Source organism: Vibrio paracholerae, assembly GCF_037672085.1.
Classification (GTDB): domain Bacteria; phylum Pseudomonadota; class Gammaproteobacteria; order Enterobacterales; family Vibrionaceae; genus Vibrio; species Vibrio cholerae.
On sequence record NZ_JBBHLM010000001.1, the window covers coordinates 400,814 to 458,484 of the forward strand.

47 protein-coding genes and 1 tRNA gene (2 of these 48 running past the window's edge) are annotated in these 57,671 nt (G+C 45.1%); 27 read left to right on the top strand and 21 right to left on the bottom strand.

Annotation, left to right across the window (positions count from 1 at the left end):
* From R4537_RS01910 to cqsS, 3 genes are all read left to right on the top strand, one after another.
* Nucleotides 1-1,018: the 3' portion of an exonuclease SbcCD subunit D gene (locus tag R4537_RS01910; RefSeq protein ID WP_071178055.1), read on the top strand. 122 nt of this gene lie to the left of the window's left edge; the window shows 1,018 of its 1,140 coding nt (coding positions 123-1,140); its start codon lies beyond the left edge, outside the window; it ends in the stop codon at nt 1,016-1,018.
* Nucleotide 1,019: 1 nt separating this feature from the next.
* Nucleotides 1,020-4,061 carry an AAA family ATPase gene (locus R4537_RS01915; protein ID WP_071178056.1) on the top strand — a complete coding sequence of 1,014 codons (3,042 nt, stop codon included), beginning with the start codon at nt 1,020-1,022 and terminating at the stop codon, nt 4,059-4,061.
* 96 nt (nt 4,062-4,157) lie between these two features.
* On the top strand, nt 4,158-6,218 hold the full coding sequence (cqsS, locus tag R4537_RS01920; RefSeq protein ID WP_080483252.1) for a quorum-sensing CAI-1 autoinducer sensor kinase/phosphatase CqsS: 2,061 nt from the start codon (nt 4,158-4,160) through the stop codon (nt 6,216-6,218).
* 102 nt (nt 6,219-6,320) lie between these two features.
* Here the strand turns inward: cqsS and cqsA are convergent, their stop codons facing one another.
* The 3 genes from cqsA to clcA form a co-directional block, all read right to left on the bottom strand.
* Nucleotides 6,321-7,490, bottom strand: a complete 1,170-nt coding sequence (gene cqsA / locus R4537_RS01925) for an alpha-hydroxyketone-type quorum-sensing autoinducer synthase (protein ID WP_071178058.1) — start codon at nt 7,488-7,490, stop codon at nt 6,321-6,323.
* Nucleotides 7,491-7,686: 196 nt separating this feature from the next.
* Nucleotides 7,687-8,649 carry a TDT family transporter gene (locus tag R4537_RS01930; protein ID WP_071178059.1) on the bottom strand — a complete coding sequence of 321 codons (963 nt, stop codon included), beginning with the start codon at nt 8,647-8,649 and terminating at the stop codon, nt 7,687-7,689.
* 146 nt (nt 8,650-8,795) lie between these two features.
* Nucleotides 8,796-10,202 carry a H(+)/Cl(-) exchange transporter ClcA gene (gene clcA / locus R4537_RS01935; RefSeq protein WP_071178060.1) on the bottom strand — a complete coding sequence of 469 codons (1,407 nt, stop codon included), beginning with the start codon at nt 10,200-10,202 and terminating at the stop codon, nt 8,796-8,798.
* A 465-nt stretch (nt 10,203-10,667) separates the two neighbouring features.
* On the opposite strand from clcA, the gene R4537_RS01940 reads away from it, so the two are divergent.
* Nucleotides 10,668-11,657: a CobW family GTP-binding protein gene (locus R4537_RS01940; protein ID WP_071178061.1), complete on the top strand. Its 990-nt coding sequence runs from the start codon at nt 10,668-10,670 to the stop codon at nt 11,655-11,657.
* 76 nt (nt 11,658-11,733) lie between these two features.
* Here R4537_RS01940 and ylqF read toward each other — a convergent pair whose 3' ends face one another.
* The 5 genes from ylqF to R4537_RS01965 all read right to left on the bottom strand — a co-directional run bounded on the left by ylqF (nt 11,734) and on the right by R4537_RS01965 (nt 16,099).
* Nucleotides 11,734-12,678: a ribosome biogenesis GTPase YlqF gene (ylqF, locus tag R4537_RS01945; protein WP_000247912.1), complete on the bottom strand. Its 945-nt coding sequence runs from the start codon at nt 12,676-12,678 to the stop codon at nt 11,734-11,736.
* A gap of 246 nt (nt 12,679-12,924) precedes the next feature.
* Complete coding sequence (locus tag R4537_RS01950; RefSeq protein WP_071178062.1) at nt 12,925-13,599, bottom strand: DedA family protein; 675 nt, start codon at nt 13,597-13,599, stop codon at nt 12,925-12,927.
* A 161-nt stretch (nt 13,600-13,760) separates the two neighbouring features.
* Nucleotides 13,761-14,141, bottom strand: a complete 381-nt coding sequence (locus tag R4537_RS01955; RefSeq protein WP_071178063.1) for a hypothetical protein — start codon at nt 14,139-14,141, stop codon at nt 13,761-13,763.
* Nucleotides 14,142-14,271: 130 nt separating this feature from the next.
* Nucleotides 14,272-15,069 carry an EAL domain-containing protein gene (locus tag R4537_RS01960; protein WP_071178064.1) on the bottom strand — a complete coding sequence of 266 codons (798 nt, stop codon included), beginning with the start codon at nt 15,067-15,069 and terminating at the stop codon, nt 14,272-14,274.
* A gap of 394 nt (nt 15,070-15,463) precedes the next feature.
* Complete coding sequence (locus R4537_RS01965) at nt 15,464-16,099, bottom strand: hypothetical protein (RefSeq protein ID WP_071178065.1); 636 nt, start codon at nt 16,097-16,099, stop codon at nt 15,464-15,466.
* Nucleotides 16,100-16,486: 387 nt separating this feature from the next.
* Between R4537_RS01965 and R4537_RS01970 the strand changes: the two genes are divergently transcribed.
* Nucleotides 16,487-17,032, top strand: a complete 546-nt coding sequence (locus R4537_RS01970) for a cytochrome b (RefSeq protein WP_071178066.1) — start codon at nt 16,487-16,489, stop codon at nt 17,030-17,032.
* Nucleotides 17,029-17,598, top strand: coding sequence for a YceI family protein (locus R4537_RS01975; RefSeq protein WP_000753196.1), 570 nt, complete (start codon nt 17,029-17,031; stop codon nt 17,596-17,598). The genes R4537_RS01970 and R4537_RS01975 overlap by 4 nt, the downstream gene beginning before the upstream one ends.
* 107 nt (nt 17,599-17,705) lie before the next feature.
* On the opposite strand, the gene focA is transcribed toward R4537_RS01975, so the two are convergent.
* Complete coding sequence (focA, locus tag R4537_RS01980) at nt 17,706-19,157, bottom strand: formate transporter FocA (RefSeq protein WP_071178067.1); 1,452 nt, start codon at nt 19,155-19,157, stop codon at nt 17,706-17,708.
* 217 nt (nt 19,158-19,374) lie between these two features.
* On the opposite strand from focA, the gene R4537_RS01985 reads away from it, so the two are divergent.
* Together R4537_RS01985 and R4537_RS01990 are read left to right on the top strand one after the other, a co-directional pair.
* Complete coding sequence (locus tag R4537_RS01985; protein WP_071178068.1) at nt 19,375-20,280, top strand: LysR substrate-binding domain-containing protein; 906 nt, start codon at nt 19,375-19,377, stop codon at nt 20,278-20,280.
* Between the two features lie 176 nt (nt 20,281-20,456).
* A complete protein-coding gene (locus R4537_RS01990; RefSeq protein ID WP_000105488.1) occupies nt 20,457-20,954 on the top strand; it encodes a DUF1097 domain-containing protein in 498 nt (165 codons plus the stop codon).
* A 236-nt stretch (nt 20,955-21,190) separates the two neighbouring features.
* Here R4537_RS01990 and R4537_RS01995 read toward each other — a convergent pair whose 3' ends face one another.
* Complete coding sequence (locus tag R4537_RS01995; RefSeq protein WP_000549959.1) at nt 21,191-22,822, bottom strand: ATP-dependent endonuclease; 1,632 nt, start codon at nt 22,820-22,822, stop codon at nt 21,191-21,193.
* A gap of 261 nt (nt 22,823-23,083) precedes the next feature.
* Between R4537_RS01995 and R4537_RS02000 the strand changes: the two genes are divergently transcribed.
* From R4537_RS02000 to R4537_RS02010, 3 genes are all read left to right on the top strand, one after another.
* Nucleotides 23,084-24,826, top strand: a complete 1,743-nt coding sequence (locus R4537_RS02000) for a bifunctional metallophosphatase/5'-nucleotidase (RefSeq protein WP_071178069.1) — start codon at nt 23,084-23,086, stop codon at nt 24,824-24,826.
* 557 nt (nt 24,827-25,383) lie between these two features.
* Nucleotides 25,384-26,340 (top strand): TerC/Alx family metal homeostasis membrane protein, encoded by a 957-nt coding sequence (locus R4537_RS02005; RefSeq protein WP_071178070.1) that lies wholly within the window; start codon nt 25,384-25,386, stop codon nt 26,338-26,340.
* Between the two features lie 303 nt (nt 26,341-26,643).
* Entirely contained in the window at nt 26,644-26,832 is a 189-nt protein-coding gene (locus tag R4537_RS02010) for a hypothetical protein (protein ID WP_000035884.1), read from the top strand.
* A 103-nt stretch (nt 26,833-26,935) separates the two neighbouring features.
* Here the strand turns inward: R4537_RS02010 and R4537_RS02015 are convergent, their stop codons facing one another.
* The gene (locus tag R4537_RS02015; RefSeq protein WP_071178071.1) at nt 26,936-27,502 is read right to left on the bottom strand and encodes a PhnA domain-containing protein; all 567 of its coding nucleotides are present in this window, start codon (nt 27,500-27,502) and stop codon (nt 26,936-26,938) included.
* 192 nt (nt 27,503-27,694) lie between these two features.
* Here R4537_RS02015 and R4537_RS02020 point away from each other — a divergent pair, with 192 nt between their 5' ends.
* Complete coding sequence (locus R4537_RS02020; protein ID WP_001924102.1) at nt 27,695-28,777, top strand: site-2 protease family protein; 1,083 nt, start codon at nt 27,695-27,697, stop codon at nt 28,775-28,777.
* 53 nt (nt 28,778-28,830) lie between these two features.
* Here the strand turns inward: R4537_RS02020 and R4537_RS02025 are convergent, their stop codons facing one another.
* From R4537_RS02025 to R4537_RS02035, 3 genes are all read right to left on the bottom strand, one after another.
* The gene (locus tag R4537_RS02025; protein ID WP_001025949.1) at nt 28,831-29,016 is read right to left on the bottom strand and encodes a hypothetical protein; all 186 of its coding nucleotides are present in this window, start codon (nt 29,014-29,016) and stop codon (nt 28,831-28,833) included.
* 211 nt (nt 29,017-29,227) lie between these two features.
* The gene (locus R4537_RS02030; protein WP_071178072.1) at nt 29,228-31,585 is read right to left on the bottom strand and encodes a fatty acid cis/trans isomerase; all 2,358 of its coding nucleotides are present in this window, start codon (nt 31,583-31,585) and stop codon (nt 29,228-29,230) included.
* 354 nt (nt 31,586-31,939) lie between these two features.
* Nucleotides 31,940-33,172 (bottom strand): L-lactate MFS transporter, encoded by a 1,233-nt coding sequence (locus tag R4537_RS02035; protein WP_000034193.1) that lies wholly within the window; start codon nt 33,170-33,172, stop codon nt 31,940-31,942.
* A 422-nt stretch (nt 33,173-33,594) separates the two neighbouring features.
* On the opposite strand from R4537_RS02035, the gene R4537_RS02040 reads away from it, so the two are divergent.
* From R4537_RS02040 to R4537_RS02055, 4 genes are all read left to right on the top strand, one after another.
* Nucleotides 33,595-34,137 carry a DUF3332 domain-containing protein gene (locus tag R4537_RS02040; RefSeq protein ID WP_071178073.1) on the top strand — a complete coding sequence of 181 codons (543 nt, stop codon included), beginning with the start codon at nt 33,595-33,597 and terminating at the stop codon, nt 34,135-34,137.
* 234 nt (nt 34,138-34,371) lie between these two features.
* Nucleotides 34,372-34,446 (top strand) — tRNA-Gly (locus tag R4537_RS02045).
* Nucleotides 34,447-34,542: 96 nt separating this feature from the next.
* The gene (locus tag R4537_RS02050) at nt 34,543-36,111 is read left to right on the top strand and encodes a gamma-glutamyltransferase family protein (RefSeq protein ID WP_071178074.1); all 1,569 of its coding nucleotides are present in this window, start codon (nt 34,543-34,545) and stop codon (nt 36,109-36,111) included.
* Nucleotides 36,112-36,188: 77 nt separating this feature from the next.
* Nucleotides 36,189-37,169 (top strand): Solitary outer membrane autotransporter beta-barrel domain, encoded by a 981-nt coding sequence (locus R4537_RS02055; protein ID WP_161768768.1) that lies wholly within the window; start codon nt 36,189-36,191, stop codon nt 37,167-37,169.
* Here the strand turns inward: R4537_RS02055 and R4537_RS02060 are convergent.
* Nucleotides 37,166-38,287: a GGDEF domain-containing protein gene (locus tag R4537_RS02060; RefSeq protein WP_316245998.1), complete on the bottom strand. Its 1,122-nt coding sequence runs from the start codon at nt 38,285-38,287 to the stop codon at nt 37,166-37,168. The two genes, R4537_RS02055 and R4537_RS02060, sit on opposite strands and share 4 nt — an antisense overlap.
* A 460-nt stretch (nt 38,288-38,747) precedes the next feature.
* Between R4537_RS02060 and R4537_RS02065 the strand changes: the two genes are divergently transcribed.
* From R4537_RS02065 to R4537_RS02105, 9 genes are all read left to right on the top strand, one after another.
* Complete coding sequence (locus tag R4537_RS02065) at nt 38,748-39,122, top strand: late competence development ComFB family protein (RefSeq protein WP_001177156.1); 375 nt, start codon at nt 38,748-38,750, stop codon at nt 39,120-39,122.
* A 9-nt stretch (nt 39,123-39,131) separates the two neighbouring features.
* Nucleotides 39,132-39,410 (top strand): HlyU family transcriptional regulator, encoded by a 279-nt coding sequence (locus tag R4537_RS02070; protein ID WP_032480202.1) that lies wholly within the window; start codon nt 39,132-39,134, stop codon nt 39,408-39,410.
* A 418-nt stretch (nt 39,411-39,828) separates the two neighbouring features.
* Nucleotides 39,829-41,367 carry a Re/Si-specific NAD(P)(+) transhydrogenase subunit alpha gene (locus R4537_RS02075; RefSeq protein ID WP_071178076.1) on the top strand — a complete coding sequence of 513 codons (1,539 nt, stop codon included), beginning with the start codon at nt 39,829-39,831 and terminating at the stop codon, nt 41,365-41,367.
* An 11-nt stretch (nt 41,368-41,378) separates the two neighbouring features.
* Nucleotides 41,379-42,755, top strand: a complete 1,377-nt coding sequence (pntB, locus tag R4537_RS02080; RefSeq protein ID WP_029627607.1) for a Re/Si-specific NAD(P)(+) transhydrogenase subunit beta — start codon at nt 41,379-41,381, stop codon at nt 42,753-42,755.
* A 118-nt stretch (nt 42,756-42,873) separates the two neighbouring features.
* Complete coding sequence (gene vxrA, locus R4537_RS02085) at nt 42,874-44,355, top strand: sensor histidine kinase VxrA (protein ID WP_000960565.1); 1,482 nt, start codon at nt 42,874-42,876, stop codon at nt 44,353-44,355.
* Nucleotides 44,330-44,986, top strand: coding sequence for a response regulator transcription factor VxrB (gene vxrB / locus R4537_RS02090; protein WP_000815044.1), 657 nt, complete (start codon nt 44,330-44,332; stop codon nt 44,984-44,986). The genes vxrA and vxrB overlap by 26 nt, the downstream gene beginning before the upstream one ends.
* Nucleotides 44,987-44,988: 2 nt before the next feature.
* Complete coding sequence (locus R4537_RS02095) at nt 44,989-45,873, top strand: DUF2861 family protein (protein WP_071178077.1); 885 nt, start codon at nt 44,989-44,991, stop codon at nt 45,871-45,873.
* 60 nt (nt 45,874-45,933) lie between these two features.
* The gene (locus R4537_RS02100) at nt 45,934-47,097 is read left to right on the top strand and encodes a conjugal transfer protein TraF (RefSeq protein WP_071178078.1); all 1,164 of its coding nucleotides are present in this window, start codon (nt 45,934-45,936) and stop codon (nt 47,095-47,097) included.
* Between the two features lie 40 nt (nt 47,098-47,137).
* Nucleotides 47,138-47,299: a YoaH family protein gene (locus tag R4537_RS02105; protein WP_071178079.1), complete on the top strand. Its 162-nt coding sequence runs from the start codon at nt 47,138-47,140 to the stop codon at nt 47,297-47,299.
* Between the two features lie 604 nt (nt 47,300-47,903).
* Here R4537_RS02105 and yciH read toward each other — a convergent pair.
* The 4 genes from yciH to R4537_RS02125 form a co-directional block, all read right to left on the bottom strand.
* Nucleotides 47,904-48,215, bottom strand: a complete 312-nt coding sequence (gene yciH, locus R4537_RS02110; protein WP_071178080.1) for a stress response translation initiation inhibitor YciH — start codon at nt 48,213-48,215, stop codon at nt 47,904-47,906.
* A gap of 7 nt (nt 48,216-48,222) precedes the next feature.
* Nucleotides 48,223-48,606, bottom strand: a complete 384-nt coding sequence (locus tag R4537_RS02115) for a DUF3319 domain-containing protein (protein WP_000257351.1) — start codon at nt 48,604-48,606, stop codon at nt 48,223-48,225.
* Nucleotides 48,607-48,777: 171 nt separating this feature from the next.
* Nucleotides 48,778-49,782, bottom strand: coding sequence for a D-alanine--D-alanine ligase (locus tag R4537_RS02120; RefSeq protein ID WP_071178081.1), 1,005 nt, complete (start codon nt 49,780-49,782; stop codon nt 48,778-48,780).
* Nucleotides 49,783-49,932: 150 nt separating this feature from the next.
* The gene (locus R4537_RS02125) at nt 49,933-50,505 is read right to left on the bottom strand and encodes an SPOR domain-containing protein (RefSeq protein ID WP_071178082.1); all 573 of its coding nucleotides are present in this window, start codon (nt 50,503-50,505) and stop codon (nt 49,933-49,935) included.
* A gap of 218 nt (nt 50,506-50,723) precedes the next feature.
* Here R4537_RS02125 and R4537_RS02130 point away from each other — a divergent pair, with 218 nt between their 5' ends.
* Nucleotides 50,724-53,405 (top strand): bifunctional acetate--CoA ligase family protein/GNAT family N-acetyltransferase, encoded by a 2,682-nt coding sequence (locus R4537_RS02130; protein ID WP_071178083.1) that lies wholly within the window; start codon nt 50,724-50,726, stop codon nt 53,403-53,405.
* 48 nt (nt 53,406-53,453) lie between these two features.
* On the opposite strand, the gene R4537_RS02135 is transcribed toward R4537_RS02130, so the two are convergent.
* Nucleotides 53,454-54,341, bottom strand: a complete 888-nt coding sequence (locus R4537_RS02135) for a LysR substrate-binding domain-containing protein (RefSeq protein ID WP_000950819.1) — start codon at nt 54,339-54,341, stop codon at nt 53,454-53,456.
* 232 nt (nt 54,342-54,573) lie between these two features.
* Between R4537_RS02135 and R4537_RS02140 the strand changes: the two genes are divergently transcribed.
* Entirely contained in the window at nt 54,574-56,706 is a 2,133-nt protein-coding gene (locus tag R4537_RS02140; RefSeq protein ID WP_071178084.1) for a TonB-dependent hemoglobin/transferrin/lactoferrin family receptor, read from the top strand.
* A gap of 287 nt (nt 56,707-56,993) precedes the next feature.
* Here R4537_RS02140 and R4537_RS02145 read toward each other — a convergent pair whose 3' ends face one another.
* Nucleotides 56,994-57,671 carry the 3' portion of an SgrR family transcriptional regulator gene (locus tag R4537_RS02145; protein ID WP_071178085.1) on the bottom strand. It continues 1,020 nt past the right edge of the window, so only the last 678 of its 1,698 coding nucleotides appear in the window; its start codon lies beyond the right edge, outside the window; its stop codon occupies nt 56,994-56,996.

The following is a 57,671-nucleotide window of genomic DNA, read 5'->3' on the forward strand; positions in this document are numbered from 1 at the left end:
TGCCGTGATTGTCGCTGGTGATATTTATGATCGGTCGATTCCACCCACGGCGGCGATTGATTTATTGGATGAAGTGGTCAGCGTGATCTGTGGCGAGTTGAAGACACCTTTATTGATGATCCCGGGCAATCATGATGGTGCGAAGCGTTTAGGCTTTGCCGCGAAGCAGATGAAAAATTCGGGCTTACATATCTTTGCTGATTTTGAACAGATGATGCAGCCAGTTGTGCTGCATTCACCGCAAGCGGGCGAGGTCGCTTTCTGGGGAATGCCGTATCACGACCCAGAGATAGTGCGCCACTACTATCACAACGACATTACCACGCACGACGCTGCACACCAATTTTTGTGCGAGAGTATTCTTGCTCAGCGCAATCCGTCACAACGTCACGTATTAATCAGCCACTGTTTTGTCGATGGCGCGATGGAGTCTGAATCTGAGCGGCCATTATCGATTGGTGGCTCAGATCGTGTTGACCATCGCCATTTTTTGCCTTTTGACTACGTCGCGCTTGGGCATTTACACCAGCCGCAAATGAAAGGCGCGGAACATATTCGTTACTCTGGCTCATTGATGAAATACAGCTTCGGTGAGCAGCACCAAAACAAAGGCGCTACCTTGGTTGAGCTAGGGCAGCAAGGTTTTATCAGCGCAACGCATATTCCTCTCATCGCGCCTCATCAAATGCGCATTATCGAGGGAGAGTTGGAGGCGATTCTTGCAGCGGGAGCCACCGACCCGCAGGCAGACGATTACCTGCTAGTGCGTCTTTTGGATAAGCATGCCATTCTCGACCCGATGGAAAAGCTGCGTCAGGTTTATCCCAATGTGCTGCATCTTGAAAAGCCGGGCATGTTGATTGGTGTGGTTCAAGAGATGGGCAAGGCACGATTGGCGCGAGGGGAATTGGATATGTTTCGTGATTTTTTCCTTGAGGCGAAACGTGAACCTCTGAGTGAGCAGCAAGAGAAAGTGGTGATTGAGGTGATTGCGCGCCTGAAAGCGGAGGGCATGTAATATGCGTCCGTTAAAACTTATCCTCCAAGCTTTCGGCCCTTTTGCCGGACGAGAAGAGATTGACTTTACGAAGTTAGGTGATGCTCCACTGTTTTTGATCAATGGGGCAACCGGTGCAGGTAAAAGCTCGATTCTGGATGCGATTTGCTACGCCTTGTATGGAGAAACCACAGGCAGTGAGCGTACTGGCGACCAAATGCGCTGCGATTACGCGGATCCTGAGTCTCTCACCGAAGTCAGTTTTGAGTTTGAGCTGGCGGGGGCGCGTTACCAAATCACCCGTCAGCCCGATCAAGAGATCCCGAAAAAACGGGGTGACGGGATGACGAAGAAATCCCATTCCGCCACTTTGGTTGCACTGAAAGCCGATGGAAACGAGCTGATTGCCAACAAGCCCAATCCTGTCGCGAAGGCGGTGGTCGAATTGATGGGACTTGATGTTAAGCAATTTCGCCAAGTCATGGTGTTGCCTCAAGGCAAGTTTCGTGAGCTTTTAACCGCCAATTCAAAAGAGCGTGAGCAGATTTTTGGTCAGCTCTTCCAAACCCAGCTCTACAGCCAAATTGAACGGGCGCTGTTTGAGCGCGCCGCGGGCATTCGTAAAGAGAAAGAAGAGTTTGATCAGCAGATCAAAGGTACGTTAAGTGTCGTCGGACTGGAAAGTGAAGAGCAGTTACAAACCGAGTTGACCGAACTGGCCCCAGTATTAACCCATGCGCAATCACAGCTCAAAGCTGAGCAACAGCAGTGGGATGAAACAAAAGCGCACTATCAAGCTGCGCTTGAGTTAGAACAACAATTTATCCGCAAGCAGCAATTGGTGGTAGAAATCGCCACTCACCAAGAGCAGGCTTCGCACATCGAAATGCTGCGCCAGCAACGCCAGCAAGCCCAAAAGGCAGCGCGTTTAACCGCCGTCCATCAACAGTGGCACCAAGCTCAAAAAAACCTACTGCAAGCTAAGCTTAAGGTTGAGCAGCAGCAGACTCTGTTGCAACAGGCGAAAGCTCAGCAGCAACAAGCTCAACAGGTCAGTCAGCAAGCCAGTTTAGCCTGTGAAGAAGTACCCAAATTAAACGAGCAACGCATCACGTGGCAGCGTGCTGAGCAAAAATTGCTGGCACAAGAAAATGTTCAGCAAGCGGTGGCCAAGGCTGAGCGTGAACTGCAACTGGCGACACAAAATGCGCTTAATTTGCAGCAAGCGAGCGAAAAGCTAGAGCAAGAGCTACAAAACCAACGACTCGAATGGGAACAGCAACAGCGCCAATTAACGCGCTTAGAAGTTCAAAAAGCGCGAATGAATCAGTTGATGCAGCAAGTTCAGGCTCGCGAGCGAGAACAATCGTTACTCAATGAATTACAAACTGCTCAACAAGCTTTATTGCGCTTTGAGCAGCAACATCGGCATATCCAAACTCAGGCCGAACAAGCGAAACTGACCGCGGATAAACTGGAGTTCGCATGGCATACCCAGAGGGCTGCGGAGCTCGCTCTCGCACTCACACAAAATGAACCTTGTCAGGTGTGCGGCAGTTTAGATCATCCCAATAAAGCTCAATATTCGGGTGACGTTGTCACCAAGGTTCAGGTTGAACAAGCCAGACAGCAGCAACAAGATTGGGTGCAGCGTCAGCAAGAGGCATTCCATGCTTGGCAGCAACAAGGGTTTAAAACCGAGCAGATAGCGCAAAATTTCATGACTTTATCGAGTGAGCTAACTTTGCAGCAAGTGGCGTTATTGAACGAGCTCATTGAACAGCAACAAATACTGCACAGTGATATTGCTGCGCTACAACAGCTTAACCCTGATTTGCTGAAACGGCAGATTGAAGAGGGGGAGCAGCGGTTAGCGCACACCAAAATGACGCTCGAAAAACAGAATCAAAACCAGCAACAAGCTTGGCAGACTTTGGCTCAGTTACAGGCGGAATTGGCGAGTTTGCGCCAAGAGATCCCGCCGGAGCTGTCCGATCTTGATACTTTACGAAGCGCGATTGGGCGTGTGCAGAACCAAATAGAAATCTTACAAAAAGCGGAGCATACGGCTCGTGAGCAGTGGGTGCAGGCGCAAAAGCAGTTGGCCAGTGTGCAGGCGGCTCATCAGGCGGCGATTGAAGCGCACCGTGAAGCTCAGGGTCAACAGGAGGAAACCACAAGCGCATGGCAGCAAGGGTTACTCCATTCTGGATTTAGCGATGAGTCCGCCTATCTTGCCGCTCGTTTAACCGATGAGGCTATCGGCAATATCGAGCGCCAAATCGCCCAGTATGAAGAGCGCAGTGCGATGCTCAGTGGCGAACAGCAAGCCTTATCACGTAAATTAGCAGAGAAAAATCGCCCAGAGCTGGAACCACTTCTTGTCAAAGTAACTCAAGCTGAAGAAAAAATGGCACTGGCGTTGCAGGCGTTTACGCAACATCAATCGCGGATGGATGGTTTGCAACGTGTCGCCAAGCAACTGGCGGATCTGTACCAGAAAAACCGTGCATTAGAAGCCGAATATCAGGTCGTGGGCACCTTAAGTGATATTGCGAATGGCAAAACGGGCGCTAAAGTCAGCTTACATCGCTTTGTGCTTGGTGTTTTGCTGGATGATGTCTTGTTACAAGCTTCGCAACGACTGATGAAAATGAGCCGAGGCCGCTATTTACTCAAACGTAAAGAGGAACGCGCTAAAGGTAATGTGGGTTCAGGATTGGATTTGATGGTCGAAGATAGTTACAGCGGTAAATGGCGTGATGTGGCAACCTTGTCCGGTGGTGAATCGTTCATGGCCGCCTTATCGCTTGCGCTTGGTTTGTCCGATGTGGTGCAGTCTTACAGTGGTGGTATCCGTCTTGATACTCTGTTTATTGATGAAGGCTTTGGTAGTTTGGATCCGGAATCTTTAGATTTAGCGATTCAGACCCTGATCGATCTTCAACAAGGCGGCCGAACGATAGGAATCATCTCTCATGTTACCGAGCTGAAAGAGCAGATCGGTCTAAGATTGGATGTGTTGGCTACAAGAATGGGTAGCACGCTGCGTTTAATCACATAAGATAAAAGATAGGGGTTTGATGGTTATCACTGACCTCTAGCCAGTGAAACGGTAAAGTATGTGCGTGTTGATGATTAGCAAGAGAATGCAACGGTAGTGATAGTGAGCATGGATGTAATAAAGAGAGTGTATCAATACGCAGAACCTAATCTGTCCTTAGTCGGATGGATGGGCATGCTTGGCTTTCCTGCCTACTACTTCATCTGGGAATATTGGTTTCCGCAATCTTACGAAAATTTAGGGCTGCGTTGCGCGGCAGCGGTGTTGTTCGGTGGGCTGGTGTTTCGCGATTCTCTACCTAAGAAATGGCAGCGGTATATGCCGGGTTATTTTTTATTCACCATAGGTTTCTGCTTACCCTTTTTCTTCGCTTTTATGATGTTAATGAATGACTGGTCAACGATTTGGGCGATGTCGTTTATGGCGTCCATTTTCCTGCATATTCTCCTAGTGCACGATACGAGAGTGATGGCGTTACAAGCTCTTTTCTCAGTGTTGATGGCTTATCTCGCCGTATATGGGTTGACGGATTTTCATCCTACCACTTTGATCGAATGGCAATATATACCGATTTTTTTGTTCACTTATGTGTTTGGAAATTTGTGTTTTTTCCGTAACCAAGTCTCTCATGAAACCAAAGTGTCGATTGCTAAAACATTCGGAGCAGGGATTGCCCACGAAATGCGTAATCCGCTCAGTGCCTTGAAAACGTCGATTGATGTTGTGCGGACTATGATCCCTAAACCGCAAGCTGCGGCACATGCGGATTATTCCTTGGATGCACAAGAGCTGGATCTGCTGCATCAAATTTTGAATGAAGCGGATGATGTTATTTACTCTGGCAATAATGCAATTGATTTGCTGCTTACCTCGATAGATGAAAACCGTATATCTCCGGCGAGCTTTAAAAAACACTCAGTAGTGGATGTGATTGAAAAAGCCGTGAAAACTTTTCCGTATAAAAACGCGGCAGATCAGCAGTCAGTACAACTTGAAGTACATCAGCCATTTGAGTTTTTTGGCAGTGATACTCTATTGACCTATGCGCTATTTAACCTTTTGAAAAATGCCTTCTATTACCAGAAAGAGCATTTCTCGGTTCGCATTACCATCGCTCAAACTGGCGAGGATAATATTATCCGAGTTCGTGATAATGGAGTAGGCATTGCTCCAGAGATGTTGGAAGACATTTTTCGTGATTTCTATACCTTCGGTAAAAACGGTAGCTATGGGCTAGGATTACCGTTCTGTCGTAAAGTGATGACGGCATTTGGGGGAACGATTCGCTGCACGTCTCAACAAGGTCAATGGACCGAATTTGTATTAACCTTCCCCCGTTACGATTCCGATACGGTCAATGAGATAAAAGCAGAACTGCTGAAAACCAAATCGATCATTTACATCGGATCAAATCAAGCCATCGTTCGAGAGTTAACTCAGCTAGCGGTGGAAGATGAGTTTGGCTTTACCGCTATTTCTGCACAGCAAGCAGTAAGACGCCAAGATTATGAGTTTGAATTCGAACTTATTTTGCTTGATCTCGATGACGCTACAGCGCAGGGAGAGTTGCTGCCCAAACTCGAAGGTACATTGAGTTTTGCAGGAGGTTGTATCGGCTATGTGTATGACCCAGGTAAAACGTATGCGGTAAACATCAATCGTTATCTGCGCATCCAACCGATCAGTATTCACTCTATTCTCAGAAAGACGAAGACAATCATCGAGCGCTTATTGTTTGAACAAGAGTCTTTATCGATGAATCGTAACGTGATCCCTTTGCAAAAGAGTCGGCATGAACGGCGCATTTTGGTGGTTGACGATAATCAATCGATCCGAACTTTTACGGCTATTTTGCTCGAACAACAAGGTTATGAAGTGGTGCAAGCCAATGATGGGAGTGAAGTGCTCAAGCATATGGAGAGCCAAAACATCGATTTAGTGTTGATGGACATTGAAATGCCCAATGTTGGTGGATTGGAAGCGACGCGTTTAATTCGTGGCTCTGAACATGCTTACAAAAATATTCCGATCATCGGTTACACCGGTGATAACAGCCCCAAAACCTTGGCTCTGGTACAAACCTCTGGCATGAATGATTTTATTGTCAAGCCAGCGGACCGTGATGTATTGCTAAATAAAGTGGCAGCTTGGGTGTAACTATTTTTGAGAAAAGTGGGAGAATGAGTTCTCCCACGGCTTATGCAAGGAAACGTTAAATTCTTTAGGAATAACGCTTATCCATTTTTGTTATTTATGCATTTAACGGAAATAAAAATCACCACAGTTGACCGCATCAGAGCAAACCTCAATTATTTTGGTGATTTGTTCATCGTTCACATCACTATTGAGTGATAAGCGAATAATGTTTTTATTCTTTGAAGTTGCCGGGCGGCAGAATACTGAGCCAAACACTCCATTACTTTCTAAATAATCCCGAACTTTTTCGGTATTTCGTTCATCTCCTGTTTCTAGACCAATAATTTGGCTTTCACTTCGAATGGTTAATCCCAACTGGGTTAATCCTATGCGTAATTTTCTCGCCATACGATCTAAATGCTGGCGACGATTATCCGCAGATTCAATAATCTCTAAAGTCGTTTCTAATCCTGCCGCTTCATAAGGCAGCAAAGTAGAACTAAAAATAGCTGGATAACTAATAAAAGGAACGCAGCGATTCACTTCATTGTTACACCAAATGGCTCCTGCGCGATAAGCAAAGGTTTTGGCCAAACTTGCGGTCATAAAATGCACTTCACGAGTAAGGCCTAATTCTGCCAGTAAGCCCGCACCATTAGGACCATGTGTACCCAAAGAGTGGGATTCATCGACTAATAAGGCGCAGCCAAACTCTTTGCTGATATTGACCAGTTCCGCCAGCGGTGCAATCGTACCTAAAGTGCTGTAAATCGAGTCTACGACAATGATCCCAGGACCATGACGTTGAATCAGCATACGTAAATGGTCACAGTTATTATGCATAAAAGGATGCGCCTGAGCATTGGCGTAGCGTGCCCCTTCCCATAACGACATGTGCGCGAAAAAATCAATGTAAACATTCGTATTGGGCTGGCAGATGGTTTGTAATAAACCGACGTTTGCGTTCCAACCAGATTGAGATAATAGGCATTCATCAAAGCCTGTGAGCTTAGCTAAACGTTTCTCAATCATGGGTTTGTCATAGTCATTTTGTAGAAATGAGGCTGACATAAATAAGCTTTGTTGTTCTTCCAGTAATGACTTCGCCAAACGAGCTTTGATCAACGGATGATTGGCCAATGCGAGATAATCATTACTTTGCAAAATAATGTCATCAGGGCTGGCTTGTTTACCCAATACAAGGTGTTTACCGTTTTTGTTTATATCAAAATAATTTTCAATATAGTGATCTATCTTGTTCTGAATAAAATCAGGAAGTTGAGGCTTGTTCATCGCAATATATCCTAGTTATAAAAAATTTAACGCCAGCTGACGAGTGATATATTGCGTGATTAAAAACGTCTGTCATCTGGGAAAAATTATTTTTATTAGCAACTTAGAATAATTAATAATTCTCGATGGTGAGGGGAGGAAAAATCATTAGGGGTAGGGATTCTACCCCGAAGAATATTCTGATATTAAAAATAATTTAGGAGTTTACTGAGCGATTTTTAAATAATTCAGGCCAATACATTTTGATATATCCCCAAGAGACCCAAGCAACTAACAAAGTGGCAATCGTGACCTCTAAAAACCCGAAATAGTGTAGCCAATACCAGTGTGGATGATCGGTAGCGAAAAACTCGGTCAATCGTTGCATGGCAACCGCACTGATGACCGATGGGAAAGTGACTGCCGCGATGGAGGGCTGAAATTGTAGTCGCAGTAAACGCAGGTAACAGAGGTAGATGAGTAAAGTCATGGTTATGGCAATGCCCGCTAAAGCGCCTGTCAGAATCGGGTCGGGCTGCGCAAAATTGACCAGATAAGTGGCTAAGGTCAGGTTAATGGGCGCGGCCATAATCGCCAGTGTGGGGCGCGCTCTTTTCGGTAATGTACCTGCAAACACCAACCGATAAAGTACGAGCGGCAACATGACGAAATAGATAGCGATACAGACGTTAACCATGGTTTCCGAAAACAGGGTGTGTCCAAATTGGGTGCCTGCAAGTGAACTACTGATGACGCCGACGGGATACAAAAACCAACTAGGCACAATGTTTGCGAGCTTGAATTGACGCAACTGAAAATAGAAGAACAGCGTCATCATGGTTAAATGCAGTAATAAGGCTGCCGCCCAGATGGGATAAGCAATGAAAGGAGATAGAATCGCGAGATAGTCGCATAGGATGAGTAAAGCCATACTCATCGGAGCCATTAAACTCCCTGATACGGGGTGCCTAAGATCATTAATGAAAGTACGCCAATCAAGATATTTGAGCAGCACAGGGAGTAGTAACAAGGCTCCGCTGAATGCTAAGTAGGGGCGAATCACCATGCCAACGGTGGGATAATAGAGCACCCAAGCATGGCCGAGCCCAATCATGCCTAACGCTAATGCGGCTTGTGAAGGGGGCACGTTCTGTACTTGGGTAAATCTATGCCAATTCAATTGCTACTCCTTAGTATCCCCTTGCTACTTGATGCCGCAACGCCAAGTCATTTAGGTATAAAAATCCTGATTTTAAAATGATAAAAAGCCGCTTTTTTTGCGAGCGGCTATTATCTGGGTTCCCTTTACTTTAGGCAAATTGACTTTTATGAGTTGGGGCTCTGCGGTGGTAAATCTTGTTGCTGTAATTTTTTGTTTTTCAGAGTGCGATGTAATAGCTGGCTATAGATGGGTTGGCCACCCAGTAACTGGGCAAAAATTACCGCGCCTAAGCTGGTAATAATCAGTGGCAGGATCAGGTGATAGTTATTGGTCATTTCGATCACCAATAAAATACCCGTGATAGGTGCTCGCACGGTTGCGGCGAATAACGCACCCATACCAGCAATCGCAAACATCCCAGGTTCAATATTCAGTTCTGGGAACCACACTTTAGCGATCAAGCCGAAGGCATAACCAAAGAGTGTACCTAGTGCGAGCATAGGAGCAAAAATCCCCCCGGGCGCACCTGAGCCAAAGCAAAGTAAAGTGGTAAAAATTCGGCCAACAAACAGCAGCAATAAAATACCCGCTCCGTAGCCGCCATTCGTGATAGTGGGAATTAAGCTGATACCGCCACCCGTTAACTCAGGCACATAGAGAAGCAATAACCCGAAACAGCCACCGATCATTGAACCGGTTAATAGATAGCGTTTGCGGTCATTGCGATGAAATTTAACGAACAGATCTTGGGCAAGGGTAATTAAATAGTTAAACAGCACGCCAAATACGCCAAATAGGGCACCAAGAAGTAAGAATAACCCTAGCGTCGACAATTCCGGCGCATCGTATTGTGGCATCGTGATCACCGCATCTTGTCCGTTGATCACGCGAAACACAATGTTGGCCGCTACTGCAGAGATGATCACCGCACGTACCGAGATCAGGGTATAGCGAAATTGCGGTCGCATCTCTTCGATCACAAACATAATGCCAGCAAGAGGCGCGTTAAATGCGGCAGCAAGACCTCCTGCCGCACCCGCAGCCAGCAATGAATGGCGCGTATCTTCATTTTTGACACGGAAAATATCGGAGATCATCCGCCCAACGGCGCCGCCCATTTGTACTGTAGGACCTTCGCGGCCGAGCACCATACCTGAGCCCAACGCGCCCATGCCACCAAAAAATTTCACGGGCAATACTCGCCACCAACGCACGGGGCGCATGCCATCCATCGCCCCTTCAATTTCTGGAATACCAGATCCCGCAGCTTCAGGGGCAAAGCGGTGGACAAGAAAATAGCCGATGAAAGCGAGAAATGCGCTGATCAGAAACGCAGCCAACCAGAGTGGTAAAAAGCTACCAATTTCACTTTTTAGCCAATCGGTACGAGTTTCTGAGACTAGATGTACCGCCTGTTCAAAATAGGTGCCGACCAAGCCAGCCAAAATACCAACCAGCAATGATAAAAATAAAACTGAGAAAGGCGTCTTATCTTTTGAGAGAAATTGGTTAATCACATCTTTAGGCATTTTGGCCAGCAAACTGATCTTAAACGACTCTCTTGTTGACATACGAATAACACCTATTGATGAATTAGGGGAAAAGATGTGCCGGAATTATACGCTGCATAAGGTTCAACTATAGCGACAAAGTTGAAATATTGATTTCCATATATGATTGATTTGATGGATCATTCTGAAAAAATTGAGATCTACACCAAAAAATGAGTAACTTTTCTGGAAAATCCAGCGTTATGTACCATAGTTAAAGCGTAAGGTTAGTGAGAACATTTCTGATGGAGGATATGGAACCTTACAGACAATTTGGATGGAATCAAAACGTTCATATCAGTACCTCGGCTAAGAGACGCTTGCATATATAGCCAAGCGAATTCGCAAAACTCACGATTGAGTCTACGAGGAAAAAGGCGCGCTTTACAGTGCGCCTTTTGCATTTAAGCTTTTATGCTGTCCACGAAATTTGAAACTGCTTCTTTAAAAGCTTTTGGATATACTTCGGCCAAAAGGAGAATCAGCATGATCAATCGAGTTCCAACCAATATTATTACGGGTTTTCTGGGCGTTGGAAAAACCACCGCGATTTTGCACCTGCTAGCCACGAAACCGGCGCATGAAAAATGGGCTGTGCTCGTTAATGAGTTTGGTGAAATTGGCATTGATGGTGCCATCATGAGCGAGCAGGGCGCGATGATCAAAGAAGTACCGGGAGGATGTCTGTGCTGCACGGCTGGGGTTCCAATGTCCGTTGGCATTAACGCCTTGTTGCGTCAAAAGCCCGATCGTTTAATCATCGAACCCACAGGATTAGGGCATCCTAAGCAAGTGGCCGCCACGTTAATTTCTGAGCAGTATCAGCCTTATGTGGACTTAAAAGCTACGATTGCGTTGATGGATCCTCGCCACTTGACCATGGATAAATACCGCAATAACCAAAATTTCAACGACCAACTGGCGAGCGCGGATATTGTTTTTGGGAACAAAGTCGACCAGTGCAGCAGTAGTGACATTGATGCCTTTAATGATTGGGTTACGGATCAAACGCCGGCCAAAACCTTTAGTCAGCTCATCAAACAAGGGCAATTCCCTATAGAGTTACTGGATATGCCGCGTTTGGTCGGTCATGCATCCACTCATATTGACTCCCATCATCACCACCATGCTGCCGATGAGCCGCAATTTAAGCTTGCACCACAACAGCCATTTTTGCGCAAAGAAAATCGCGGACAAGGCTATTTTAGTTGTGGTTGGTTGTTTGGTGCCGAGTACCAGTTTAACTTCGATCTGTTGTTTCAACTGCTGAATGATTTAACCGCCGAGCGAGTGAAAGGGGTGCTGAATACCGATCGTGGTTGTTACGCTTTCAATGTGGCGAATGGCGTGGTTTCTGTGACTGAAATGAGCTTAGACGGTTTTGAATCACGCTTAGAAGTGATTGATTCACAACTGATGCCTTGGAGCGAGTTAGAAAGCATACTGCTCAAGATTGCAGGCATTCCACAGGCGTAAATCACAGGCCTTTCTTTGCGAAAAAGATTTGTGAAAAAGGCGAGTAATACTCGCCTTTCTGTTATGCGCGGAATGATTAACGCTTGTTGCGCAGATAACGCTTACGGCGCTCTTCTTTACGTTTGGCTTTCTCTTCTGCTTTCAGCGCTTCATCAATTTCAACTTGTTGTAGCTCTTCGGTGATCATTTCTGGCCGCTCCAAGGTGATTTGTCCAAGCACACCTTGACGCAGCTCATGCAGTAGGATTTCAGAGGCTTTATGCAGATCCACTCGCGCGCCCGCACGGAGTGCGCCACGCTTACGACCGATCTCTTCCATCAATTCAACATCGGTTTCTGGAAGTTCATCGATTTGGTAACGCTCTTTCAATCTTTCTGGGTAGTGCTTAGCCAGATACTCGACGGTGTAAAACGCCACTTCATCGTATTCCATTGCGGTGTCTTTGACCGCGCCAGTGGCCGCCAAACGAAAACCGCTATGAGGGTTTTCCACTTTTGGCCACAAAATTCCCGGAGTATCAGAGAGCACGATTCCGTTTTGCAGATTGATCCGCTGTTGACGACGAGTCACTGCGGGTTGGTTTCCGGTTTGAGCAATTGCACGTCCCGCTAACGTATTGATAATGGTCGATTTCCCTACATTCGGAATGCCCATGATCATGGTGCGAATGTTTTTGCCGATCTCTTCACGCTGTGGAGCGAGCTTGCGGCACAGTTCGAGGATCTTGTGCACTTCCTGCGGATTAGATGTGGTGATCGCCATCGCTTTCACCCCTTTTTCTTGCTCAAGATGGGCAATCCACAGCTCGGTTAACTCAGGATCCGCAAGATCGCGCTTATTCAGTACCTTCACACAAGGCTTTTCCCCACGGATATGCGAAATCAGCGGGTTTTCGCTACTGTAGGGAATGCGCGCATCAAGCACTTCGATAATCACATCGACTTGCGGAATCGCTTCTTCGATTTCCTTGCGTGCTTTGTGCATGTGTCCCGGAAACCATTGGATTGAGTTGTTAACCATTTGAAAAATTAGCCTTTTAATACAGTCTTAAATGAGTTGAGAGAGAAGAATGATGCTTAACATGGAGTCAGCAGGAGCCACCTCGCTCTCAACTCCGTGACGCTATGGTCATTGGAATGCGCCAATGCTAACACTTTACGCCGGATGCGGGAATCGTCATAAGCCCCAATCACGGATTGCACGATTGACATATTATGGTTCCAATCATCAATGCCATTGCATCGACGATCTCCTTATGAGCCTTTTTCAACCTTCTCTCATGACCTTCACCTTACGCTCGCGCTTTCTGAGTATGGCGCTGGCCACAAACGAGAGTAAAGCCAGTACCAGTGTGAAAATTGGTGCGATCATAAGTAATTTAGTGGCAAGTTGTTCGAGCTTGGTGGGTAACAGTGAAATACCAAAGCCTGCGCCAACCAAGAATAAAACCCAGCATAGAGCACTAATGGCTGACGCTGAGAGAAAGCGTAGCGGCTGAACGCTATTACGTAATCCCATCACCATAGGGAGCAAAGAGCGTACTACAGGGAAGAAGCGACCAAAAAATAAAGCAATTAATCCATAGCGACGCATCAGTTTATCGGTCGTCATTAATTGTTTATCTGGAACTTTCGCTAACCACTTGTTAATCATTCGCCAGTGTTTGAGCTGAGAGCCTTGGTAGAAAGCCACCAGACTACCAAACCAGCCCGCGAGGAATAGGGTAATAAGCACCCAGTGCAGTTGCAGTACACCAGTTGCAGCGAGCGAGCCACTCAGTACGATGACACTATCACAAGGCAGTGGCGCAGCAGGCAAAAAACCACTTTCCAAAAAAATCAGTAGCGCTAGGCAGAAATACAGCAAGAGTAAATTAACGTTTTGTAGGGCGAAGGCATCGTGATGCCAAAGCGCACTAAAAATAGAGAGTATAGAATCCAAACGGTGATCCTCTTTTATTATGAAGGTAAGAATGCTCTGCATGAGTCGTTGCACAAAGAGGGAGTTGTGATAGCAGAACCTATCTCTGGATAGACATTTCACGCCAACTCCCGTAGACCTCAGTGGCAACAACTTATTGGAATACAAGGAAAGAGTTGAGGCTAAGCGTGCGCGTAACGGGAATAGAGATTGACAAATAACCATGCTTTACGAGCATGATTGAGTGTCGTCAACTGGAAGAAACGCTGACTGGGATAAAGAAAATAGTGGCGTAAAGCGAAAGAGAGCGTCTCGTTGGCTGCACTGAAATGCGGCGTGAACGTCGAATCTTCTCTTTCTTCAGGTTCTGCTCTTAATAATGTGCGGTAATCTTGCTGGCGATTAGGAAGCAGCGCAAATTTGGCTAACCATGTGTGAGCGGTGTGATGCTGTAGTTGCTTTTCTAAGGTTGGGTCAATCATTCGATGCGCATCACCTGCATGCAGCAAAGGTGCTGCACAGAGCAAAATAAAACTCAACAGTGATGTCACTATATGCAACATGTAAGGTTAACCTCTCGCAAAAACAGAGCGAGTATGTGGTGTATTGCCTGAGGTGTAAAGGTTGGAGATAAAATTGACCGCTGAATTCGCAGAAGTTTACCTAGGGTTGACGTTCCCATACCGACGAGTTTTAGTTGGCATTCGCCACTTTAGCGGTTTGGGCAATCCCTTCGGGTAAAGCGAGGTAGTAACCTTGATACATATTAATATCCAGTTTTTGCATCGCAGCGAGTTGCTCTGCTGTTTCGATACCTTCTACAACCGTATGTGCGCCCGTTTTTTGCGCTAGCTGAACACCAGCCAGCAATCCACAGCAATCACCGGCCATAAAATCGAGCAGTAGTTGTCTATCCAATTTTATGATGTTAGGACGCAGCATGGCGACCCGCTCTGGGGTTGATGCTTTACAGCCGAAGTCATCAATCGCAATTTGAAACCCATTGGCGACGAGTTTTTCGGTGGCCATTTGCAGCATGTATTCATCACCCGATTCAATCTCAACCAGTTCCATCACTACGCGATGATGTGGGATGTTAAGCTCTGCCAACCGAGTGGCAAGCAAGGTTGAACTTATATCACAGTAAGCAAATTGCTCACCGGCAACAGGTAATACATTCAGAAATAAGCGGGTATCACGATAGGGTGAAAGGCTGAAATTGCGAATATGAATGGCTCGGCTTAAGCGTTCCACATTAAGTTTGTCATCATCCGCGAAGGTTTCAGAATGGAAAAAAAGATCGGGCCGGATTTGTGTATGATGCTGGGTAAAAATCCTCACCAGTGCTTCAGCACCAACAACCTGATGTTGTTTATCAAAAATGGGTTGAAAAACACTGCGCAAGGTTAATCCGTTATATCTTGCGAAATACTCGCCATCTTCATCGTAGTGGATGCAGTCGAGAAATTGTTGTTTATCAGTCAGAACCATACAAATTGAGCATCCTTGGGCAAAAACAGTGTGACGTTTCCCTGAGGTAAAATTTTTGACGCACGCCATGTTATTGGCGAGATGTTCATCCTGTCAATCTTACCTTCACACGTTAGTATGAGTCATGAAAATGGATTTTTGAGCTAAATTAAGTTTCCTGCAATCTCATTCAAAAGTAGGCATCGCTTAAGTAACACCTTAAATTACATTGTGTTAGATATGGATGACGAGGCTCACATAAATATTCATAAAAAATACATCAAGCTGTCATATTGCGGCGGTCAATAAATATGGTTGTAGATTGCGCGCAAAAAGGTTTTACAAATATCGACGTGGTTCACTTTTTGTGGCGGTAAAAATAGGGATAAATCTAAATAATCAGTCGAGAAAACAACTAGCTCCACTGTAAAACAGCGTAAAGTTGTACATATTTACGAACCAGTTGCTGATTTTTAGAACGCTTCAATGGGTGCCCGAATTTTATAAAACAGGGACTTATTTGATAGTAATGTTCCAACGTTTGGGTTAATTGCGAATCACTCTCCTGTAACCCGATCCCTTGAGCATGGTATTCCTCCATTTCATCTGGCATTTGTCCGGTCCACCAATGGAGCAGCTCACGACTTTTTCGGCTGCGTCCCATCCAGTGATCGCTCAGTAGCAGCAGTAAATCATTGGGCTGAATCACATAAGCGTATTCTTGTTTCCACTGGCTAATGTCACGCATCAACTTGACTCGACAAGTTTTACCTGCACTTATGAGATGATGAGTTAAAATCCATACCGTACCCGCGTCACTGGATACTCGAAAGTGATGTGGTAAATCGCGCTGGTATGTTGATTCGATGGGGGCGTATTCGCAAGGATGACCAAATTCACTCAACGTTCTGGCAAGCCGTCTTGCAAAAGCTAACCCTAAATGGTGTTCACTCATTCCTTGATTATGAATGGTTGGATAATGCTTCTCACATAATCTGAGGCAGTCCACCTGAAACTCATTGACACTTTGCGTGACGATATCCAGTAGCAAGATGTTGTTCTCCCTTACAAAAGCTAAACAAGATTATCACAGTTACACTTTGTCACTAGCAGCAAACGGTGACTTCTTGATCTCTAGCGCTTTTCTGGTGGGTAAATGTTAGTCAGCTTTGTACTGTTCGATGAATTACCAAATTCACGTTTTGTTACAACTCAGTCATGAACCTTCTTGACTGATATGACTCTTTCAAGGTGCGTGAAAAGCCATAAATGGCGAGTGTTGTCTATACTCTGTCAAAGTTCGTTCTAATTTTTTGATGTACTTCTTCAGATGGATTGACTAGGCGCAACGTAAAAATTGGTAAATACTCTTTCGAGAATAATTGTTAACTAATAAGCTACAACCCTGTAACTGAAACACGATAAGAGCAATGACGTAATGAAAAATTCAGACAGCCAGCACTATAACTTGGTCACTCGCAGTATCCATTGGATTTCTGCTTTGGTCGTTATCGCGATGTTTGCCGTTGGCACTTGGATGATGGCTCTCTCTTACTACAGTGAATGGTACCGCACAGCCCCACACTGGCATAAGTCGGTAGGTTTGTTACTGGCAGGTTTGACGTTATTTCGTCTGATTTGGAAAGCGCTTTCTTCATCTCCGAAAATTGAAGGCGAACGCTGGGAAATCGTAGCGGCTAAAAGTGCTCATCACTTGATGTACGTTGGATTGTTTGTTCTTTTTGTCTCTGGGTATCTCATCTCAACGGAAGATGGTCGAGGTATTGAGGTGTTCAACTGGTTTACGGTACCTGGGGCGGGGGCTCTATTTGAAAACCAAGCGGATATCGCAGGCAACATCCATTTTTATACTGCTTGGGGCTTAATCATACTGGCGGGGCTGCATGCCGTCGCCGCACTTAAACACCACTTTATTAACCGTGATAACACGTTACGTAAAATGCTGACAGGAGCATCAAAATGAAAAAAACACTAATGGCAGTTGGTCTTGCTGCAATCATGTCCATCCCGTTTGCAGCTAATGCCGCTGACTATGTGATTGATACAAAAGGCGCGCATGCTTCAATCAACTTCAAAGTGAATCATTTGGGTTATAGCTACATTAAGGGACGTTTCAATAAATTTGATGGTGAGTTTTCTTACGACCCTGCCAACATTGCCGCTTCGAGTGTTGTGGTGAATGTGGATACACGCAGCCTAGATTCAAACCATGCGGAGCGTGACAAGCACATTCGCAGCGCAGATTTTATCGATGCTTCAAAATATTCGACCGCGACCTTCAAGAGTACCGAAGTGGTTGACAAAGGTAATGGTCAGCTCGAAGTGAAAGGTGACTTGACTTTGCATGGTCAAACTAAACCTATCGTAATCAATGCTGAGTTTATCGGCGCTGGACAAGATCCATGGGGTGGTCAGCGTGCTGGTTTTGCGGGTACTACCCGTCTTGAACTAAAAGATTTCGGCATTCAAGTGATGGGTGCTTCTAGTTATGTCGATATGGAACTGCATGTGGAAGGCGTTCAAAAATAATCGATGTGAATTCCTTACTCATTCATGGCTCAGATGAGTAGAAAAAGCCCCCAGAAATTGGGGGCTTGCTTTTGGTTAAGCGACTTATTTCCTAACCAAAATGAGAGTTAAGCGCGAGCCAACGCTTTATCTTTGACAATTCTTACCCGTTCACCATAAATCGGGCGCAGTGCTTCAAGTACATCATTACGCTCCAGTACTCCCACTAACTGACCATTGTGTAGGACAGGCAGCACATGTGGTTTGTTTACCTTCATACTTTTCGCGCGTTCTTCTAATGACAGAGCGTTGAAGCGAGTGGCAATGCCCATGCTTGTGGTTGGGAATAGCTGTTCTTTATCGATACAGAAGAACTCCGCAACATCCACCAGCTTGTCGTTGACATCAATCGCAATCACATCACGAGTCATCAGATCTACCACTTTTTGGTCTTGGCTTGGCAAGTAGTCTTGGCACCAAAGGTCAACCATCACATCATGGCTAGAGAGCACGCCAACCAAGCGACCTTGCATATCGACAACTGGAGCGGCGGACAAATGGTGGTCGAGCAGGGTGTCGATCGCGGCTGGAGTAGTCATATCAACGCTGAGAGTAACAGGTTGAGTGTTCATCATATCTTTTACTGTAATTGTGCTTTTCATAAGAGTTTCCTTGACTGACGTAAGTGCTTGAGTTTCCGTAATCGTGACAACATTGGCGGCTTTTAACTGAGGGCGGCGGTAAATGCTCCAGTTGGCGAGGCCAACCAGCACGGCACCACCCACAATGTTGCCGAGCGTGACCGGTATTAAGTTCGCCGTAATAAATTGAGTGACATTTAAATCGCTGTATTGGCTGGCTGTCACACCAACCTGTTGCCAGAAACTATCTGGTGCAAAGTTTTGAATAACAATACCCAGTGGAACCATGAACATATTGGCTACACAGTGCTCAAAACCGCTAGAAACAAACATCGCGACAGGCATGATGGTCATGGCCGCTTTAGTCATAGCATTCGCTGAACTGAAGGTCAGCCAAATAGCCAAACAAACCAGTAGGTTACATAGAATGCCTAAAGCAAAAGCTTGTACTGTGGTGTGATGAAGTTTGTGCTGCGCGATATTGAGGGCATTTAAACCCCATTGGCCTTCATCAAGCTGGTAAAGGCCAGCCGCCGTCACCAAAAGCAGTAGAAAAATGGCACCGATAAAGTTACCGACGTACACCTTGCCCCAGATAGAGAGCATTTTTCCAAAACTGATTTCTCGATTTGCCCATGAAATGCTAGATAGCACAGAGCTTGTGAACAACTCGCCACCGCAGATGACGATCAAAATCAACCCCATACTGAACGCTACACCACCCGCCAGTCGGCTCAATCCCCACCCGGCAGAAGCGCTGCCCGTGGTGACGGTAATGTAGAACAGAAAAGCCAAACCGATAAAAGCGCCCGCCATGACCGAAAGACCTAAAATCATACCGCTGGTTTTTTTCGCTTTACTCAGTGCGAACTTTTCTGCTTCCGCCATCATTTCAGTGGGTGAAAAGCAGTTTTGATTTTTAGAGTAGGCTGCAGACATATTCGCTCCCCAAACTCAATTTCATGTTTACCTCCGTTTAGTACACAACACCTTATGCGTTGCTACGCCATCAGATTAGGGGGGCAAAGGAGTAAAGGTAAAATTGATAATTTTTAAAAACCATATCAATTCTATTGATATGGTAGGGATGAAGCGTAAAATGAAACCGTTTGCTCATCTGGAGCAAAACAGTGAATGAAAAGAAATAGGATAGGCAGTGCGGTATTCATTAAAGCAATTAGCAGTATTTGATGCAGTTGCCGATTGTGGCAGTGTCAGTCAGGCTGCGGATAAACTGGCGCTCACTCAATCAGCAACGAGCATGTCTTTAGCTCAGTTGGAAAAAATGCTCGGACGTCCTCTGTTTGAAAGACAAGGTAAACAGATGGCATTAACCCATTGGGGCATGTGGCTACGCCCTAAAGCAAAGCGTTTACTGCAAGATGCCCAGCAGATTGAAATGGGCTTTTATGATCAACACCTCTTAAGTGGTGAGATCCGCTTAGGCGCGAGTCAAACCCCAGCGGAACACCTGGTGCCTGATCTCATCAGTATTATTGATAGTGACTTTCCTGAGATTCGCATCTCATTGGGTGTGAAAAGTACCAAGGGAGTGATCGAAGGCGTTCTCGACTATAAATACGATCTTGGGATTATTGAAGGACGCTGCGATGACAACCGCATCTATCAAGAGATATGGTGTCGCGATCACTTAACGATTGTCGCTTCGGCACATCATCCATTTGCGAAACGTGAATCGGTCAGTCTTGCTCAGCTTGAACAGGCGAAATGGGTTCTGCGCGAGCAAGGCGCAGGCACTCGCAATATTTTTGATAGTGTGATCCATCCGTTAATCCCAGACTTAGATGTTTGGCGCGAATATGAACATGTTCCTGTGTTACGCACGTTGGTGGCCAATGGCCCTTATTTGACTTGCCTACCGTATTTGGATGTCGAACGCTTTATCGAAAGTGGATTACTGGTTGCACTGAACGTGCCGGAGCTCAATATGGAGCGCACACTCTCTTTTATTTGGCGTGCAGATATGGAAGAAAACCCACTGGCTGAGTGCATTAAACGTGAAGGATTACGCATGATGAAAGGAAAACCGAGCATCTTATAAGGGGTATTATATTTCCTGAATCTGTTGATTTATCGGTTGCGTCACCAAATGAATGTAATGAAGATTTCTATTGTCATTTTATTGTGATTTTAGTCACTAATATTCCAGTTTTCTTCGGTTAGCATGTCGCCTTAATTCACCAAGGCTGAAAACTTTTCAGCATGTATGAGGCGGATATGAGCACTCTGTTTGCTATTGCGTTAACCACAGGAATTCTCTCTGGTGTTTGGGGATGGATTGCGGTTTCACTCGGCTTGCTCTCATGGGCTGGTTTTCTTGGCTGTACGAGCTACTTTGCGTCCCCTAAAGATGGCTTGAAAGGACTAGGTCAGAGCTTATTAACCAACCTAACGGGTGTTTTCTGGGCAATGGTGATCATTCATGCCAGCCAATGGGTTGGCATTGAGATTATCGGTTACGTTGTGACGGCTTTAGTAGCTTTTATCATGTGTATCCAAGCGCAAAAATCCTGGTTGGCTTATATCCCAGGTACCTTTATCGGTTGCTGCGCAACCTTTGCTGCTGCAGGAAACTGGCAATTGGTGATCCCGTCTTTAATGCTCGGTGGTGTGTTTGGTTATCTGATGAAAGCCAGTGGTCTTTGGTTACATCACAAGCTCAAGCAACCTCGCGCTGAACAAACGACCATCGTGAGCGAAATGACTTCTCGCTAAGCGTGAAGGTCCGTGTGAAACTTTTCTCAGAAACGATTGGCAGAAAAGCGATAGGTGAAAGAATCTACTGGTTAAAAAGCCTATTGGTAAAAAACGATTGGTAAAGAGTACCCCTGATAATTCGTATCGAAAGAATTTAGATACCGCCACACAATTTTGTGTGGCTTTTTTGTAAGGGCCCCCAGCTAGGTGGGGGAGATTTAATCCCTGTGTTGAGATGAAAACCTCTGCCAATCCTAAGTATTGCCGTTTGCCATTGTGATGACCCGTTTTAACGTCCAGCGCAGGAGTACAGGAATACACTCTGTCCCATTGCTTTCACAATGTGAAACGATCGCCAAAGCCAAATCCGGTTTCGCGAGTTTTTTCAGAACCTTAGAGACTACTTTTTTGGCGGGGATTGGGTGTTCATGAGGAATTTTAACCAGCTCTTTGAAGAAGTATTCAAAGCCGTGTGAGTAAAGGAAGTGCTCAATGTCTCGATCGGGCAATTCGGTTAAGCGATGTCGCTCTTGATCATGTCCCAGCAATCCTCGTACGGTCGCCGAGTATTTTTTCCCCGCAGGATCGCCATCGGTCACCACATGCCAGTCAATACCAAACGCACGTGCAACCTTGATTAAGGATTTTAGCCCTGATTGAGCAAATTCGATGATATGCACACCTTCTGCGGCTAAGTTGTATCCGCATTGATGGGCGAGCTCGTTAAATAGCCACACTTCCGTTTCACCTTCAACCAGCAGCCAGCAGCGAGCAAAGAGCGCTCCCGAGCGGTGAAAGCGGATATGGAAACCAATGCGGCGCAACTCATCTCGACTTAAACTGCGTTGCGAAACGGAGGTCGCAATGGTGCGATCGGATTTTCTCACCAAACGACGAATCGAATGCAAAGGCACTGCCCCCAGTAAATCACTGCTGTTGGTGGTGAGAATTTTCTGCATGGGGAGCAAATCTAAGAAGCTCCAAGCTCGGGCAAGGTGCGTAGGGTGCAAACGACCTTCCGGATCTTCAATGATCAAAATCGGCCGAGCGCAGCGGCGCAGCTCTTTGGGTCCTTTGCCTTGTAAATACGCGTTGAGTAAACCAAGAAGTAGCAGCTTAGTCTGCTTATTTTTGGTTTCATGAATGATTTGGCTGAGGCTTTTTTCACTCGGAGAGGCCGCATACAGCAAGCTGTCGCGTTCGCGGCGCGGATTTTTCCGGCTTTGACTTTTGAACGAAAAGTAGTGCTCAACCAGAGAGTTCATCGCACTCAAACTGCTGCGGATCTCGCCTTTGTTAACGTGTCCGGGCGTCGCCATTAAACGTCGCCACGTATTGCTGATCCGTTTCTCGACACGAGCATTCTTGCCGTTGCCATTGGCGAGCGATTTTTCAAAACGTCGAGAATCTTTTAAGCGAATCACTGGATGTAAACTCATCAACTCTTGCGCCAATTTTTCTGAGTGATGCAGAGTGAGTGAGTTGCCCTCTAAATCTAGAAAAGCGTATTGAGTGCTGATGTCATATTTGACCCTTGAGGCGCTGATCCGATAAATGATTTTTTGTGCCCCTTGTTCATCGGTTTGCCAGAGCGGTTTGAGTTTGCGATAGCGCCCAGCCTTGGGCTCATGGAGGTCGCTGGCGGCGAAAACAAGGATGATCTGCAAATTTTGCGTCTGCACATCGGCAATGGAGTAATCAACGTGGAAATCTTGCAGGGTGAATGGGTACAGAGTGCCATCCGCTGGCAATACCACCGATAAGGCATCCAGCAACGATGATTTACCCCAAGTGTTTTCCCCAATCAGTGTGGTTATTTCATCAAAGGTTAGTGATAGTCGGCGGATGCCACGGAAACCAGCGATTTCAATTCGCTCTAAATGCATAGGCTGCTCCTTAGATTCCTCACCAGTGCCTATATGCAGGCTATCTTATGAGGTTTTCTTAAAGAATAAAGGAAAAAACCAATATAAGCAGGGTGTTAAGCTTGGTTTTTCAGACCAGAGCTCACATTTTTGTAATGAATAAGGCCAAGAAAATGTGACATAAGTTATTTAGCGTCACTAAAATTTCAGAGAGGTTTCATAAAAGTCACGATTCTGTCATGATCGGCGGGCTAGGATAGGAGTGGAAAAGAGAGAAGACGTATGCCTATGAGAAGAAAAAATCAGCCAGCGTCGATCACGCTGGCACACATTAATGACACCCATTCCTACTTTGAACCTACCTCGTTACAACTGACGCTGGAACATGATGCGGACATTTTAAAACCCTTTGTCAGCGCTGGGGGCTTTGCTCGAATTGCAACCCGTATTGCTCAATTACGCGATGATGCGCAGCGCATGCAGCGCGAATTTCTGTTTTTACATGCGGGAGACTGTTTCCAAGGAACACTCTACTTTTCGCTGTTCAAAGGTAAAGCGAATGCCGACATGCTCAATGCACTCAAGTTAGACGCGATGGCCATCGGTAATCATGAATTGGATATGGGAAATTATCCCGTTGCTCAATTCGCGCAGCGCATTCAATTTCCTTTGTTGGCGGGCAACTGGGATTTATCACAAGAACGAGACAGCAAATCGCTGCGTTTGGGGAGCAACCCTAAAGTCTACAGTTATGATGCGCTTCAGGGCCATGCACGCTGGATTGAGAAAAAGGCGCAGGGTGAAAGAATTGCTATCTTTGGCCTGTCGATTGATAAGATGGCCGATATTGCCAACCCAGACAGTGATACTCCGTTTGTGAACGCCATCGAGACGGCACGAAAGACGATTGCGGCAATCCACCAACACGGCATCAATAAGATCATTTTGCTGAGTCACTTAGGCTATGACGGTGACATTGCATTAGCGGAACAAGTGTCTGGGATCAGTGTGATTGTGGGAGGGCATAGCCATGTACTACAAGGTGATTTCTCAGCCCTTGGCCTCGGCAGTCAAGATGAATATGGCTTAAAAATCAATCACACCTATATCGTTCAAGCTGGATTTTACGCGCTTACTCTTGGTCATTGTCAGATTGATTTTGCCGCCAATGGTGAGGTGACCCGATTTGAAGGGCGGAATGAGCTACTGCTCGGGCGTCGGATGTTCGTTGATGCCAGCATGAGCCAAGAGCAGATCAATGAACGTTACAGCCAAGCGCGTGATGAAGTGGATAACCATCCGAATGTGGTGGTGTGTAAAAAAGATCCTGTGGTGCAAAGTCTACTGCAGGAGAAATACATCCCCCAAGTGCGTCAACTGCAACAACAAATTATCGCTCACGCGGATCGCACTTTACGCCACGTACGCATACCGGATGCTGAAGGCGGCAGTGAGATTGCTCCTCTGGTCGCGAAAGCATTTGTGTATGCATTGAATAAGCGTGGTTTAGACGTTCAGTTTGCCATCCATAATGCGGGTGGTGTCCGTACGTCAATTTTGCCGGGTAGCATCTCGGTTGCCGATGTGGCAGGAAAGCTTTTGCCATTTGCCGTGCCGATCGGTGTTTACCAAGTGAAAGGCGAAGTGATCGCACGCGCTCTGGAAGGTGCGATCAATAACGCGCTCAGTAATGGCGTGCAAGGAACAGGCTCAGGCAGCTATCCATATTGCCATCACCTGCGTTATCAATACTTAGCGGATAAGCCCATAGGTCAACGCATTACACAACTGCAGATCCAATTAGATGGTGAGTGGCAAGCGGTGGATTCTGAAGCCTTGTACTGGGGAACGTCTTCCGCTTATACCATGAAAGGCAAAGAAGGGTATGATGCGCTGCTTGATATGGAAGGTGAGGGTATGGTGACACAGATTTCTATGGCTGATGCCTTTATTGAGCTGCTGTCGGATTGCCCGTCCTTGCTCTCTTTTGATGCGCATGATGCTTGTGAATGCCACCATCATTAAAACAGATATCTCTTTGCCTTGCTGCCTATTTGTGACTGCAAGTGGTTTGGATGTCACGTCAACACCAAGTTGATCAAGTAGGTTGGCATACAGCTTGCTTTGTTCTGCCTGGTTTTTGCTCAATATTGCTGAGCAAGGGGAGGGAGAATATGTTAAGCCGAGATTGGTTCGATACATTAGTGGTAGTGGCTTGGGTGGGGATATGGTCCGCCCTTATCTATCTATTGCCGTTTGCGGGAGTGTAATTATCACGCAATGGTGTATAGAAAAATGGTAAGCCGAACGTGAAGGAGTCATTGAATATGGCTCCTTTTTTGCACTAGACACGGTCAAACCACAGGCATAGAATGGCGACGTTTTGGGGAGTAGTCGCCTTAGGTTTATTTGTCGTCATCACGTTGAGTTTGGCTCAACCGGCAAATATAAGCTCTGAATCCAAGTTCAACGCTTCGACGAGACCAACGCATTCAATACTGCATTTGTTGCAGGAATCATTGGTATGCGGAAGGTCTTGAGGTCTGGCGACGAAGCAAGATCTTCCGTTTTCGGAGGAAAATATGTCCCCAATCACTTATCTTGGCTTTGGCCTACTTACCTTAACTCTTGTAGCCGTTGATCTCTGGCAAACCCGTGGTGGGAATGTCACGATCAAAAAAGCGGCCATCTGGAGCATCGTCTGGTTTCTTCTCGCGTTTGTCTTTGCGATTAGCCTTTATTACGGCTGGCAATGGTACGCCCCTCACAGCAGCTACAGTGCCGAGAAAGCCACTCTTTCTTTTATTACCGGCTATTTGCTCGAAAAGTCGTTAAGTGTCGATAACTTGTTCGTGTTTGCGATTATTTTTCATCAATATTCAGTGCCAGAGCACTTACGCCCACGAGCTTTACTTTGGGGGGTGACCGGCGCGCTGGTTTTACGTGCGATCATGATTGCCGTGGGGGCGCAACTGCTCAGTCAATATCACTGGATCTTATACGTGTTTGCTCTGTTTCTGATTTGGACAGGGATCCAATTGGCGCGCGATAAAGGTGAAGAGTCGATTAACCCACTGCCTGAACGTTTGATTCGTCGTTGCTTCAACGTGACGAAAGAGTATCAAGGCAATGCATTGATCACTAAGCAGCGAGGGCAGTGGTGGGTAACTCCGATGTTTATTGTGATTGGCGTTATTGCGTTCATGGATGTGATGTTTGCTTTAGATTCGATTCCTGCGATTTTTGCCGTGACCCAAGAGCCATTTTTAGTGCTGGCAGCGAACGTGTTTGCTTTATTGGGGCTGCGCTCTCTGTATTTTGTACTTCAAGGCATGATGGATAAATTTTTCTATCTTAAACCAGCTTTGGCTTTCATTATGATGTTTATCGGGGTGAAGATGATGTTAGTTGATTCAGCTTGGGCAATTCCAACGCCGATCTCACTCTGCGTGCTACTGGTGACCATGAGCACGGCGGTGATCGCGTCTGTACTCCGTGAGCGTTCTCAATCCAAACCCATCACAGAGAAAGTCTCTTAAATTTCAAATGTTATCTCCCTGTGCCTCGTTGTTGAGTAGAGTCATGGGGAGATAAAAATATTTTTAGTAAATAAGTTGTTAAAGTTTTTTGTGTTGTAAAAAATGGCGTCATAGTTATGCGTGAAAGGCGCTTAAAGTTTGAACTTTTTCGTGACTTGTTGAATATCTAAATGGCAGCATGTTAATGCATTGTTTCATTAGTTTTAATAATCCAAATCGTCAAAATTAGTCATTTTCTAACCAGATGTGCATTGACTAATATTCACCTCAACAAAGTAAGTTACCGATTCAAGAGAGGCAATCATGGCTCAGGCAATGCAAATGGGAACAATGACAGTCCCAACCTCTAAGGATAAAAAAACCTACGCGGTTAACTTCAAAGGATTGATTGCTCATCTGTTTGACATTCTGTTTGTAGATAATGCACCACGTCATTACTACGCGACTGAAATGTCAGCACACATCCAAAAAGATGTGGGTTTATACCGTTAAGCGTAAATAGAGTTTAAAAAGTCGGCATTTGCCGACTTTTTTGTTTCTTGAAGAGCGTATTTGCTACGAATATGCTTCAAGCTTTCACTCGCTCAATCGTCGATTACTTTTTACGGCAATACTCAGCAATGATGTACATGGTTTGGCCGTTTACCTTACCTTGAATGTGCTTTGGATCTTCGGTTAACGCGATACCGCGTACTGCAGTACCTTGTTTGATGACCATGCTTGAGCCTTTGACTGGTAGATCTTTGATGACGGTGACATCGTCACCTTTTTTCAGCTCGACACCATTTACATCGCGTGGTTTTTCCGCATCATCGTCCATGCCAATTTCTGCCCACTTAGCGGACTCTTCATCGAGATACATCATATCCAGCAGATCACGAGCCCAGCCTTCCGTTTCAGAAATACGTTTCAGTTGGCGCCATGCGAGAACCTGAACAGGTTGAACTTGGCTCCACATACTGTCATTCAGACAACGCCAATGGTTCATATCCACCGTTTCTGGGTTTTCGATTTGTCCTTTACAGGTGTCACACAGCATCACTGCGTGATCGACAGTGACGAGGGCATGCGGAGCAACCACAAAAGGAGAAAGAGGAGCAGAGGCCGCGCATAGCTCGCATTGTGATTGACAGCGTTCAAGTAAAGTTGCTTCAGTAGACATAGTACCCACCTTGTAAATAAATGTAAGCGCGTATTATCCATTTTAAACTCAGAATTTAAAGGGATATTCGGCAATTTACGGCAAAACACCACTTTTCTGCGCCAATCACTTGGATCAAAAAGAGTAAATTTCTGCTTCTTCTCAAGGCATTCGGTATAATGCGGCATCATTTTTTGACGACTGGATTGAGCTTTGGAACTGCTTTGTATTGATTATTTAGGTAAGCCACTAAGACTTGAAGGGACGATGGCGGGTTGGCAGCAACTGTTTTGGGACAACATTTTGGTTGCTCAGCGCCCAGCACAAGAACAGTATGAAGGGGATATTCAACACCATTTCCAACTGACTCAAGGGGAGCATGTGTTGGAGTGTTGTCTCGAGATCGCACTGACTTGGCAACCGTTTCAGTTAAAGTACCAAACCAAACTCAACGGTGAGCTTGTGGCGCAAGGCATGCGCAGTGAAAAGGATGTTGAACGCCAAACACCGTATGAGGCCCCTAAGGTAGAACGTCGATTCAGTGTTATCGGCCTTGTCTCTTTAGCGATGAAAGCACTCAAAAGTGCCAAAATGATCAAAGTGGTCATGGCATCGGCCAGTTTGGCCGCCTACTCTTGGCTTTTTTCGTTTCAATTTGCGCTCGCCCTGATCGGCTGTTTGGTTTTCCATGAGTATGGCCATGTAAGAGCCATGAAATATTTTGGCATGAAAACCAAAGGCATCTATCTAGTGCCATTCCTTGGTGGACTCGCCCTCAGCGATGAAAAGATCAATACCCGTTGGCAAGACGTGGTGATTTCGATCATGGGACCGTGTTTTGGCTTCCTATTGTCCTTGTTGCTAGTTGGTGTTTACTGGGTGACGGATTCGCCTTTCTGGGCAGCGCTGGCAGTATTTAATGCGTTTCTTAATTTGTTTAATTTATTGCCTGTTTTACCACTGGATGGTGGACACATTCTCAAAAGCGTGAGCTTTTCGATGAACAGTAAAATGGGGGTAATCCTCTGTGTGCTCGCGATTCTTGGTGGGATTGCGTTAAGTTACAGCTTGGGCTTAACCCTGTTTGGTTTCTTACTTTTGATGGGCGCACTGGATATTGTTTTTGAGTGGCGTCAGCGCCATCACAGTCATTTGTTACCCCTCAACCGTTATGCACAAATGGTGTCAACCGTCTGGTACTTTGCTTTAGTCAGTGGATTGATTGCCATCATCATCGGTTTTGCTTCGACAGGAGATACGTTGCTAAGCCTGCCGTTGTTGATTCTGGGCACATAATTAAAAGGAAGCCGAATGATTCACGTTCGGCCTCCTTAACTCTCTATTAGGCATCAACGCCAGTCACTATCCCAGTAATCTCGTCCTTCAGGAGCGTAAGGCTCATCAGACCAAGGCTGCGCTTTACCGCGTAGCTGCTCCAATTGCTGTTCGAGTAAGTTAACCGTTGCCAAATCTCCTTCTGAGCAAGCCACATAAATTTCTTGCTCAATGGCTTCGATGCGATCACGAATGTTCATCCAATACCTCCTGTGATGGCTCTCTGCATAGTGCATGTCAAACATTAGGACAACACAATAATGGATTCTATCCCATCTAGGACAAGTTTAGCCTATCCCCTTTATTTCATAGCACGCGGCCAGAGTAAAAATGAATAGCACTGCTTGATACGTATGGATGTGTACAAAGGATTCCCCTTAAGAGAATTTTTCTTAAGGGGAAGAACTTGGTTCAACGGTTTTCGAAACGGTTGTAATCGAGCAAACCAAACTCAATGGGTTGATCTTGGCGATACCATTGATGCACAAGATCGCTAAATGCCCAAAATTCGGGTGAGCTGCGGCGTACTGCAAAACGATCCAATAGGGCGACATAATCTTGCTCTGACTTCATCGCCGCAAGGCGTTGATACAGCTCCGGGATCTGGTTTTCTTTCAGTGTTAAGTACGCCGATGGATAACTGCCGACCACTCCGCGCACTAAAGTCAAATTATCATTTTTGGGGTCGCGGTTGTTCTGTTCATCAAACAAGCTCGAGATATTGGTGTGGGCATTGTTGTGAATGAGTGTAAACAGTTGCGGTCTACCTTGTTCACTTTCAATCATCAACATCATCAATTGCGGAATGGGCAGCAAACCTTCACCATGCAGATGATCAATCTGGCGCAAAGCAAACTCATGTTCGGCTTTGAATCCCGTTTGAGTTATCACGTATCGATCACTCAATACTGGTTGTACTTGCTTGCGGAGTTTAGCAAACAGCTCCTGTTTCGGGTTATCAGTTACATAGTGAACGCTGGTTGGCTGATTAAAGGGTTTTACGTTACGTTGCAAGAAATCGGAAAACTGTACACTTTGATTTTGGTACCAGCTAGAGAACTCCTGATGGCGCATATCGCGTGGGAGTAGGGCAACAAAATTACTCTCACCTTCCATGCGCAGAAAATCCATGAACATACGAGTAATCAACTGATGTCCGAAATTACCATACACATCAAAACCAGCAACCAGCAGATAATGAATGCGCTCAAGTAGCGCATAATCCATTATCCAAGCGGTTTTTGGAGGTTCACCCACCAATCCTTGCACGACAGATGCGCTATCGAAATGGCGGAAAATCGTTAACGCGGCATTGGGGTTTGTGCCCGCTCCATCCCAAATGATGTCCGTGGTAAGGTGCGTACCATTTTTAAACCATTGATTAATAAATTCAGATTTTGCTTCGAGATAACGACTTTGTTGTAGCGAATAACGTACCCAGTTACTTAGCGGCAGTGCCGTATTCTCTTGTTCAGCCGGTAGCCTTAAATTATCGACTTGTGAGCGATAAAATTCGTTTACTTCTGGAAGATCGGCTTTCTCAGGATCGAGGAAGAAGACCCAGAATCTATCGTTAATCACATTCAGCGCCAACTGGCCTCGACACACTGGACCTTTGATAAAGGCCATCACCGTATTTTGCGCATTATCGAGCAAGAACTTAAAGCGCGCTTTAACGGGAAGGTCGATGAACGCGGACATCGGGTTTGCGGCAATATCCGGACGATAACTTGGAAGCTCGGCAACCTCATAATCCGCATCAATAAACCAGAGTTTCCAGTTCGCAATCCGTTGCTTGTGGAGTGCGAAAGGCATGTGAGTTTTATCGACAATCGTCTCTTGTTCTGGCACAAGGCGATAATAGACTCGCTCAACGCCCGGATCATCGTACGGACGACGCGTCACGATTCGTTTTACAGGCTCACCCGGTGGAGTATTGGATCGGATGAGTTTAAAGAAACGAGGCCGCTCCTGCGCTATCTCTGAAAAGTACAGATGTGAGAGGAATAGATGCTCGTAGATATAGCGTGCTGCGAGCTGATTTTTACGCGAGCTATGATTTAACAAGGCTTCGTATTCCGTAACCAAAGCTTGTTCTTGCGCACTCAGCGGGAGCGCTTGATTCATCACGGCTCCCTCTTGTAGCCAAGAGAGCAGGGTAGCGTACTCCTTGGGTGATAAATTCGGCATACCAAAGGGCATTCCCCAATTAGGATTCACTTGTTCGAAGTGATCCATTTCGTTGATCGTTGGGCAGGTTTGCTCACGATCAATAGAAAAATCAAATCCTTGTAACTGATCTTGCTGTGGCAGTGGATGACGCTCTTTCTGCATCAGTAAACGTGCCATCACCCCAGCATCAAGATTGGCTTGCGCGGTTTGATCTCGCTCATTCAGCACGGGATGAAAACCAGCAGCTCGCCACTCTTGGGTTAACTGAGCATCTTCGTAGAGACGAGTTGGAGTGGCTGCCGTCAGCCGCGTTCCCTGATAAACCAACGCTTTGCTCGCCCCGCGATCAATGCCTTCAGCCGAGGTCATTTTGAGCTGACAGGGGGCATCGTAACAGGCGTGACAGACGACACAGCGGTTATCTAAGATGGGTTTTACTTCGTTTAAAAAATGCTGAGCTTGGCTAGAGTGCAAAGGCAATTGTCGCTCACGTACCTGCTCTGTTCCAAAGAGCTGATCATAGTTGATGCCTGCGTACATGGCGCAACCAGAGAAAATCGTGGCCAGCAGCAACAGAATCGAAGATTTGAAATTCATAATGACAAAATTCAAGAAGAGAATAGGTGAATTAAAGCAAAGGAAGAGGGGAGATGTCCAACTCACGGTGTACTTTCATTCCGCTTGCTTTAAAGAAACAAGTGTATACCCAAACCACTTTGAGTTGCAGGTAGCGGCAAGTGAGTGACAAATTTGTCTGGAACAAATTTGCACAGCCATCGGCTGGCCTTTGGTGAGAGCCAAGGATGGCTCTCATAATCCCCATGAGCATAGATAGACTATGTGATTGGGGAGAATGAACGTAGCCAACACCGCTGCAGCTTCAAGTCTGACGGGGATAGAAATGCAAATAGCCTGACTGGGTCAGGCTATTTATACAAAAGCTTACGCTGCTTAGGCGGTTTGCAACTGGGCCACTTTCTCCGCTGAAATAGGCTTGGTGATCAGAGCAAGAAGGATACACACGGCCATCATTGCTGCAGAAATGGTGTATGCCAAGTTGTAGCCGCCACCATGAGTCATTGAGTAACCCACGACTGCCGCACCAATCGCGCCACCAATGCCCCATGAAGTGTAGAGTACGCCATAGTTGGTGCCGTAATTTTTCAAGCCATAGAATTCTGCCGTGATCGATGGGAACACCGCCAGTAGCGTACCGTAACCAACCGCGGCAATCGCCGTGCCGATGATTAAGGTGAATTCTGAGTCAAACGTGGCGAACAGCACCATGTTTCCACCTTGCAGCAAAAATGCCAGCAGCAAAGTACGCACGCCACCAATTTTATCTGACAAGATACCCGCAGCAACGCGGCCGCCTGAGTTGAAAATCGCCAAGATTGAGGCAAGGTATACCGCGTTCGGTAGGTTTGCTTGCACGCTAGCGATGTTCGTGATGTTACCGATGATCATCAAACCAACAGAAGCTGCAAGAGCATACATCAGCCACAATGCATAGAACTGAGGTGTTTTCAGCATGGCTTTCCAGCTTAAGTTGGCGACTTTGGCAACTACTTTTGCTTCTTGACCGGCTTTCAGTTTCGGCTCTGCAGGCACATAACCCGCTGGCGGATTGTTAATCGTACAGGCGAGCGGTACCGCAATCACCAGTACACCCGCGCCCAGAATCATAAAGCTGGTTTGAATGCCTAAGTGAGTAATCAAGGCTGACGTCAGTGGCGCAAGATAAATCGCTGCCAGACCAAAACCCGCTGCAATCAGGCCATTTACCATGCCTTTTTTACTTGGGTGGAACCACTTCATAGCGGATGGAGAGAGGCAAGCATAGCCAAAACCGATACCTGCACCCGTCATCACGCCGAAGGTGAGATTGAGCATCAAAACAGAAGAAGCAAAACCTGAGGCAATCATGCCTAAACCCGTTAAGGTGGTACCTAAAATCAAGATATTACGTGGACCCATGCGGTCTTGCAGAATGCCAGCAACTAAAAGACAGACAGAAAAAGCGATGGTTGCAATAGCATAAGGGGAAGAGGCATCCGCTGCACTCCAGCCAAAGTCGGTGACTAGGGCTTTATTAAAAACGCTCCAGGCATAAAGAATGCCAAGACAAAGGTTGATACAGAAACCCGCCAGCAGAATGCGCATAGCTTTATCAATCTTGCTCATTATTTGTGATACTCAGTAAAAATTAGGATAGACAACCCCGTTATCTGGGGTATTTGTTCAAAATAACTTTGCAAAATTCAACAATTCTGGCAAAGCGCGCGGATTATAACCAATAGCCTTGTGATTGGAATCACTTTTTAAAGGCGAATAAAAAATAAATTTCGCTTGTTTCGTCACTGTTGTATTTGTGAAGAAATGTAATGGTTTTCAGTGGGTCAACCCAATCATTCAGCGTGATGAATTACCAGTAAACATTAAGTGGGCTAATGTTAGCTTCTTGTATGTAACTATATGTTTATTAAATGATTTAACCAATAAGCAAAGCACTTGGTCAAAATAGGGTTAATTCATTTTCTTCCCCCTTCAAAAATTGAAAAAAGCCTCTACTATCGCCCACCTTTTTCAAATAAGTGGAGATTAATATGAGACAGAAAGCATTTAAAATGGCGCTGATTGCAGGATTGGGTGTCACTTCCTTAACTGGATGTATGGGACAAATGGCAGCGACCGGACTGGTCAATAAATTCAATTTAGAAGTGGTGGATAATCGCTACGCGCGAGAAGGCCTGTTTTTACTACTTTCACCCGTCTATGGTTTAACCAGCACAGCCGATCTGTTTATTTTTAACTCGATTGAGTTCTGGACAGGTAAAAACCCCATTTCAGGAAAATCGCCAGCGGTTGTTGATATTCCTGCTAAAGCGATTATCAAAGTCAATGATCAATTAGATCGCTCTTTGACAGAAGCGCCGCTGCAAACACAAGTACGCCCGATCGAAAAAGCAACGCTAGAGCAACTTGATTCGCATACGCTTCAGATGGAAGTCACCTATGTCGATGGCAGTCATAAAGTATTGCGTGGCGAAAAAGGTCAAGATGAGGTCACTTTTTATCTAGATGGTGAACTCTTTACCGTTGTTAGCCAGCAAGAGCTCAATGCTTATATCGAGGCAAGTCAAATTTAATCGTTTGCTCGGCAAATGGTTTGGTTCCGACTACGGATTCAGCCCGCGAGCGGTATCTCAGCCGAAAAAGGTTATCATGAAGAGCCAAGGAGGGTTCACACCCAAGTGAGATTGCACTCTTTTTAGTCGAAAATTGGATGGTTTGCTCAACTCATAATCAAACAGCATGCAAATGATTAAAAAGGGGTTTTCTTTTCGTAAGAGTGTGGCATAGTAGCGGCGTCTCTTCGATGCGCGGGCATCGTATAATGGCTATTACCTCAGCCTTCCAAGCTGATGATGCGGGTTCGATTCCCGCTGCCCGCTCCAATATCCTGCACGTTACCTCATATCTACCAACGTACTATAGCCTGAATAAATCAAAAAGCTTAAGTTAACTTCGTGCATTTTGTTACGAGGTCAATTATGGCGCGAATTGCGTTTACGGCTCCCCATCACAAAGCCAGTGAAACAGGTTTAGATATCCTTCGCCAAGGAGGAACGGCTTGTGAGGCTATGGTCGCAGCAGCGGCGATGATCGCAGTACAATATCCCCACATGAATAGTATTGGTGGGGATGGTTTTTGGCTTATTGCCGCTAAAGACAAACCGCCTATTGCTATTGATGCGTGCGGATCTTCGGCGCAGAGTATTGCTCTGACGGATTATGACCCTGCCCAAGGATTACCACAGCAAGGTGGTGCTGCAGCACTGACGATGGCGGGAACCATTTCGGGTTGGCAAACGGCGTTGCAGCTCTTTTCATCAGGGATTTCTCTCTCAACCCTGCTTAATCCTGCAATTCAAGCGGCAGAGCAGGGAATTCTTACCACTCCGAGTCTGGCCGCGGCAAGTCAGAAAACGTGGAACCGATTAGCCAAGTTAGAGCCTTTTGCACAGGTCTATTTGGGTCCTTTCCGAGAAACGCTCAAGGTCGGTGACATTGTCACGCAAAAGGCGCTGGCGAAAACATTGACCCATTTATCCCAGTTCGGGCTTGATGCTTTTTACCAAGGCGAGTTAGCTCAACAAATGGCTAAAGAGTTGGAAGAGGCAGGAAGTCCCCTACGTTTAGCAGACTTTATCCAGCATAAAGCCAGTATCGTTACTCCGCTCACTCATAATATGTCCCAAGGCCAGTTCTATAATCTGGGGGCTCCGACTCAAGGATTAGCCTCGTTATTGATTCTGGGAATTTATGATCGACTGGCACATCAGGCGAAATCGCAAGCCGATCATGTTCATCTGCTCATTGAAGCAACCAAAATTGCGTTTGATATTCGTAATCGAGCGATTACTGATGAAAAATACATTCCGACCGCGCTTCAAGATTACCTCATTGCCGAACGAGTCGATAAACTTGCAGAGAAGGTAAATCTCTCTCAAGCTACAGCTTGGCCGCAAAAAACGCAACTTGGTGATACTGTCTGGATGGGCGCTGTAGACCGATATGGCACTATGGTAAGTTTTATTCAAAGTATTTATTGGGAGTTTGGTAGCGGTGTCCTTCTACCCTCTAGTGGAGTGCTTTGGAACATCCGTAGTCAAAGTTTTTCTTTGGATCCCGAACACATCAATTGCCTTGCCTCTCGTAAAAAGCCATTTCATACCTTGAATCCTGCCTATGCCGAGCTTAAAGATGGCCGAAGAGTGGTTTACGGAACCATGGGAGGAGATGGCCAACCACAAACTCAAGCCTGTTTGATCAGTCGTTACCTATATCAAGGCGATTCACTAGAGCAATCGATCGCAAAACCCCGTTGGTTATTGGGGAGAACGTGGGGAGATAGCACGACCAAATTGCAGATGGAGTCGTCTTTGATGGGGCAACTCGGTACTGAGTTGTCTGCACGCGGTCACCAAATCAATTCGGTTCCCGATGGTGTTGAGTTGATGGGCCATGCTGGTGCGATTGTTGTTGGTACGGATGCCAGCCTTGAAGTTGCAAGCGATCCTCGCAGTGATGGCGCAGCATTACAACTGTGGCTGGAATAATTCCTTTAAACAGTACCTTATGTTGGTTAAGTCGATTATTATTTAGCGCCCGCGATTAAACTGAGAATCAAGATTTGATGAAGTTACCCTTACGCCTAAGCTTTGGATGTTTACTTGTGATGTCGTTTTCTGCAACGGCAAAAAGCTATGATTTTATTCAAGAACATCTTGAGCAAGCTTTCTCATCAAGTGTGGTTTTGTCGGATAGTGATGTTTTTACTGCAGGGTTCAACAATTTTGATCCTAACGATTGGTTTAAAATAGACAATGATAACTTGGGGACTCCTGAGTCTATTGAAAACCGCAAGAAGTATAAATCGAGTACGCTCCCCATTACACTTTCTTTAAGTGAGGAAGATGCGTACCACCAGCATCAGCTTTTCTTTCGTCTTTCCGCTTCAGTGATTGATGATGAATTGAGCATTGCTAATATACCGGGTGAAACTGAACGCTATCGTCAGTCGGTGTTGGGCGGGGCGATGTTTTATCGTTATCAATATCGACTAACCGATCACTGGACTTTGACGCCGGCCATCGGAACGCATTTACTCTATTACCGCAACACGGTGACCTATAACAATCCCCAATTTAAAATGCTCTTCTCGCCGTTAGATGGGCTATTGGTTAACACTTATGCTTGGGCAAATTTGGTCGAGACGAATCTTAAGATTCAGTACGAAGAAGAAAAAAGCTGGGGTCGCTGGAAGGCCTCATCAGCATGGCACTATTTTGGTGGGTACGGTTGGGGCAAAGCCAATAATGGTGAAATTGGCAATCCCGAAGGATGGTATGTCGCCAACACGTTAACGGGTGTTTATGACTTCACTCAGCTTGGCCGTTCCGTTCAATCAATTTATGGCAGTATTAAGCGAGTTGATGTGGGTAGTACACCGCAAGAGCCGTTAGGGACATCCAACTATTATGAGGCGAGTTTTGGTTGGCTAATGACACCGCCCTTTGAGATGGAGCTCATTGATAATATTGGTTTAGGGCTCACCTTTAACTACGGTAGTGCGTTCAAGGGCGGGAGCATTGTGCTGTTTTTCAACCAAGATTAACTAGCGACTTTGACACAATTGCGCCCAGCTTGCTTCGCTTTATAAAGTGCTCCATCCGCGGCTTTGAGTGCCTCAATAGGATGACGGTACAGCTCAGAATCACACACGCCAATGCTGATGGTAATAGTGACAATGTCACTGTTACTTTTTCGGCTGCGTTTTTTTGCACCTTCGGCATGACTTTTCGGGCGCTGGTTGGTGTCACGAATCACCAACTCGTAGGACTCAATATCCTGCCGTAAGGCCTCGATGAAAGGCAAAACCTCCTTTGCCAATTTTCCTTTGTAAATAATCGAGAACTCCTCACCACCATAGCGGTAAACTCGTGCTTTACCGTTGATTTCACGTAATCGAGAGGCAACCAGTTTTAATACATCGTCCCCCGTATCATGCCCGTAAGTATCGTTAAATTTCTTGAAATGGTCGACATCAAGCATGGCAAGGGTAAATTTTCGGCCAATATGTTTTAAATCCTGATCAAGCGCTTGCCGACCAGGAATTTGGGTGAGTGGGTCGTTAAATGCCATTTCATAACCGGCGGAAATGAGGTAAACCAGAATAAGCAGCCCAGATAAGGTAAACATGATGGTGGAAATATAGGGCACATGAAACAGCACAAGTGCATTCATTCCCAATACAATCGAACTATAAACTACAACGTCAAGGATTTGATTGCGCGTTAATACCGAGATAGCAGCAATACCTGCGAGTGCGACAAGGTAGGCAACAACCACCAAGGGTAAGCGAGAAATTTGCGGCACAACGAAAAATATTCCTTCGGTCATACTGGAATGGTCTGTTTCACCTATGTGTAGCTGAGTCAGCCATGCCCAAAAGATGAACAGTAATAAAATAGCCAAGTAACTGAGGAAGGATTTGCTGAATAATCCAGCATTCTTGTAGGCGTATGGTAAAAAGCAGGCCACAGGTAAAAGTAGGCTCAGCATAATGAGTTCAAGCATGGTGGAATTGACGGTTAAAGGCGTTTGAAGTCGAATTTGGATCAACCAGTAAGCCAGTAACATCGTCATCGCTACCATGGCGATTCTGCTTTGTTTAAAAATGTGAGCGACGGTCAGCGCAATCACAAATAGAATGTAGGGGAGGTTGACAGCCATGCCTAAGTTAGACTTTATCACCAGTACCACATTGCTCAAGCCTAGCCAAATGGCTATCAGCAGCAATAGAGGAAAACCGAAACGGAACCAAGGTGAAGTAACAAAGCTAGAAGACATGAATTCCTGAGGTTCTACATTGAATTAATGAAAATTCTACAATTAAAAATTGTAACCAAGGATACTTTGATTTCATGAATTTCCAAGCTTTTTACTTGAGTTAAGTGATGAAAACTCTGCTTATTGCGTAAGTATATTGTGACAAGTATAGGCTTGATTAAAGATAAAGTTCGGTAGATTCGGCTAAAGTGATCTCATGGCGTCGTGCAGAATCTACAATATATACACAAACTACTTTGGCGTCGCTGCTCGCAGGCACTGGCGCAGTTTCAGTAGCAAGGTAACTATTGGTGAAAAGTGCAGTGAAATATGGTGTTTTTGACGGTTTAGCAGGAGAAACAAGATGCAATTGAGCGAAGATGTTCATAATTATATGGAAACTCTGGTTGGCCAAGTGCTTGGGCAACCAGAATACTCAGAGACCTACGACCAAGATCAGCTCGCTGATTTGGCCTGCTTGGCTTTGTGCCAATTAAGACCTATCTATATTCGACATGACATCGATTTTCTTTCTGCATTGCCAGAGGCCAAACTGGTTATTCTAAAAGATCATGCACTGATCGCTGTTCAAGCTGCTGAATCCATGATAGTTAATGATCGGCGTCGTAATCGAGACAGTGACGTGCCCGTGATTTTCACTCATGCGCGTTTTGATGATGATGCCGAATTGGAGTGGTTTGAAACTCCGATCGTCAATCAAGTTCAGCACCATAAGTAAGGAATCAAAGTGGGATTATTTTCGCGCCTTTTTGGTAAGCCAAAGCAGCAAGAGCCGGTTCAGGTAGAACCCATCGAATATAAAGGTTTTATGATCTATCAAGAGCCCATTTCTGAAAACGGACAGTTTCGGGTTGCAGGTCGAATCACACAAGAAATCAATGGTGAGTTGAAAACCCATCGTTTTATTCGCTCTGATTTGGTTTCCAGTAAAGCAGATGCGGAAGAGTTGATGCTCAAGAAAGCTCAGCTATTTATCGACCAAATGTCAGGCCAAATCTTTTCCTAACACACCCTGATATTGATAAATATCATGAATATCGCTTATGCCAAAGGCTATGCTTAGGCTCTTTTCAATACTGGCATAATTTAACTCTCTGTTTTTATAAAAGATATACCCTTCCTACTTGAAGCTGCAGTGGTGTTGGCTACGTTCATTCACCCCAATCACATAGTTTATCTATGCTCATGGGGATGAACTCTCTTGCCGCCTACCTGCAACTCCAAGTAGTTGGGGTATAACTGCAACTGGTTCGACCTCTGCTTCGTATGAAATCCGTTGTAATTATCTAACAGACTTCACACAATCAGTCTCAACTTGGCATTAAAAGTAACCAAGCTTCGTAATTGAATTACAAACAGCTTGCAGTTCATGTCATCGTCCGATAAAAACAGATAATCATTGTGCCAATAGTCAAGGAACCGCTATGCAAATTGGTGTACCAAGAGAACAACTCGCTGGTGAAACACGAGTCGCTGCTTCTCCCTCATCGGTAGAGCAGCTTATTAAATTAGGATTTGAGGTTTGTATCGAATCAAAAGCCGGAGCGCTTGCCAGTTTCGATGATGCCGCTTATACCGCAGCCGGCGCTACGATCGGCTCACGTGAAGAGATTTGGGCTTGCCCACTTATCCTCAAAGTCAATGCCCCTTCAGATGACGAAATTGCTCTTCTTAAGGAAGGCGCGACACTCGTAAGTTTAATTTGGCCAGCCCAAAATCCTGCTTTGATGGAAAAACTCTCAAGTAAAAACATCAACGTGCTGGCGATGGATGCGGTGCCTCGTATCTCACGTGCGCAAGCATTGGATGCACTCTCGTCGATGGCGAACATTGCGGGTTACCGTGCAGTGGTAGAAGCCGCTCATGAGTTTGGTCGTTTCTTTACTGGTCAAATTACTGCAGCAGGTAAAGTACCGCCCGCGAAAGTCTTTGTTGCTGGTGCCGGCGTTGCTGGCTTAGCGGCAATCGGTGCTGCGGGTAGTTTAGGCGCTATCGTCCGCGCGTTTGACGTTCGTCCCGAAGTAAAAGAGCAAGTGCAGTCTATGGGGGCTGAGTTTTTGGAAGTTAACTTCCAAGAGACTGCTGGCTCTGGCGATGGTTATGCTAAAGAGATGTCGGATGAATTCAACCGCAAAGCGGCTGAACTTTACGCCGCTCAAGCGAAAGATGTAGATATCATTATTACTACCGCGCTGATTCCAGGAAAACCTGCACCAAAGCTTATCACCAAAGAGATGGTAGATAGCATGAAAGCGGGCAGTGTGATTGTCGATCTGGCGGCAGCGAATGGCGGCAACTGTGAATACACAGTCAAAGATCAGGTTATTACCACAGACAACGGCGTTAAAGTGATCGGTTATACCGATATGGTAGGGCGTCTACCGACCCAATCATCGCAACTGTATGCAACAAACCTAGTTAACTTGCTAAAACTACTCTGCAAAGAAAAAGACGGCAATATCGACATCAACTTCGAAGATGTTGTGCTGCGTGGCGTCACCGTAGTTAAAGCCGGCGAGATTACTTGGCCAGCGCCGCCTATTCAGGTATCCGCACAGCCTCAGCAAAAAGCCAAAGTACAACCGACTAAAGCGCAGAAGAAAGAGCCAGAGCCGACTTCTCCTGTTAAAAAACTGGTTGGTTTAGCCGTGGGTGTTGGTCTCTTTGCGTGGGTAGCTTCTGTTGCACCTGCTGCATTCTTAGGGCACTTTACTGTGTTTGTACTGGCCTGCGTTGTGGGTTACTACGTGGTATGGAATGTAACTCATGCTCTTCACACACCTTTAATGTCAGTGACTAACGCGATTTCTGGCATCATTGTAGTAGGAGCATTATTACAAATTGGTCAAGGCAGCGGTATTGTGACTTTCTTGGCTTTCATCGCCGTCTTAATTGCAAGCATCAACATCTTTGGTGGCTTTACCGTTACCAAACGTATGCTTGAAATGTTCCGTAGAAACTAAAGGAGTACGCAATGTCTGCAGGATTGGTACAAGCAGCGTACATTGTTGCTGCCGTGTTTTTCATCATGAGTTTGGCTGGTTTATCAAAACAAGAGTCAGCTCGGATGGGTAATTACTATGGTATTGCTGGTATGGCAATGGCCTTACTGGCGACCATTTTTAGCCCTAACGCTGAAGGTCTCGCATGGGTTTTATTGGCTATGGTGATCGGTGGCGGTATTGGTATCCACTACGCAAAGAAAGTGGAAATGACGGAAATGCCAGAGTTGGTTGCAATATTGCACAGCTTTGTGGGTATGGCCGCGGTACTGGTAGGTTTTAACAGCTACATTGATGCCCCTGAGGCAGCCACCCACGCGGAACATGTGATCCACTTGGTTGAAGTATTTCTCGGTATCTTTATCGGTGCAGTGACCTTCACTGGCTCTATTGTTGCGTTTGGTAAACTGCGTGGCATCATCAAGTCCACACCACTTAATCTTCCGCACAAACATAAACTCAATCTGGCGGCATTAGTCGTTTCTGGCTTATTGCTGATCCACTTTGTGAATGTCGATGGTAGTTTGTTTGCGCTGATTGTGATGACGTTAATCGCTTTTGCTTTTGGTTATCACTTGGTAGCGTCGATCGGTGGCGCAGATATGCCAGTGGTCGTGTCTATGCTTAACTCCTATTCTGGTTGGGCAGCGGCAGCTGCGGGTTTCATGTTAGCCAATGATCTATTGATTGTGACCGGTGCGTTGGTTGGTTCATCGGGTGCAATTCTGTCTTACATCATGTGTAAGGCGATGAACCGCTCATTCATTAGTGTGATTGCTGGCGGATTTGGTCAAGAAGTCGTGATCAGTAGCGATGAAGAGCAGGGTGAGCATCGTGAAACCAGCGCTGAAGAAGTGGCTGAAATGCTGAAAAACTCGAAGTCAGTCATCATCACACCTGGATATGGCATGGCGGTCGCGCAAGCGCAATATCCCGTCTATGAAATTACTGAAAAACTTCGGGCTCAAGGTGTTACGGTACGATTTGGTATTCACCCGGTTGCTGGGCGTTTGCCGGGGCATATGAACGTACTACTCGCTGAAGCGAAAGTGCCTTATGACATCGTATTGGAGATGGATGAAATCAACGATGATTTCTCTGATACCGATACCGTACTGGTTATTGGCGCTAACGATACCGTAAACCCTGCGGCACTTGAGGATCCCAATAGTCCAATTGCGGGGATGCCAGTACTGGAGGTATGGAATGCAAAAAACGTTATTGTCTTTAAACGTTCAATGAATACAGGCTACGCAGGCGTGCAGAACCCCTTATTCTTTAAAGAAAACACCATGATGTTGTTTGGTGATGCAAAAGAGAGTGTCGACTCGATAGCCAAAGCTCTATAAAATCGACACCGTTAAGAAGCCAGCATAATGCTGGCTTCTTTGTTTTGTAGACTGTCATTATTGACATCAATATAACACTCGAATATCTCTTTACCGGATAATGCGTTATAGTTTTTACATGTTAGTAAAATCCAATATTCCCTTGATAAGAGCGCTTAATCTCACCTTGGTAAGCTTATGTTTTGCCATCTTACCGAATCCAGTTCACGCCGATTCGCTTCCTGAGCGCATCGACTTGTTTGTTTCGCTCTTTGATTATAATTCTGCAACGACTTCTTACGATATTCGATCGATTCAAACCGATTTTCCCACACGCTTACTCACTCCAGACAGTATGCTGCCGCAAACATCTGAATATCCGCTTAAAGATATTCAACTGCTTTATAAATTGGCACAAAGTTGTACTGGGAAGTTGCCATTAAGTCCATTGATCACTGAACCTTTGGTGTTTACTCGTTCACTCTGTAAAGGATCCAGCTTGTCACCACGCTGGTTTGCCCGTAGTGGTTTGATTCATCCAGGTGGTGGGACCTATGCGTTTCGTTATGTGAAAAAATACCCTGCCCAGTTTGCGAATTTGCTTCCTTATATGCATATTCAAGAGCGTCCCAATGCCGCAGAAGGAACCTTGCTGTACCACTTACAAAATATGAGTGAAGATGCGATCAATGCTTTGGTATCTGGTGCATCCATGTTTGGCTCGGGTAGTGATTTATGGTTAAGAAAAGGGGATATCTACTACCTTTTTAATGAAGAAACGTGGTTAACCAATGCCAATAAAGCTGGATTAAGCTATAGCTTATTATCAGCAGACAACACCTGCTTTATTCAGCGTGGCAATATCTGTTGGGATGTGGAAGATCATTCGGGTCTTTTACGAACCAGCATGATCATTCTTGTTATTGCCAATATCTTCCTTGTGCTTGGTTGGTCTGGGTATCGCTGGAATTCAAAACGACAAGAAATGCGCAGTCGGATGCTCATTTTGCAAATTCTAACCCATGAGCTGAGAACACCGATTGCGAGCTTGTCACTCACCGTTGAAGGTTTTCGACGTGAGTTTGAGCATTTGCCAGAATCTCTGTACGATGAATTTCGTCGATTGTGTGAAGATTCCCGACGATTGCGCCAACTCGCTGAAGCGAGTAAAGACTATTTACAGTCTGACAGTAAACCACTAGCGTCAGATTGGGTCTCCTCGGTGGAGGAGTGGCTACAATATAAAGTAGAAGAAGAATTTAGTGGTAATGTGACTCTGAAACTTAATCAGGATATCGCTGCCAAACTAAATGTTTATTGGCTTGGAACCTGTGTGGATAATTTATTGCGTAACGCTGTCAAATACGGCGTTGCACCTGTCACTCTCGAAGTGATAACTCAAACTAACTTAGTTACTTTTAAAGTGACAGACCAAGGCTCGTTGACTCACCGTGATTGGCGCCATTTGCGCAAACCATTTGTGAGTAAAAGCGGCTTAGGCCTTGGATTGACCATAGTCGAATCAATGGTGGGGCGAATGGGCGGTAAAATGTCACTCGAAGGCCCACCGACAACTTTTATTTTGGAGATACCTTGTGAAACAGACACTGCTTCTCGTTGAAGATGATAAAAACCTCGCTGACGGCCTATTAGTCAGTTTAGAGCAAGCCGGTTATGACTGTTTACATGCAGAAACGATCGCAGATGTTAAGCAGCATTGGGACAAGGCGGATCTCGTTATCCTTGATCGTCAACTGCCTGATGGAGATTCCGTACAACATCTTATGGAGTGGAAAAAACTTAAGGATATTCCAGTGATCCTTTTGACAGCATTGGTCACAGTAAAAGATAAAGTGACCGGACTTGATGCGGGTGCAAACGATTATCTCACTAAGCCTTTTGCAGAAGCTGAACTGTTTGCACGCATTCGTGCACAACTACGCTCCCCAGATAGTGGACAGGATGACAGTAAAGTTGTTACCTCCAACTTAACGATTGATAAAGCCACTCGTGAAGTTTTCTTCAATGGTGAGTCGATAACTCTTACCCGAACCGAGTTTGATTTATTACTCTTTTTAGCTAGTAACTTAGGTCGAGTTTTTACGCGTGATGAATTACTTGATCATGTTTGGGGATATAACCATTTCCCAACTACACGAACTGTAGATACTCACGTTTTGCAGCTGCGCCAAAAGTTGCCAGGGCTTGAAATTGAAACTCTACGTGGTGTTGGTTACAAAATGAAAGCGTGATCATGGTTAAGCCAAATTCTCCTTTATGGTTAACAGGCATGCTTATCAGCATGCCTGTTTTTGCGGATCCAACGGGATGGTTTGAAAAAAACACTCCGTTAACCCAGGCTCATCAACATCTCTTAAATAATGATTTGCAGAGTATGTTCAGCTCATTGGTGGAAGTGTGGCAGCTTGAAAAAAATAACAATCTGAAAACGCATTTGAATAATTTACTTATTCAGTCCTTAAATGTGGATTGTGGCCGGGGACTAGACAACAAACCATTTCCAGACTGGATTCAAGGATTGACTATTCGACGAGTGGATGTTCAAAGCCCTGGCCGAGATGCTTATCAAGTTGCGATTGATACCAAGACCAAAGTCCCCATTACCGATATTCGTTTGACCAAATGGGTTGATAAAATCGTCTCAACTGATAGCTCATTTACCAATCGCAGTGACAGTGTCACCACAAATGTATACACATACGCTCAACGTTACAACTTGACCAATCCATTGAGTTCAGGATTGTATCGTATTGATATTACAGCCACTGATCAGGAGTCATGGAGTGCATGGGTCATTTTAGGTGACACAATAGCCAAACAAGTGGTGCGTTGGGCATCAAAAGATGAGTGGCAGATTCAAAAGACGGAATTGCTCAATCCACATTGCCCATTGCCGAAACTATCCATTTCAGTATTTGATCACATCGATGGTAACTATAAACAGATTTGGAGTGAGAGCTATGAATCGGATTATCCAACCACACTAGGTAATATATCACTACCTTCCGATCGTTACATTGTCACCGTTTCTATGATTCACCAACGTTGGCAAGGACCGCTAGCTATTGAACAATCTCAGGTTATTAGTAAAACTTATGATGTTAATATAGATGAATAGCTGAAGATATTGGACAATATGCCGCTATATAATAAAAAGGACGAATAGGCTGATATCACTATGAAAAAAAAATTTCTTTCTGTTGGTTTTGCATTAATTTTCACTTCTCCACCCACATTCAGTGCAAACTATGCGATTGAAGCACGCGGAGATGCGATGGGTGGTGTCGGGGTTGTCTCTGGTAACTTTCTCACCGGCCCCTTTTACAACCCAGCTCTGGTCGCCATTTATCGTCGTAATGACGACGTAGGGATGATTTTACCGAGTATTGGTTTGTCTTATAATGATCCCAATGACCTCGTTACTGATTTGGATAAAGTGTCTGAGATTATTAAACGAGGCTCTGAAAGCAATCTTGGTGAATTGAATAAAAGCTTAACCGCAATGCAAGGAGATGTACTAAATGCCGAACTCGGCGGTGTAGTAGCCTTTGCCATACCTAACCAATTTATTTCTGCCAACGTTTTTGGTAAAGCCTACACTGAATCTTTTGTTTCACCGCTTATCGATAATACAGCATGTACAGAATCAGAGTTTTCATGTCAGCTAGATAGAGCAAAGAAAAGCTCTGTAAATGCCGTTTCAGTGGGAATTACTGAGCTCGGTATTACTTTAGCCAAATATCAAACTTTCCTTGGGCAGCATATCGCTTTTGGTATCACGCCGAAGTTGCAACGTGTGTATACCTATGTCTACGAAGCCCGTCTAGATAGTTATGACATAAAGGATCTTCGTGACAATGGAAACGGAGAAACCATTTTCAACATGGATGCCGGTGCATTGTGGTTTTATGGTCCAATTCGCATTGGTTTTGCTGCAAACAACCTAATTTCTCGCGAAATCAAAACTAAAACGATCACTTCTGCCGTCTCAGGCAATCCTATCTCATACTCATACGATATGAAACCGCAGTACACGGTGGGGGCTGGGATTGTTGCTGATTACTTCACACTAAGCGTGGACTATGACCTTAATGAAGAAGAGCGCTACAAAGACTTCAAAGACAACACACAAATGATCCGCGTCGGTGGCGAGATCGATATCATGCGTCAGTTAAAATTGAGGGCAGGGTACAACAAAAATCTTGCGTACGATAATACTAAAGGAACGGTTACGGCTGGTATCGGCTTGTCGCCATTGAATCTCTTCCAATTGGATCTTGGTGCAAGTTATACCAATGAAAATGCCATGGGGGCCTACATCAACTTCCTTGCGAGTTATTAAGCATCTCTTTATAGTGTGGCTCCTTTAAGGAGCCTTATTTATGTTTGATGATATACCCACATTAACTCACGCTGAACAACAAGCCGCCGTAGAGAGAATACAAAAACTGATGGCAGAAGGCATCAGTACCGCAGAGGCAATCAAGATCGTTGCCCAGCAAATCCGAGAGGACAAGAAAACACAAAGCCAAGGCACTCATTGAGTGCCTTTTTTATTATCCGCTTTAGCGGTGGCGATAATCGTAGCCAATTTTTCATACACAAATCATCTAAAAACACGCAACCACTCGTTCATTTATGGCTTTTAATCATTAAAACAATAAGTTATGAAAGAATATTACGCTACCTGATTTCGGTTTTCTTATGGGAAAATGATTCAAGTGTAATTTAATTACACCAAATAAATACCATATTGAAACTCCAGCATAATCAACTGGTAAGGTTGCAACGTCACTATTTGATGATTAGAGCGCCATCGCAAATTAGTGCGCATTATCATTGTTATGTTAAATTAAAGCGTGAAAGCAGGTCGCAAACCCTAATCTGCTCCCTATTCTTAATCCAGCATTAAACATAACTGCATTTACCATAAAATACCTAATAATCATATTTATCATTTTCAATGTTAAGTATGATTATTAGTGACATCGTCACTCGGATTATACTTGCGTCAACTGTGTACCTGAGCATTTGAAATCTCTTGATTTGCAGCTGTTCAGGTTTGTTCAGCTAAAAATGAACCCCACACTAAGGTGGGGTTCTTGGCTGTTTGGGCAGTTTGGGGTTAGACGAGGAGTAAAATACGACTCAACCACCTGCTAATTTGACTTTGTGTCCTTTCGATTCAAGCAAGGTTTTGAGTTGCTCTCTAACATCCCCTTGAATTTCAATATCGCCATCTTTTACAGCTCCACCACATCCACATTTTTTCTTGAGTTCAGCGGCAAGCAGCTTTAGAGCAGTATCGTCAAGGTCTAAACCTTTTACAATGGTGACCCCTTTTCCTTTACGACCTTTAGTTTCGCGGAAAATACGGACAACACCATCACCTTTTGGACGCTCTATTTTTTCATGCTCAGGCTTAATGCGCCCAACTTCGGTTGAATACACCAATGTCATACTTTTACTATCTTTTTTGTTGCGCTTGTTGTTGCATCGCTCGTTGTCTTGCAACGAGGTAAGCTTCGATATGTTTTTGAATGGCGATTTTGGAACCTTTAATCAAACGGCCATTAAAAAAGCAATACCACTCATTAGCTTCACCGGTATCGTTTTTGATAGTGAAGCCATTGAATTGCTCTTGAGCTCCAGCGGAAACTTCACGTTTCTGGCCGATCGACTCAAATTCTTTTGGATCAATAATCGATGCAGTATCGCAAAACCAGTCAATGCTCTTCTTTACCGCAGCCAAATTACCCGTCAATACGTGGTTTTTTATCCTGACTTGCCATATTTCCGTTGAATTGGCAGCCGATTGAAGATTGAAACCTCGATAGATTGCAACAGCCATAGATACTCTGCTTTTTTATCCCTAGGTACCTAAATAATAATTCTATATCTCAGGTTATCAAGTATATTGTCGCTAATTCTTTAGCTTACATAGAGTTATCTCATGTCTGTTACGACCTTTTTAAACTAAATCGGCGGATTTAAGTGACAATGTCACCTAAATCCTAATGCCCTACTTCGCATTTACTAATGTGTTGGTAACACATTGTGCGAGGAATTCACTAAATTTATGTCCGTTGTGCTCTAACATTTTCGGGAACATGGAAATAGGTGTCATTCCTGGAAATGTATTGACTTCATTGAGGTAAATATGACCTTCATGAGTGAGGAAAAAGTCGATCCGAGATAGGTGACGAAGCTTCATATGGATGAATACTCGTTCAGCATATGTTTGAATTAATTCTTTGTGCTTTTCAGTTAGGTTTTCAGCTTCTAATAAGGTTCTGGCGTGACTATTTGCACTGTACTTTTCTTCATATGAATAGAATGTACCTTCTGGTGCAATCACTTCTCCCGGTTTTGAAATATACAGCTTACCGTCCATCTCATAAGCAGAAACCTCTAACTCTCTAGGTTTAACGGCTTGCTCAACAAGAACTTGCTCGGAGAAACCAAAAGCAGCCTCGATGGCAGGGGCAATCTGATCTTCTGTGGTTACTTTGTAGCATCCGACAGAAGAGCCCTGACGAGCGGCTTTGACAAAGATACTTCCCCAATTACCGAAAGCTTGCTTGGCTTTTTCAATCGAGCTTGGTGTATTTTGGGTTAAAAATAAATATGGAGTGTTAGGAATACCTAATGCGTCATACCACAGTTTGGACGTGATTTTGTTAAAGCTGTTTGCACTGGCTTCTGGCCCACAGCCTAGATAAGGAATGCCTGCCAGTTCTAACATGGATTGAATATCCCCTGTTTCTCCCGGGAAACCATGGATGCAAGGAACAAAAAAATCTATTGGGTAGGAAGCATTGTCGCTATTTAATGTTGCGCTATTTGTATCGAGGTAGACGAGGGCCCCTTGTTCGGAAAACCACCCCTCTTTTTTCATCTCAACGCGAATAACATGAAACTCAGGAGTCAGTTCAAGCTGCTGTTGGATGTAGTTGGCTGATACGAGAGAGATTTCGTGCTCAGATGAGCCGCCACCGCACAAAAGTAGGATTGTTGTCTTAGTCATTAATCTTTCCGTGACACCGAAGTAGTAATTGATGGCTATGATAGTTCATTCAATGTGAAGTTTCAGTCAATGTTATCGTTTCTCACGAAAACCGTATTCAACTGCTTACAGAACAAACAATAAAGGGGCCTGCGCCCCTTTAAAGAAGTATTAGTTGAGCTTATTAAGCGTCGGAAATTCCGAGTTTTTGATCGAATCAATGCTTTTCACGAATGGCTTCATTTCACGCAATTCAGTTGGAAGACTTGAAATAGCAGCGGCGGCCTCTTGGCGAGTCGCATAATCTCCGTAAAGCACGGTATACCATTTTGTGCCATTGACCAGTTTGTAATTTTCCCAAATAGGCTGGCCATTTTTAGGTAGTTTAGATGCGAATTGATCCACTTTACTTTGCGCACCCACAGCAACCACTTGAATGGTAAAACCATAACGAGCATTCATCGCGACTTGTTTGGCGTTAGGTGGAGTAATGGAGACGGCAGGCTTAGCCTGTGGACTCATCTTGACTACTTTTTTCTCACTGTCTGGAGCTTTGACAACGTTTTGTTCAACGTTCTGCTCAGAAATACCGTCTGCCACACCATATTCGGAAATGACAGGTTGCTCAACGGCGGCAACAGAATATTCTTCGCGATGACTTTCTGTCTTCACGTCTGTGGTGTATTCACCGGATGCGCAAGCTGCAAGAAGTGCTGATAGCCCAATAACTGCGATTTTTTTCATAGATGTAGTCATGCCTTAGGTACAAAGTGCTTTAAATCATGCACATTGCAACCAAGAGAATCAAGCTTACCGAGTTAATATATGCATCTATCCTGTGATTTATGGCACAAACTAACCAAAGGGATCTGTAAACTCGATCACAGAGGGCTGTTCTAGCCCAACAGAGCTCACAAGAATTGGTTACCATATAAGCAGACATTCCATTAGGTAGGCAGAGTATGGACCACTTGAATCAACTGCTTAGACCCAAATCTGTCGCTGTGATTGGGGCATCCGTTCGGTCTTTCCGTGCGGGTAATATTGTGATGAAAAACTTACTTCAAGGTGGTTTTGATGGCGCAATTATGCCTGTCACGCCCTATTATCCTGCCGTTTGTGGTGTATTGGCTTACAAAACGATTTCCGACCTCCCGATTGTGCCTGATATTGCGATTCTTTGTACTCACGCCTCGCGCAATGTCAGCTTATTTAAACAGCTGGCCGAGAAAGGCGTCAAACAAGTGATTGTTTTATCTTCCGATATGTACTCTTTGGATGTACAAGGCGAAGAAATTCAAGCCCAATGTATGACGATAGCCAAATCTGTGAATATGCGAATTTTGGGGCCTAATAGCTTGGGGCTCATCTTGCCTTGGATGCAATTCAATGGTTCGTTTTCTCCCGTTTCAGCCTTAAAAGGCAATATTGCTTTTGTGTCACAATCTGCGGCGGTATGTACCACTATCCTTGATTGGGCTAATGATAAAGGTATTGGTTTTTCAGCATTTATTTCTTTAGGCAATGCAAGTGACATTGATTTTGCTGACTTGCTCGATACCCTTAGTACCGATAAACATACCGATGCGATCTTACTGTACGTCGATACGATTCGTGATGCGCGACGTTTTATGTCCGCCGCTCGCGCAGCGTCTCGCAATCGACGGATCCTAGTCTTAAAAGGTGGGCGAACTAAAGCAGGAAGAAAAGCGGCGCAAATGCATACCGGTGGCGATGATACTTTAGACATCATTTACGATTCTGCGATTCGCCGTACAGGTATGCTCCGAGTCAATAACACTCACGAGTTGTTTGCGGCGGTAGAAACATTGACCCATTCCGTTCCACTGCGTGGTGAACGCCTTGCGATTATCACTAATGGTGGTGGCCCGGCGATTATGGCTGTCGATGCATTATTGGAGCGTGGTGGTAAACTTGCCCAGCTTGAAGATGAGATTTATGAAAAACTTAATCTGTCTCTTCCCCAAAGTTGGTCACACAGCAATCCTGTCGATATTGTCGGTGATGCTGATCACCAGCGCTATGTCTCTACCTTAAACATTTTGTTGGAAAGCGATAACATTGATGCGATTTTGATCATGCATAGCCCTTCTGCAATCGCGCATTCAGAACAAACCGCTCAAGCACTGATTGAAGCCGTTCAAAAGCATCCGCGTGCCAAAAGATTTAATATTTTGACCAACTGGTCTGGTGAACTATCTGCCAAGCCCGCACGTACTCTTTTCAATCAGGCTGGGATACCGACTTACCGTACGCCCGAAAGTGCGGTGACGGCCTTCATGCACTTAGTCGAGTACCGACGTAACCAGAAGCATTTGATGGAAACCCCGACCACAACAGAAGTGGTACATGCTTCAGAGATGCAAACTGCGAAGTCATGGATACATGAACACTTAGGCGAACATGATCAGGTCAATCTCGATACTCATCAAATTGGCACGTTGCTTAAATGCTTTAATTTCAATGTATTGCCAACATGGATTGCTTCTGACAGTACAGAAGCGGTGCATATAGCCGAGACTATTGGCTACCCTGTGGCGGTGAAGTTACGCTCCCCTGACATTGCGCATAAATCCGATGTGCAAGGTGTTATGCTTAACTTGCGTAACCGGATAGAAGTGGCCAATGCCGCGCAAGCGATTTTGGATAGAACTCAACTCTCCTACCCCTCAGCGAATATTCACGGTTTATTAGTTCAAGGGATGGCAAAACTGGCTGGCGGGGAAGAACTTAGGATCAAAGTCAAAACCGATGCGACTTTTGGGCCAGTAATTTTATTAGGACAAGGCGGTTCTGAGTGGGATGAATCACTCGATGCCGCTGCCGCGCTACCCCCTCTCAACATGACGCTAGCGCGCTACTTAATTGTTCGAGCGATACGTAGCGGTAAAATCCGGCTACAAAAACTCCCCGTCCCTATTGATATTGACGGGTTATCTGAATTTTTAGTCCGTATTTCACAAATGGTTGTTGAATGCCCACAAGTGCATGAGCTGGATATCCATCCCCTGCTTGTCAACGGCAGCCAGTTTACTATTCTTGATGCTAATTTGGTGCTACGCCAATTCACTGGCGATGCCCAGAGCCGCCTTGCTATTCGACCCTATCCCACCGAGTTAGAAGAAAGGTGCCAAGCACGTGATGGAGAGTGGCTTACCGTACGTCCCATATTGCCTGAAGATGAGCCGAAACATGCCGCCTTTATCAAGAAAGTATCCAAGGAAGATCTCTATAAGCGCTTTTTCTCTGACGTCGGTGAGTTTAACCATGAAGCTTTAGCAAACTTAACTCAAATCGATTTTGACCGAGAGATGGCGTTTGTTGCGGTGAGCGGTGAAGGTGAGGATTCAGAGATTATTGGGGTTTCTCGAGCGTTAATTAATCATGAGAATACCGATGCGGAATTTGCCATCTTGATTCGCTCGGATTTGAAAGGAAAAGGGCTAGGTAAGATATTGATGCGTAAGATTATTGATTATTGTAAAGCCAAAGGCACGCAGCAAATTTCGGGCATGACCATGCCGACCAATCGCGGCATGTTAACCCTAGCGCAAAAAATGGGCTTTGCCGTCGATATTCATTTTGAGGATGGCACTGCTGACATGGTTCTGCCCTTACGCTAAATATAAAAGTGACAGAAGATCTCAAGGATCCTCTGTCACTTTTTTGATCTACTCCCAGCGCCAATTCTTCTTCAGGTATTGAATACACCAAGATTTGGCTTCACCCATCTGGTTACGTCGCCAGGCAAGTACGATATCCATCTCTAGATCTTCAGAGCCATGAATAGCTTTTAGTTCACCTTTATCAATATAAGGTTGAGCCACTTGCAATGGCAGAGTACCAATCCCTAAACCCGCCACTAACGCTTTGCATTTTGCGTCCAAATTACTGACCGTTAAGCGCGGTTGACGCTGTAGAATGTTTACACTCATTGCTGGCTGTTCACGAGCCGTATCGGCAATGGCAATAGCACGATACTTTTCTCTGGCCTCTTCATTAAACTCCCCCGAACGACGATGCACATAGTGTGTCGGCGCGGCAACCCAGATCATTTTCATCGTGCCAATCGTTTCTGCTTTCACATCCTGTGGTAAAGCTTCGATGCGCGGGCAGATCAACAAATCCGCACGCCCTGTCGCTAAGGCTTCCCAGCAACCCGCCAAAATTTCATCTTGAATGCGCACTCGCGTTTTACTGATGTTACCCAGTGCTTCGACCATAGGAAAAAGATTGGCTGCGGGCACAATACCATCCAGTGCAATCGTGATATCGAGCTCCCATCCATTAGCCAGTAACGTAGCATCATTGACCAATTTTTCGGTCGCAGCCAAGATGGCCCTGCCCCGCTCTAAGATAAGTTTGCCCGCTTCAGTAAAATTGGCTCGATGACCAGAGCGATCAAAGATCATCAAATCCAAATCCTGTTCAAGCTTTTGGATTTGATAGCTCAATGAACTCGGTGCTCGATTAAGCTCATTGGCTGCAGCTGCAAAGCTGCCTCTACGCTCAATTGCATCCAAAATATGCAGCGCTTCAAGAGTGATTGGACTTAACAATGCTCTCTCCTATTGATAGTTCACACTGCCAACCGTGATAATAGTCACAATTTGCAACATCATAAATGCCATTATGAATAATATAACCCTTTGATTATAAAATTCATTTAGAAAACTCAAGTCCTGTTCTTTTCACATTAAGCAAACAATTAAACACAAATGATAGCAATTATCATTAATATTTATTAGAATTCCTGCGTTTTACTCAACATGGAAATTGCAGGTAGTTCAAATGTATAAAAAGTCTCTGCTCTCTAGCGCGATCATGCTAGCACTCGTGCCTTCAGCATACGCTGAACAAGAGTCACAATTCAATGAAGTTGTCGTCACAGCGACACGTTCTGCTCAGGATAAACAAGATGTTGCTGCTTCAATTGATACCGTCAGCGCTAAAGATATTGATAGTAGTTTGGCCACAAATGCTAAAGATGCACTCAAATACACCCCTGGTGTAGAAGTGAAATCTGGTAGTCGCTTTGGTATTTCAGGTTTCAACATTCGTGGCATGGAAGATAGTCGCATTTTGACTGTGATTGATGGCGTTCAGCAACCAGTAGGTTACAACTCAGGTGCAAATACGCAGAGCAAATACAGTAATGGCATTGAAGTTGATACTTTACAAGCGATTGAAGTCAACAAGGGCCCCTCTTCGACTCTATATGGTTCGGATGCATTGGGTGGTTTAGTTCAATTTCGTACCAAAAACCCAAGCGATGTGTTAGTGGGTGACGATGATGGCCATCGTTTTGGTATTAAGTCAACCTACACGTCTGTGGACGAGCAGTTCAAAAACACTCTGACTTGGGCAATGCGCGAAGGCAAACTCGAGACGTTAGTAATGGCCACCTATGCACAAGGTCACGAAACTCAATCTCACGGTTCAGGCGCTGACATTGAAGGACCGAAGCGCGGTGCAACTAACCCTGCGGACACTGATCTAGGTAATGTCTTAGCTAAAGCACAATATCAAGTGAATGAGGCTCATCGTGTCGGTTTAACTGTAGAGCACTACGTTAAAAATTATGATGAGAACAAACTAGACTATAACGGTTATTCAATGGGAGGGTTAACTTACTCAAATGCATATACTGAGGATATGAACGATCGCACTCGTGTATCCCTCGACCATCAATGGTTAATGAATAGTTTGCTGGTAGATGAAAGTAAGATTTCGTTGAGTTACCAAGAATCAAGCGCTTTGAACAAAAACTATGATACCACTGTAAAGTATGGTTCTCGTATGCGCGAGCGAGATACAGAGGATAAGTCAGTCCAAGTTGATGCTCAATTTCATAAGTTAATTGAGAAACAAGGTGTCTCTCACGACATTTCCTATGGTGGAAGCTATTTAAACAACGACTTTAGCATCAATAACGTTGACCATTTGTACCGGACTGGTACTTCTAATCCTGTTCAAGCCGAGATGCCAGATGCGGATGTTCAGAAATGGGGATTATTTGCTCAAGATCAGATGTACCTAATGGATGAGCAATTAATCCTGACCGCGGGTTTACGATATGACTCGTATGAAGCTACACCAAAAACAGACGCAGGTTTTACTACCCAATACCAACCAAATAAAGACAATGCCTTTACTGGGAAGCTTGGCGCAGTTTACCACTTAAAAGATAACCTCGCGCTGTTTGGTCAGATCAGTCAAGGATTTAAAGCTCCAACGGTTTATGACCTTTATTACTTCTACAGCCGCGGAGCGATTATTGAAGCTAACCCTGATTTAAAAGCTGAACGCAGTATCTCGTATGAAGTGGGGACTCGCGGAAATAATGCGTATGGCAATATGGAATTTGCTCTATTTATCAATGATTACAAAGATTTCATCACACAAACCAAAACCGGTCAGTCTGGTGGCAAAGATGTAATCAGTAAATACAATATCGACGAAGTTCGTATTTACGGTGCAGAACTTAGTTCTACCCTATTACTGGATACGGTATCTCCTCTTCCTCATGGTAGCTATGCTCGCCTAGCGGTCGCTTATGCGCACGGTGAAGATAAAGCAACGGGTAAAGAGATTGATACCGTTGCGCCATTAACCAGTGTGTTTGGGCTAGGTTATGATCAAGTGAACTTTGGTTCAGCGCTCAATGTGAAAATGGTGGCCAGCAAAGATGAGTGGCAACTTGATAACAACCTCGATGTAGCGGGTTATACCGTAGTTGACCTAACTGCGTATTATGTTCCAGTAAAAGATCTCACGGTTCGTGCTGGACTGTTTAACTTATTTGATAAGAAGTACTGGCACTACTCGGATATTTCTGGAAAAACAGGAACCGACGCGTTCAATATTGACTACAAATCTCAACCAGGACGTAACTGGGGGATTTCTCTCGATTACCAGTTCTAATCCAAAGACAAAAAGCCAGCTTACGCTGGCTTTTTTCTTAAAGAACACTTCATTCAAAAGGAATTTAAAAGGTAATGAAATGAATTATTTGTTCTCTGCCATCTCTTTTTTTACCATTACTGCAGCAGCAACGATAAAAACAATGATCAATGCCAGTTCCACTTATCCTCCTAAGGGATTCTACTGAGTTCGCGCATAGTCTAGCACTGGGCTTACCGACAAGCAGTGTTTATTTTGCGAAACTGGCTAATTAACGATCGAGATCAAATCCCACGAGTGAGTAAAAGCTAGTGTTCTGACAAATCGGGCTTTACCCAGACTTGGCTAAAATCGAACCAACCTAGCGCATTGCATTTCGCATTTTGTAGCGCACCACACTGATCTTTACTGATGCCTAACCAGCAGTGGAACATCGGGATCAGTTGGTGTTTTTCCACCAGTGATTTCCCCAGTTCTTTCGCAGGGAAGAGCGCAGAAGAGTCAGCACGCCAAGCATCAATCAAACTCACCCACTGATTGAAATCCTCTCCTTTGCTCAAAAACTCAATATCGGAGTAATTGAGTAACCACCCCGCTAACGCATCATCACGATGATTAGCAATGCCCATTGGTTTAATCCAAATATCCACATTTTCAGTTTCAACGACCGTGTGTTCATATTTGATGACATTGACTGTGATCCCATCTTGGCTGAGCAATTGTTTAATTGCATTGGCAACAGTCGGAAACATTGGATGCTGGGCGTGATAGGCAATCGTGAGTTCTTTGGATTCTGGCGGTAACGTTCTTTGCGCTGCCGCTGCGTGATGATACCACCCAGGTTTTAACCCATAGGCTGGCAACACCCCAAGTTCAATGATTTTCTCTTCCGGCAGAAGACGAAACAGATTGAGCGCATTAAGTTTGTCCGTGAGATAGCGTGCCCAATGTTCATCTTTGGCAACGCCATTGCGACGATTAAGCAG

What these genes read in the sequence shown, in the direction of transcription:
- R4537_RS02130 (WP_071178083.1), top strand. Translation starts at nt 50,724, where the DNA reads ATGGACCACTTGAATCAACTGCTTAGACCCAAATCTGTCGCTGTGATT.
- R4537_RS01995 (WP_000549959.1), bottom strand. Translation starts at nt 22,822, where the DNA reads ATGCATTTAGAGCGAATTGAAATCGCTGGTTTCCGTGGCATCCGCCGA.
- R4537_RS02035 (WP_000034193.1), bottom strand. Translation starts at nt 33,172, where the DNA reads ATGAGCAAGATTGATAAAGCTATGCGCATTCTGCTGGCGGGTTTCTGT.
- cqsA (WP_071178058.1), bottom strand. Translation starts at nt 7,490, where the DNA reads ATGAACAAGCCTCAACTTCCTGATTTTATTCAGAACAAGATAGATCAC.
- R4537_RS02060 (WP_316245998.1), bottom strand. Translation starts at nt 38,287, where the DNA reads ATGGCTGTCAACCTCCCCTACATTCTATTTGTGATTGCGCTGACCGTC.
- R4537_RS02005 (WP_071178070.1), top strand. Translation starts at nt 25,384, where the DNA reads ATGTCCCCAATCACTTATCTTGGCTTTGGCCTACTTACCTTAACTCTT.
- R4537_RS01940 (WP_071178061.1), top strand. Translation starts at nt 10,668, where the DNA reads ATGATCAATCGAGTTCCAACCAATATTATTACGGGTTTTCTGGGCGTT.
- R4537_RS02010 (WP_000035884.1), top strand. Translation starts at nt 26,644, where the DNA reads ATGGCTCAGGCAATGCAAATGGGAACAATGACAGTCCCAACCTCTAAG.
- R4537_RS01955 (WP_071178063.1), bottom strand. Translation starts at nt 14,141, where the DNA reads ATGTTGCATATAGTGACATCACTGTTGAGTTTTATTTTGCTCTGTGCA.
- R4537_RS02050 (WP_071178074.1), top strand. Translation starts at nt 34,543, where the DNA reads ATGGCGCGAATTGCGTTTACGGCTCCCCATCACAAAGCCAGTGAAACA.
- R4537_RS02075 (WP_071178076.1), top strand. Translation starts at nt 39,829, where the DNA reads ATGCAAATTGGTGTACCAAGAGAACAACTCGCTGGTGAAACACGAGTC.
- R4537_RS02055 (WP_161768768.1), top strand. Translation starts at nt 36,189, where the DNA reads ATGAAGTTACCCTTACGCCTAAGCTTTGGATGTTTACTTGTGATGTCG.
- R4537_RS01960 (WP_071178064.1), bottom strand. Translation starts at nt 15,069, where the DNA reads ATGGTTCTGACTGATAAACAACAATTTCTCGACTGCATCCACTACGAT.
- R4537_RS01970 (WP_071178066.1), top strand. Translation starts at nt 16,487, where the DNA reads ATGAAAAATTCAGACAGCCAGCACTATAACTTGGTCACTCGCAGTATC.
- R4537_RS01990 (WP_000105488.1), top strand. Translation starts at nt 20,457, where the DNA reads ATGAGCACTCTGTTTGCTATTGCGTTAACCACAGGAATTCTCTCTGGT.
- pntB (WP_029627607.1), top strand. Translation starts at nt 41,379, where the DNA reads ATGTCTGCAGGATTGGTACAAGCAGCGTACATTGTTGCTGCCGTGTTT.
- vxrA (WP_000960565.1), top strand. Translation starts at nt 42,874, where the DNA reads ATGTTAGTAAAATCCAATATTCCCTTGATAAGAGCGCTTAATCTCACC.
- R4537_RS01975 (WP_000753196.1), top strand. Translation starts at nt 17,029, where the DNA reads ATGAAAAAAACACTAATGGCAGTTGGTCTTGCTGCAATCATGTCCATC.
- R4537_RS02105 (WP_071178079.1), top strand. Translation starts at nt 47,138, where the DNA reads ATGTTTGATGATATACCCACATTAACTCACGCTGAACAACAAGCCGCC.
- R4537_RS02040 (WP_071178073.1), top strand. Translation starts at nt 33,595, where the DNA reads ATGAGACAGAAAGCATTTAAAATGGCGCTGATTGCAGGATTGGGTGTC.
- R4537_RS02015 (WP_071178071.1), bottom strand. Translation starts at nt 27,502, where the DNA reads ATGTCTACTGAAGCAACTTTACTTGAACGCTGTCAATCACAATGCGAG.
- R4537_RS02115 (WP_000257351.1), bottom strand. Translation starts at nt 48,606, where the DNA reads ATGGCTGTTGCAATCTATCGAGGTTTCAATCTTCAATCGGCTGCCAAT.
- R4537_RS02025 (WP_001025949.1), bottom strand. Translation starts at nt 29,016, where the DNA reads ATGAACATTCGTGATCGCATCGAAGCCATTGAGCAAGAAATTTATGTG.
- ylqF (WP_000247912.1), bottom strand. Translation starts at nt 12,678, where the DNA reads ATGGTTAACAACTCAATCCAATGGTTTCCGGGACACATGCACAAAGCA.
- R4537_RS02100 (WP_071178078.1), top strand. Translation starts at nt 45,934, where the DNA reads ATGAAAAAAAAATTTCTTTCTGTTGGTTTTGCATTAATTTTCACTTCT.
- R4537_RS02125 (WP_071178082.1), bottom strand. Translation starts at nt 50,505, where the DNA reads ATGAAAAAAATCGCAGTTATTGGGCTATCAGCACTTCTTGCAGCTTGC.
- clcA (WP_071178060.1), bottom strand. Translation starts at nt 10,202, where the DNA reads ATGTCAACAAGAGAGTCGTTTAAGATCAGTTTGCTGGCCAAAATGCCT.
- R4537_RS02065 (WP_001177156.1), top strand. Translation starts at nt 38,748, where the DNA reads ATGCAATTGAGCGAAGATGTTCATAATTATATGGAAACTCTGGTTGGC.
- focA (WP_071178067.1), bottom strand. Translation starts at nt 19,157, where the DNA reads ATGTCTGCAGCCTACTCTAAAAATCAAAACTGCTTTTCACCCACTGAA.
- R4537_RS02030 (WP_071178072.1), bottom strand. Translation starts at nt 31,585, where the DNA reads ATGAATTTCAAATCTTCGATTCTGTTGCTGCTGGCCACGATTTTCTCT.
- R4537_RS01915 (WP_071178056.1), top strand. Translation starts at nt 1,020, where the DNA reads ATGCGTCCGTTAAAACTTATCCTCCAAGCTTTCGGCCCTTTTGCCGGA.
- R4537_RS02095 (WP_071178077.1), top strand. Translation starts at nt 44,989, where the DNA reads ATGGTTAAGCCAAATTCTCCTTTATGGTTAACAGGCATGCTTATCAGC.
- R4537_RS02140 (WP_071178084.1), top strand. Translation starts at nt 54,574, where the DNA reads ATGTATAAAAAGTCTCTGCTCTCTAGCGCGATCATGCTAGCACTCGTG.
- R4537_RS02120 (WP_071178081.1), bottom strand. Translation starts at nt 49,782, where the DNA reads ATGACTAAGACAACAATCCTACTTTTGTGCGGTGGCGGCTCATCTGAG.
- yciH (WP_071178080.1), bottom strand. Translation starts at nt 48,215, where the DNA reads ATGACATTGGTGTATTCAACCGAAGTTGGGCGCATTAAGCCTGAGCAT.
- R4537_RS02000 (WP_071178069.1), top strand. Translation starts at nt 23,084, where the DNA reads ATGCCTATGAGAAGAAAAAATCAGCCAGCGTCGATCACGCTGGCACAC.